The 57671-nt window shown below is 71.6% G+C and carries 50 protein-coding genes (1 of these 50 running past the window's edge); 28 read left to right on the top strand and 22 right to left on the bottom strand.

Going from position 1 to position 57671, the window contains the following annotated elements:
- Both AMK16_RS31665 and asnB (AMK16_RS31660) read right to left on the bottom strand, forming a co-directional pair.
- On the bottom strand, positions 1-25 hold the 5' end (the start) of the coding sequence (locus AMK16_RS31665; RefSeq protein ID WP_073920780.1) for a non-ribosomal peptide synthetase. 1817 nt of this gene lie to the left of the window's left edge; the window shows 25 of its 1842 coding nt (coding positions 1-25); it begins with the start codon at positions 23-25; the stop codon falls past the left edge of the window.
- A 14-nt stretch (positions 26-39) separates the two neighbouring features.
- Positions 40-1902, bottom strand: coding sequence for an asparagine synthase (glutamine-hydrolyzing) (gene asnB, locus AMK16_RS31660; RefSeq protein ID WP_073920779.1), 1863 nt, complete (start codon positions 1900-1902; stop codon positions 40-42).
- Between the two features lie 385 nt (positions 1903-2287).
- Here asnB (AMK16_RS31660) and AMK16_RS31655 point away from each other — a divergent pair, with 385 nt between their 5' ends.
- Positions 2288-3739: an FAD-binding protein gene (locus AMK16_RS31655; protein WP_079191870.1), complete on the top strand. Its 1452-nt coding sequence runs from the start codon at positions 2288-2290 to the stop codon at positions 3737-3739.
- Between the two features lie 69 nt (positions 3740-3808).
- On the opposite strand, the gene AMK16_RS31650 is transcribed toward AMK16_RS31655, so the two are convergent.
- Positions 3809-4681 (bottom strand): LLM class F420-dependent oxidoreductase, encoded by an 873-nt coding sequence (locus AMK16_RS31650; protein ID WP_073920777.1) that lies wholly within the window; start codon positions 4679-4681, stop codon positions 3809-3811.
- Between the two features lie 222 nt (positions 4682-4903).
- Here AMK16_RS31650 and AMK16_RS31645 point away from each other — a divergent pair, with 222 nt between their 5' ends.
- A complete protein-coding gene (locus AMK16_RS31645; protein ID WP_073920776.1) occupies positions 4904-6583 on the top strand; it encodes an AMP-binding protein in 1680 nt (559 codons plus the stop codon).
- A gap of 110 nt (positions 6584-6693) precedes the next feature.
- Here AMK16_RS31645 and AMK16_RS31640 read toward each other — a convergent pair whose 3' ends face one another.
- Together AMK16_RS31640 and AMK16_RS31635 are read right to left on the bottom strand one after the other, a co-directional pair.
- On the bottom strand, positions 6694-7857 hold the full coding sequence (locus AMK16_RS31640; protein WP_073920775.1) for an acyl-CoA dehydrogenase family protein: 1164 nt from the start codon (positions 7855-7857) through the stop codon (positions 6694-6696).
- Between the two features lie 60 nt (positions 7858-7917).
- Positions 7918-8670: an SDR family NAD(P)-dependent oxidoreductase gene (locus AMK16_RS31635; RefSeq protein ID WP_073920836.1), complete on the bottom strand. Its 753-nt coding sequence runs from the start codon at positions 8668-8670 to the stop codon at positions 7918-7920.
- A 216-nt stretch (positions 8671-8886) separates the two neighbouring features.
- Here AMK16_RS31635 and AMK16_RS31630 point away from each other — a divergent pair, with 216 nt between their 5' ends.
- The 6 genes from AMK16_RS31630 to AMK16_RS31605 all read left to right on the top strand — a co-directional run bounded on the left by AMK16_RS31630 (position 8887) and on the right by AMK16_RS31605 (position 15124).
- Positions 8887-9228, top strand: a complete 342-nt coding sequence (locus AMK16_RS31630) for a YciI family protein (RefSeq protein WP_073920774.1) — start codon at positions 8887-8889, stop codon at positions 9226-9228.
- Positions 9229-9272: 44 nt separating this feature from the next.
- Positions 9273-9749 (top strand): SRPBCC family protein, encoded by a 477-nt coding sequence (locus tag AMK16_RS31625; protein WP_073920773.1) that lies wholly within the window; start codon positions 9273-9275, stop codon positions 9747-9749.
- A gap of 245 nt (positions 9750-9994) precedes the next feature.
- Entirely contained in the window at positions 9995-11218 is a 1224-nt protein-coding gene (locus AMK16_RS31620; protein ID WP_143196919.1) for an acyltransferase family protein, read from the top strand.
- Positions 11215-11985, top strand: a complete 771-nt coding sequence (locus AMK16_RS31615; RefSeq protein ID WP_073920771.1) for a thioesterase II family protein — start codon at positions 11215-11217, stop codon at positions 11983-11985. The genes AMK16_RS31620 and AMK16_RS31615 overlap by 4 nt, the downstream gene beginning before the upstream one ends.
- Before the next feature lie 12 nt (positions 11986-11997).
- On the top strand, positions 11998-13554 hold the full coding sequence (locus AMK16_RS31610; protein WP_073920770.1) for a class I SAM-dependent methyltransferase: 1557 nt from the start codon (positions 11998-12000) through the stop codon (positions 13552-13554).
- Positions 13555-13738: 184 nt separating this feature from the next.
- Entirely contained in the window at positions 13739-15124 is a 1386-nt protein-coding gene (locus AMK16_RS31605; protein ID WP_073920769.1) for an FAD-binding oxidoreductase, read from the top strand.
- 76 nt (positions 15125-15200) lie between these two features.
- Here AMK16_RS31605 and AMK16_RS31600 read toward each other — a convergent pair whose 3' ends face one another.
- Positions 15201-16271, bottom strand: coding sequence for a DUF2855 family protein (locus tag AMK16_RS31600; protein WP_107417297.1), 1071 nt, complete (start codon positions 16269-16271; stop codon positions 15201-15203).
- Positions 16272-16564: 293 nt separating this feature from the next.
- On the opposite strand from AMK16_RS31600, the gene AMK16_RS31595 reads away from it, so the two are divergent.
- Positions 16565-17689 (top strand): acyltransferase family protein, encoded by a 1125-nt coding sequence (locus AMK16_RS31595; protein WP_073920768.1) that lies wholly within the window; start codon positions 16565-16567, stop codon positions 17687-17689.
- Between the two features lie 67 nt (positions 17690-17756).
- Here AMK16_RS31595 and AMK16_RS31590 read toward each other — a convergent pair whose 3' ends face one another.
- Positions 17757-19337 carry an MFS transporter gene (locus AMK16_RS31590; protein WP_073920767.1) on the bottom strand — a complete coding sequence of 527 codons (1581 nt, stop codon included), beginning with the start codon at positions 19335-19337 and terminating at the stop codon, positions 17757-17759.
- A 137-nt stretch (positions 19338-19474) separates the two neighbouring features.
- On the bottom strand, positions 19475-21094 hold the full coding sequence (locus tag AMK16_RS31585; protein ID WP_073920766.1) for an MFS transporter: 1620 nt from the start codon (positions 21092-21094) through the stop codon (positions 19475-19477).
- 440 nt (positions 21095-21534) lie between these two features.
- Between AMK16_RS31585 and AMK16_RS31580 the strand changes: the two genes are divergently transcribed.
- Positions 21535-22197 (top strand): DUF2306 domain-containing protein, encoded by a 663-nt coding sequence (locus AMK16_RS31580; protein WP_073920834.1) that lies wholly within the window; start codon positions 21535-21537, stop codon positions 22195-22197.
- 138 nt (positions 22198-22335) lie between these two features.
- Here the strand turns inward: AMK16_RS31580 and AMK16_RS31575 are convergent, their stop codons facing one another.
- Positions 22336-23163: an SAM-dependent methyltransferase gene (locus AMK16_RS31575; protein ID WP_073920765.1), complete on the bottom strand. Its 828-nt coding sequence runs from the start codon at positions 23161-23163 to the stop codon at positions 22336-22338.
- 257 nt (positions 23164-23420) lie between these two features.
- On the opposite strand from AMK16_RS31575, the gene AMK16_RS31570 reads away from it, so the two are divergent.
- Both AMK16_RS31570 and AMK16_RS31565 read left to right on the top strand, forming a co-directional pair.
- The gene (locus AMK16_RS31570) at positions 23421-24914 is read left to right on the top strand and encodes a multicopper oxidase family protein (protein ID WP_079191864.1); all 1494 of its coding nucleotides are present in this window, start codon (positions 23421-23423) and stop codon (positions 24912-24914) included.
- Entirely contained in the window at positions 24911-25954 is a 1044-nt protein-coding gene (locus AMK16_RS31565) for a carboxymuconolactone decarboxylase family protein (protein WP_338014523.1), read from the top strand. The genes AMK16_RS31570 and AMK16_RS31565 overlap by 4 nt, the downstream gene beginning before the upstream one ends.
- A 66-nt stretch (positions 25955-26020) precedes the next feature.
- On the opposite strand, the gene AMK16_RS31560 is transcribed toward AMK16_RS31565, so the two are convergent.
- The 3 genes from AMK16_RS31560 to AMK16_RS31550 are packed head-to-tail and all read right to left on the bottom strand — an operon-like array spanning position 26021 to position 29837.
- Positions 26021-27265, bottom strand: a complete 1245-nt coding sequence (locus AMK16_RS31560; RefSeq protein ID WP_073920763.1) for an ATP-grasp domain-containing protein — start codon at positions 27263-27265, stop codon at positions 26021-26023.
- 13 nt (positions 27266-27278) lie between these two features.
- Positions 27279-28514 (bottom strand): ATP-grasp domain-containing protein, encoded by a 1236-nt coding sequence (locus AMK16_RS31555; protein ID WP_073920762.1) that lies wholly within the window; start codon positions 28512-28514, stop codon positions 27279-27281.
- 39 nt (positions 28515-28553) lie between these two features.
- A complete protein-coding gene (locus tag AMK16_RS31550; RefSeq protein ID WP_073920761.1) occupies positions 28554-29837 on the bottom strand; it encodes an MFS transporter in 1284 nt (427 codons plus the stop codon).
- A 318-nt stretch (positions 29838-30155) separates the two neighbouring features.
- Here AMK16_RS31550 and AMK16_RS31545 point away from each other — a divergent pair, with 318 nt between their 5' ends.
- From AMK16_RS31545 to AMK16_RS31495, 11 genes are all read left to right on the top strand, one after another.
- A complete protein-coding gene (locus AMK16_RS31545; protein WP_073920760.1) occupies positions 30156-31016 on the top strand; it encodes a TauD/TfdA dioxygenase family protein in 861 nt (286 codons plus the stop codon).
- Complete coding sequence (locus AMK16_RS31540; RefSeq protein WP_079191863.1) at positions 31013-31822, top strand: HpcH/HpaI aldolase family protein; 810 nt, start codon at positions 31013-31015, stop codon at positions 31820-31822. The genes AMK16_RS31545 and AMK16_RS31540 overlap by 4 nt, the downstream gene beginning before the upstream one ends.
- 9 nt (positions 31823-31831) lie before the next feature.
- Positions 31832-32779: a PLP-dependent cysteine synthase family protein gene (locus tag AMK16_RS31535; RefSeq protein WP_073920759.1), complete on the top strand. Its 948-nt coding sequence runs from the start codon at positions 31832-31834 to the stop codon at positions 32777-32779.
- Positions 32780-32811: 32 nt separating this feature from the next.
- Positions 32812-34644: an asparagine synthase (glutamine-hydrolyzing) gene (asnB, locus tag AMK16_RS31530; protein ID WP_073920758.1), complete on the top strand. Its 1833-nt coding sequence runs from the start codon at positions 32812-32814 to the stop codon at positions 34642-34644.
- Positions 34641-35708: a PrpF domain-containing protein gene (locus tag AMK16_RS31525; protein ID WP_073920757.1), complete on the top strand. Its 1068-nt coding sequence runs from the start codon at positions 34641-34643 to the stop codon at positions 35706-35708. The genes asnB (AMK16_RS31530) and AMK16_RS31525 overlap by 4 nt, the downstream gene beginning before the upstream one ends.
- Entirely contained in the window at positions 35705-36808 is a 1104-nt protein-coding gene (locus AMK16_RS31520; RefSeq protein ID WP_073920756.1) for an acyl-CoA dehydrogenase family protein, read from the top strand. Before AMK16_RS31525 ends, AMK16_RS31520 begins: the two co-directional genes overlap by 4 nt.
- Positions 36796-38202, top strand: coding sequence for a dihydroorotase (locus AMK16_RS31515; protein ID WP_073920755.1), 1407 nt, complete (start codon positions 36796-36798; stop codon positions 38200-38202). The genes AMK16_RS31520 and AMK16_RS31515 overlap by 13 nt, the downstream gene beginning before the upstream one ends.
- Before the next feature lie 3 nt (positions 38203-38205).
- Complete coding sequence (locus tag AMK16_RS31510) at positions 38206-40035, top strand: NAD(P)H-dependent oxidoreductase (RefSeq protein ID WP_073920754.1); 1830 nt, start codon at positions 38206-38208, stop codon at positions 40033-40035.
- Positions 40036-40100: 65 nt separating this feature from the next.
- Complete coding sequence (locus AMK16_RS31505; protein ID WP_073920753.1) at positions 40101-40424, top strand: hypothetical protein; 324 nt, start codon at positions 40101-40103, stop codon at positions 40422-40424.
- A gap of 16 nt (positions 40425-40440) precedes the next feature.
- On the top strand, positions 40441-40623 hold the full coding sequence (locus tag AMK16_RS31500; protein WP_073920752.1) for a hypothetical protein: 183 nt from the start codon (positions 40441-40443) through the stop codon (positions 40621-40623).
- A gap of 94 nt (positions 40624-40717) precedes the next feature.
- Entirely contained in the window at positions 40718-41746 is a 1029-nt protein-coding gene (locus AMK16_RS31495) for a hypothetical protein (RefSeq protein WP_073920751.1), read from the top strand.
- A 7-nt stretch (positions 41747-41753) separates the two neighbouring features.
- On the opposite strand, the gene AMK16_RS31490 is transcribed toward AMK16_RS31495, so the two are convergent.
- The 5 genes from AMK16_RS31490 to AMK16_RS31470 are packed head-to-tail and all read right to left on the bottom strand — an operon-like array spanning position 41754 to position 47862.
- Entirely contained in the window at positions 41754-42908 is a 1155-nt protein-coding gene (locus AMK16_RS31490; protein ID WP_073920750.1) for a beta-ketoacyl synthase N-terminal-like domain-containing protein, read from the bottom strand.
- Entirely contained in the window at positions 42905-44284 is a 1380-nt protein-coding gene (locus AMK16_RS31485) for a class I adenylate-forming enzyme family protein (protein ID WP_073920749.1), read from the bottom strand. The genes AMK16_RS31490 and AMK16_RS31485 overlap by 4 nt, the downstream gene beginning before the upstream one ends.
- On the bottom strand, positions 44281-45990 hold the full coding sequence (locus AMK16_RS31480) for a thiamine pyrophosphate-binding protein (protein ID WP_073920748.1): 1710 nt from the start codon (positions 45988-45990) through the stop codon (positions 44281-44283). Before AMK16_RS31480 ends, AMK16_RS31485 begins: the two co-directional genes overlap by 4 nt.
- 25 nt (positions 45991-46015) lie before the next feature.
- On the bottom strand, positions 46016-46645 hold the full coding sequence (locus tag AMK16_RS37865) for a hypothetical protein (RefSeq protein ID WP_073920747.1): 630 nt from the start codon (positions 46643-46645) through the stop codon (positions 46016-46018).
- Complete coding sequence (locus AMK16_RS31470) at positions 46642-47862, bottom strand: aldehyde dehydrogenase family protein (protein WP_073920746.1); 1221 nt, start codon at positions 47860-47862, stop codon at positions 46642-46644. Before AMK16_RS31470 ends, AMK16_RS37865 begins: the two co-directional genes overlap by 4 nt.
- A 344-nt stretch (positions 47863-48206) precedes the next feature.
- Between AMK16_RS31470 and AMK16_RS31465 the strand changes: the two genes are divergently transcribed.
- The 3 genes from AMK16_RS31465 (at position 48207) to AMK16_RS31455 (ending at position 50919) form a co-directional block, all read left to right on the top strand.
- Positions 48207-49151: a GNAT family N-acetyltransferase gene (locus AMK16_RS31465; protein ID WP_073920745.1), complete on the top strand. Its 945-nt coding sequence runs from the start codon at positions 48207-48209 to the stop codon at positions 49149-49151.
- A gap of 155 nt (positions 49152-49306) precedes the next feature.
- Positions 49307-50530 carry a methionine adenosyltransferase gene (gene metK / locus AMK16_RS31460; protein WP_073920744.1) on the top strand — a complete coding sequence of 408 codons (1224 nt, stop codon included), beginning with the start codon at positions 49307-49309 and terminating at the stop codon, positions 50528-50530.
- 35 nt (positions 50531-50565) lie between these two features.
- Complete coding sequence (locus AMK16_RS31455) at positions 50566-50919, top strand: hypothetical protein (RefSeq protein WP_073920743.1); 354 nt, start codon at positions 50566-50568, stop codon at positions 50917-50919.
- A gap of 99 nt (positions 50920-51018) precedes the next feature.
- On the opposite strand, the gene AMK16_RS31450 is transcribed toward AMK16_RS31455, so the two are convergent.
- The 5 genes from AMK16_RS31450 to AMK16_RS31430 all read right to left on the bottom strand — a co-directional run bounded on the left by AMK16_RS31450 (position 51019) and on the right by AMK16_RS31430 (position 54660).
- On the bottom strand, positions 51019-52011 hold the full coding sequence (locus AMK16_RS31450; protein ID WP_073920742.1) for a hypothetical protein: 993 nt from the start codon (positions 52009-52011) through the stop codon (positions 51019-51021).
- A 142-nt stretch (positions 52012-52153) separates the two neighbouring features.
- Entirely contained in the window at positions 52154-52405 is a 252-nt protein-coding gene (locus AMK16_RS31445; protein WP_073920741.1) for a hypothetical protein, read from the bottom strand.
- A complete protein-coding gene (locus AMK16_RS31440; RefSeq protein ID WP_073920740.1) occupies positions 52402-53352 on the bottom strand; it encodes an oxidoreductase in 951 nt (316 codons plus the stop codon). The genes AMK16_RS31445 and AMK16_RS31440 overlap by 4 nt, the downstream gene beginning before the upstream one ends.
- Before the next feature lie 26 nt (positions 53353-53378).
- Positions 53379-53918, bottom strand: coding sequence for a carboxymuconolactone decarboxylase family protein (locus tag AMK16_RS31435; RefSeq protein WP_073920739.1), 540 nt, complete (start codon positions 53916-53918; stop codon positions 53379-53381).
- A 130-nt stretch (positions 53919-54048) separates the two neighbouring features.
- Positions 54049-54660, bottom strand: coding sequence for a carboxymuconolactone decarboxylase family protein (locus AMK16_RS31430; RefSeq protein WP_338014522.1), 612 nt, complete (start codon positions 54658-54660; stop codon positions 54049-54051).
- Positions 54661-54967: 307 nt separating this feature from the next.
- On the opposite strand from AMK16_RS31430, the gene AMK16_RS31425 reads away from it, so the two are divergent.
- Together AMK16_RS31425 and AMK16_RS31420 are read left to right on the top strand one after the other, a co-directional pair.
- Entirely contained in the window at positions 54968-56359 is a 1392-nt protein-coding gene (locus tag AMK16_RS31425) for an FAD-binding oxidoreductase (protein ID WP_073920738.1), read from the top strand.
- A 366-nt stretch (positions 56360-56725) separates the two neighbouring features.
- On the top strand, positions 56726-57013 hold the full coding sequence (locus AMK16_RS31420; protein WP_073920737.1) for a DUF4287 domain-containing protein: 288 nt from the start codon (positions 56726-56728) through the stop codon (positions 57011-57013).
- Positions 57014-57671: the final 658 nt, after the last annotated feature.

The raw sequence follows: 57671 nt of genomic DNA, 5'->3' as shown, positions 1-57671 counted from the left end.
GCTCGTGGATCGGTTCGAAGGTCATCTTGCTTCCTTGTCTCATCCGTGGTCCGCCAGGGAGAAGGTGTCCAGGAGGATGCCGAAAGTCAGGACGACGAGCAGCAGGTCGTCGCCGTAGTGCGGGTGGATCTCGAACCCGTCGCTCGTGTACCGGGCCCGCAGTCGCTCCACGGCGCCGGGATCGAAGTACCCCTGGCGCCGGATCCGCGCCGGGGAGAGCATGTCGTTGATCCACTCGATGCCCGCGCGCAGCAGCGCGGGGCTGCCCGGCGCCCGGAAGCCGAACTTCTCACGGTCGATGATCTCCGGAGGCACCAGGCCCTGTGCTGCCTGGCGCACCACGTACTTCTCCCCGAGAGGGTTCACCTTCAGGTGCGCGGGGACCCGGGTCGCGAACTCCACGACCTCACGGTCCAGGAACGGGTAGCGGGCCTCCACGGAATGGGACATCGCCATCCGGTCGCCGTGGTCGGACAGCAGGTGGTCCGACAACCGCATCCGGAAGTCGAGGTAGGAGCGCTGGTCCAGCGGGTCCCGCCCGGTCAGGCTCGCCGGGTCGACCGGCGGGAAGCGCAGGCAGTCGCTCTCGTGGAAGGCCTCGCGGACACCGGCGGAGTAGAGCCCGAGCTTGGCCTCGCGCCATGCGTGGTAGCGGCGTTCGTAGAAGACCCCGGAGTCGCCCCACAGCTGCCTGCGGACGTCGTCCTCCAGGGCTTCGCCGAGGTCGCCGCCACCCCGGCCGCCGCCGCGGCCCAGCCGGTCGAAGCGGTAGCCGACGTAGCCGCCGAACAGCTCGTCCGCGCCCTCGCCCGTGAGGATCACGGTCGTCCCGCTCTCGCGCGCCAGCTGGGCCAGCACCATGGAGCAGGTGTTGTAGGTCTCCTTCACCGGGGTTTCGGCGTGCAGCACCATCCGCTGGAGGCCCTCGGTGATGTCCGCGGTGGAGAACTCTCTCTCGTGGTGACGGGAGGACACCTTCTGCGCCATCAGGCGCTGGTGGCGGGACTCGTCGATGGCGGCTTGCGGAAACGTGATCGAGAACGAGTCGGTGGGCGGTGCGAGCTCGGCCGCGATCCCTGCGATCAGCGAGGAGTCCAGTCCGCCGCTGAGGTAGAAACCCACGGGCACGTCCGCCCGCAGCCGGCGCCGCACCGCCTCGGTGAGCAGCTCGCGCAGGGTCTCGACGTAGTACCGGTCGGGCTTGACCTCCAGCTCGCCGGCGCGCGGGTAGGTGAGGTCCCAGTACGGGAACTCCTGCACGGAGCCGTCCTGGACGAGCAGGTAATGACCCCCGCGCAAGGCGCTGATGCCCCGGAACATGGTCCGGGGGCTCACCAGCCCGGGGAAGGTCAGCACCTGGTCGAGCCCGGTCAGGTCCACCTCGCGGCCGACCCCCGGGTGCTCCAGCACCGCCTTGGCCTCCGACCCGAAGACGAAGTGGTCGGCGGTCAGCGCGTAGTGCAGCGGCAGGATCCCGACGTGGTCGCGGGCGAGGAACAGCCGCCGCAGCGCCTTGTCGTAGATCGCGAAGGCGAACTGGCCGTTGAGGCGCCGGAGCAGACCGGTGCCCTCCTCCTCGTAGAGGTGGACCAGGACCTCGACGTCGCACTCGGTGCGGAAGCGGTGCCCTTTGGCCGTCAGCTCGGCGCGCAGCTCACGGTGGTTGAAGATCTCCCCGTTGCACACCATGACGACGTTGCCGTCCTCGTTCGACATCGGCTGGCTTCCGCCGCCGAGGTCATTGATGCTCAGGCGGCGAAATCCGAGCCCGAGACCGTCAGCGAGGAAAGCGCCGTCCGAATCCGGACCGCGGTGGTAAAGGGTCCCGGTCATTCGGGTGAGGACCGACGGGTCGACGGTCACGCCCTTTCGGAGCGCCATGGATCCAGCGATCCCGCACATTGCCGGATCCTCCTCCAACAGATACGCCGAACGAATCGGACGGGGACGGGAGAGTGGACTGACACCCGGCCGGGCTGTCCGGCGAAACAGGGGATCCCGACAACAACTACCGGAGGCATCCCCGCACTCACAAGGGAATCGGGGGCGCCACCGCAGCCTCAGCAATCTGGGAGAAAAACCATCGGTCACGTGAACAGCACGGCCGGAGAAGACATCGGCGCCACCGCTCGTCCAGGCTGATCCCGGCCCCCCCAGCACCGACACGGGCCGGGCACGCCCGCGGGGCCGGGCCCGCCTGCCCCGATGGAGGAACGACGTGACCGATACGGGCACCCCGGCATTTGGACCTGCCACTATCACCGCCGATGACCCGCGCTACCCCAGCATGCTGCGCGGCACCAACCACCGCTTCCCGGCGAGCCCCGACTACGTCCGCGTCGTCACCACGACGGACCAGGTGGCGGCCGCGGTGACCGAGGCCGTGGCGGCCGGCAAGCGGATCTCCGTGCGCAGCGGCGGCCACGGCTTCGAGGACTTCACGGCCCATGGCATCGAAGTCCTGCTCGACATGTCCGAGATGACCGCCGTGGGCTACGACAAGGAGCGGGGGGCCTTCTCCATCGAGGCCGGAGCCACGCTCGGCCACGTCTACCGGACCCTGTTCAAGGGCTGGGGCGTCACCATTCCCGGCGGCGAGTGCCCGGAGGTGGGCGCCGGCGGCCACATCGTGGGTGGCGGATACGGTCCCCTCTCCCGCAGTCTCGGCGCCGTCGTGGACTACCTGTACGCCGTGGAGGTCGTGGTCGTCGGCGAGGACGGTGTCGCGCGGGCCGTCGTGGCCACCCGCGAGCCCGACGACCCGCACCACGACCTGTGGTGGGCGCACACCGGTGGTGGCGGCGGCACCTTCGGGGTGGTGACGCGCTACTGGATGCGCGCCCCCGACGCCGACCCGGGAGCGGGCGACCCGGCCGCACTGCTGCCCAAAGCACCGTCCCGCTGGCGCAGCGGCATGGTCGTCTGGTCCTGGGAGCACATGACCGAAGCGGCTTTCACCCGGCTCCAGAGCAACTTCGGAGCCTGGTTCGAGCGCAACAGCGGCGCCGACTCGCCGTACGCGCCGCTGGCCGGCTACTTCCACGGGACGCACCGCTCCGGCTTCGGCCTGACGGTGGGCGCGCACATCGACGACGACGTGCCCGGCGCCGAGAAGCTGATGACCACGTTCTTCGAGGAGGTGTCGGCCGGTGTCGAGGTTCCGCCACTGTTCCAGCAACAGCAGGTCAATCCCTGGCTCTACTTCTCGTCGTACCCGAACTGGGGCGACCCGGGCGACCCGTTCACACGCCGGATCAAGATCAAGGCGGCCTATCTGCGCAAGGGCTATTCGCCGGAGCAGACGGCGACCCTGTACCGGCACCTGACCACCGGTGAGGCCGCCCCGACACAGCTGATCCTCATCGGCTACGGCGGCCGGGTGAACACCACCGCCCCGGATGCCACCGCCGTCGCCCAGCGCGACTCGGTCCTCAAGGCCGCCTACATGTCGGTGTGGGGCGACGAGGGCGCCGACGAGACCAACATCCGCCTGCTGAGGGAGATGTACCGCGACGTCTACGCGGCCACCGGCGGCGTGCCCGTGCCGAACGATGCCAACGACGGCTCGTACGTCAACTACGCGGACAGCGACCTGGCCGATCCCGAGTGGAACACATCGGGCGTGCCGTGGCACACGCTCTACTACAAGGACAACTACCCGCGCCTGCAGCAGGTCAAGAAGGCCTACGACCCGCGCGACGTGTTCCGCCACAAGCTGTCGGTCCGGCTGCCCGGCTGAGCCGCCCCGCACACGAAAAGTGCCCGGCCCGCCGTGAGGGCGGGGACGGGCACTCTTCGCGTGCGGGGCTTACGCGTCCGCCACGGCGGACAACACCCGCTCGCCGATCACCTCGACCTGGCGCTGCTGGTCGGCGCCCTCCAGGATGCCGATCACCCGCTGGACGCCGAGCCCGCCGAGTCCGCGCAGGACCCCGGCCAGCTCGTCAGCGGAAGCCGCGTCGCCCGCGGTGAACGGCATGATGCACGTCTTCTCGATGGCGTCGTAATCCGTGCCCTCGCTCTCGCAGTGGCCGCGCAGGACGTCGAGCTTGTCGCCTAGGTCGGGGCCCGGGTACAGGTTGCAGGCATCCGCGTGCCGGGCCACCAGGCGCAGGGTCTTCTTCTCGCCGCCCCCGCCGATCATGATCTTCGGCACGGTGAGGTTCTGCGGCACGTTCAGCGCCCGTTCCAGGCGGTGGTGGACTCCGTCGAAGGGCTTCTCGTCGCCGCGCTCCCCGTCCCACATGCTCCGGCAGATCCGGACGGTCTCCTCCAGCCTCTCGAAACGCTCCGCCAGCGGCGGGAACGGGATGCCCAGACCGAGCGCCTCCTCCTCATACCAGCCCGCGCCGATACCGAGGTCGGCACGCCCGCCGGAGAGCACGTTGAGGGTGGTCACCGACTTGGCGAGCATGCCGGGGGAGCGGAAGTGGACGCCGGCGACCATCGGCATCACCCGGATGCGCCGGGTATGGGCGGCGATGGTGGCCAGCGTCGTGAAGCACTCCAGCATGGGCTGCTCGGGGCCGCCCATGTGCGGGCCCTGCCAGACGTGGTCGGCGACACCGATGACGTCGAAACCGGCGTCGTCGGCGGACCGGGATATCGAGGCGAGGGTGTCCGCCATGCGCGGCGCTCCGCCTTCCCAGGCGAAATCCGCTACGGCCAGGCCGATTTTCATGGCAGGTCTCCCAACAGCTGCTCGCTGACATGGTCTTGGCACGCGCCGAATGCGCATCCGAAGAATAGGCCAGACCGTGCGCCGCACCTTTCTTCGATCGTGCCCGATTCCGGGGACCGGATCGCCCGAAACGGGTGCGCAATGACGGCAATCCATGAGATGCGGTGCGCAATTGCGCCCCGAAAGCTGTTCGGGTAGACCATCACAAGTGGAGGACCGGCAATGGTGACACGCGGACCTGGCGGATCCCCGGCGCACAGGAAGCCCAGCTACGCATCGGGAGGCCACTGCGTCCCGCTGCTCGGCGAGACGATCGGCGCGAACTTCGACCGCTCCGCCGCCGCCCACGCTGACCGGGACGCGCTCGTCGACCGGCCCACGGACCGCCGTTGGACCTATGCGGAGCTCGGCGCCGAGGTCGACGCCCTGGCCGTCGGGCTGCTGGACCTCGGCATCACCAAGGGGGACCGGGTCGGCCTGTGGTCCCCCAACTGCGCCGAATGGGTGCTGACCCAGTACGCCGCTGCGAAGATCGGGGCGATCCTGGTCAACGTCAACCCGGCCTACCGCACGCACGAGCTGGAGTACGTCCTGAACCAGGCCGGGGTCCGCGTCCTGGTGGCCGCGCACCGGTTCCGCAGCTCCGACTACGCGAGCATGATCGCTGAGGTCGCGCCCCGCTGCGCCGCCTTGGAGCACACCGTCCTGATCGGCGGAGAGAGCTGGCTGGCCTTGCGGGCCCCCAAGGACGCGGACGCCGCCCGGCGCCTGGCCGAAGCCGCGGCCGTCCTCGGGCCCGACGACCCGATCAACATCCAGTACACCTCCGGCACGACCGGGTTCCCCAAGGGCGCGGTGCTCTCGCACCACAACATCCTCAACAACGGCTTCTTCACCGGCGAGCTGCTCGACTACACCGAGGCCGACCGGGTCTGCCTCCCGGTGCCCTTCTACCACTGCTTCGGCATGGCGATGGGCACCATCGCGGCGACCAGCCACGGCGCGTGCGTGGTGATCCCGTCCCCCGTCTTCGACGCCCGGGCCGCCTTGGAGGCGGTGGAGGCGGAGCGGTGCACGTCGCTGTACGGCGTGCCGACGATGTTCATCGCCGAACTGAACCACCCGGACTTCGCCTCGTTCGACCTGTCCTCGCTGCGCACCGGCATCATGTCCGGCTCCCCTTGTCCGGTCGAGGTGATGACCCAGGTCGTCGAAAAGATGAACATGGCGCAGGTGACCATCTGCTACGGCATGACCGAGACGTCGCCGGTCGCCTGCCAGACACGCCGAGACGACTCGCTGGAACGCCGCGTCTCCACCGTCGGCAGGGTGGGCCCCCACCTGGAGATCAAGATCGTGGACCCGGACACCGGACTGACCGTGCCGCGCGGCCGGCAGGGCGAGTTCTGCACGCGCGGCTACTCCGTGATGAGCGGGTACTGGGAACAGCCCGAGAAGACCGCGGAGGCCATCGACCGTGCGGGCTGGATGCACACCGGGGACCTGGCCGTCATGGACGACGATGGCTACGTGAGCATCACCGGGCGGATCAAGGACATGGTCATCCGGGGCGGCGAGAACCTCTACCCCCGTGAGATCGAGGAGTTCCTCCACACCCACCCGGACATCCTGGACGCGCAGGTCATCGGCGTCCCGGACGAGTACTACGGCGAGGAGCTGATGGCCTGGGTGCGGATGCGGGAGGGGGCCGAGGAGCTCACCCCCCAGTCGCTGCGCGCCTTTTGCACCGGCAGGCTCGCCCACTACAAGATTCCGCGCTACGTGCGCACCGTCGAGACGTTCCCGATGACGGCGAGCGGCAAGGTCCGCAAGGTCGAACTGCGCGAGCAGGCTGAGGCCATGCTGGAGCTCGGCAGTCTGGAACCGGCCCTGACGCGCTGATCCGCCGCCGGGTCCGGTCGGGGGCCCCGGCCCGGCCCGGACCGCAAGGATCCCGGACGGGGGTGTGGCCCGTACGCCAGGCGTACGGGCCACACCCCGGCCCCGAGGACTCAGGCGGCCGCCCGGACCCCCAGGCTGCGCGCGATCAGCATCCGCTGGACCTCGCTCGTGCCCTCACCGATCTCCAGTACCTTGGCGTCACGGTAGAAGCGGGTCACCGGATAGTCGTTCAGCGCGCCGTAGCCTCCGAAGATCTGTGTGGCGTCGCGGGCGTTGTCCATGGCGGCGGCGGAGGAGACGAGCTTGGCGACCGAAGCCTCCTTGGCGAAGGGCTCCCCCCGGAGCATCTTCGACGCCGCCTGGTAATAGGCGAGACGGGCCGACTGGGCCCGTACCTCCATGTCGGCGATCTTGAACTGGATCACCTGGTTCGCGCCGAGGTTGCGGCCGAAGGCCGTCCGCTCCCGTGCGTATCGCACGCTCTCGTCCACACAGCCCTGGGCCACACCGGTACCCACCGCGGAGATGGCGATCCGGCTCTCGTCCAGGACCGAGAGGAACTGCGCGATGCCCCGGCCCCGTTCGCCGAGCAGGTTTCCGGCCGGCACCCGGCAGTCGGTGAAGGTGAGGCCGCGGGTGTCCGACGCGTTCCAGCCCGCCTTGGAGTATTTCGGCGCCACCTCGAAGCCGGGCGTCCCGGACGGCACCACGATGGTCGAGGTCTCCTGGCGGCCGTCCGCGCGGACGCCCGTCACCGCGGTCACGGTGACCAGCCGGGTGATGTCGGTGCCGGAATTGGTGATGAACGACTTGGCGCCGTTGATCACCCACTCGTCCCCGTCGAGCACCGCCGTGGTGGTGAGCCCCGAGACGTCGGTGCCCCCGCCCGGCTCTGTCAGCCCGAACGCGCTGAGTGCCTCACCGGCACACAGCTGAGGCATCCAGCGCTCCTTCTGCTCCCGCGTCCCGAAGCGGTGGATCGGCATGGCGCCCAGTGACACACCTGCGGACAGGGTGATCGCGACTGACGTGTCGACCCGCCCGAGCTCCTCCAGCGCCAGGCACAGCCCGAGGAAGTCCCCTCCCGAGCCGCCGAACTCCTGGTCGAAGGGCAGGCCGAACAGGCCCATCCGGCCCATCTCGGCCACCAGTGCGTACGGGAACTCGTCCCGCTTGTAGAGCTCGCCGATGACCGGCGCGACCTCGGTGCGTGCGAATTCCTCGACGCTCTTGCGCAGGACCTCGTGCTCTTCGCCGAGCCGGAAGTCGATCACTGGTTCTCCTTGGAACGTCGGTACGTCTGTAGGCCGGTACGTCGTCTGTACGCCGGCCCGTCAGGCCGGGACGGAGCCGGTCAGGCCGCCGTCGACGACGAACTCCTGGCCCGTGATGTAGGCCGCCTTCGGCGACAGCAGGAACAGGACGGTCTCGGCAATGTCCTTCGGCGTACCGAGCGTGCCGAGGGCCACCTGGCCGCGGAAGAACTCGCGCACCGGCTCCACCGGAGCGACCATGTCGAACATCTCGGTGCGGATGTGACCCGGTGTGACGGCGTTGACCCGGATGCCGAACTCGGCGAGGTCCGGGGCCAGCGTGCGGGGCAGGTTGAGCACGGCGGCCTTGCTCGCCGCGTACACCGAGCCCGCGCCCATGCCGCGGTGGACCAGCCAGGATGCGTTCAGGACGATCGAGGAGCCCTCCTCCAGCAGCGGCAATGCCTTTTGGACGGTGAAGAACGAGCCCTTGAAGTTGGTGCCGACGACCTGGTCGAAGTCGGCCTCCGTGACGTCCGCGGTACGGGCGTTCAGACCGATGCCGGCGTTGGCGAAGACGCCGTGCAGGCTGCCGAAGCGCTCGCGCACCTGGTCGACGACGGTGTCGAGGTCGCCGGGGCGCGCGACATCGGCGGCCACGGTCAGGACCCGCTCCCCGGCGTCGAGATCCTTCGCCGCGGTGGCGAGGCGCTCGGGGTCACGGCCCACGAGGACGACGTTGGCGCCCTCTTCCAGGAGGCGCCGGGCGGTGGCCAGCCCGATGCCGCTGCCACCACCGGTGACCAGGACGGTCTTGTTCTCGAAGTCAGTCATGCGGTCAGAGTCGTGGCTGGCGTCGGCCGGGCGCATCTCCCGGATTGCGATGTGGGCCGGGAAGATCAGCGCCGGGTGCGGAACACATGGCTGGTATCAGCCCCCAGAGCAGCAATCTGGAAGATGTGGTTCAGGGGCGCGAAGCGAAAAACTGGTGGCGGACGAAGAGTGCTGCCGCACGCACTGCGGTGACAGGACACCAGAAGGAGAACCACCATGGCTCAGTACGCGGTCTTCATCTACGAGGCCGAGATCCCCGGCGGCTGGGAGAACGCCCCCAAGGAGCTGCTCGCCGCCCACGAGGCTTTCCCGGGCAAGGTCGAGGAGCTGGGCGGCAAGATCCTCAACGGTCTCGCCCTGCAGCCGGCCGGCACCGCCAAGGCGATCCGCGGCGGAGAGGTCTTCGACGGCCCGTTCGCCGAGGCCAAGCAGTCCCTCGGGGGCACCTTCGTGCTCGAGGCCCGTGACATCGAGCACGCCCTCGAGGTCGCCAAGGTCGTCCCGGTGCACGACGGCGGCGTCGAGATCCGCCCGCTGTTCGACGCCCCCGCGGGCTGATCCCGCCCTCCCTCTCCGCGCACCGCCCGAAAGGCACCAGCACCTTGACTGACACGACGCAGCTCAACGAGCTCACCGTCACCCGCACCCTCGACGCCCCGCGCGCATCGGTCTACCGGGCGTGGACCGACCCGGAGCGCTTCGCTCAGTGGTGGGGCCCGGTCGGCTTCAGCACCGACCCGTCGACCGTGAACCTGGACGTGCGCGTCGGCGGCGCCTGGAGCGCCACCATGGCCGCCGAAGGTATCGGCGAGTTCCCGTTCACCGGCGTCTACCGCGAGGTGGTGGAGAACGAGCGGCTGGTCTTCACCCTGGTCGACCCGAAGGACGAGAACATCGCCGAGCGCGCGGCACGCGGTGAGGCGGAGGAGCTGACCACCGTCACCTTCGCCGACCGCGACGGCGGCACGGAGCTGACGTTCCACCAGGCGGGCCAGTTCGACGACGAGAAGGCCGAGGAGGTCAAGGGGGGCTGGAACAGCTTCTTCGACTCGCTCGGCGCGTACCTGGCAAACGCCTGAGGGCAAGCCGGTACGACGGGGGCGGAAAGGGCCTGGGGAGAGCCCTTACCGCCCCCGTCGGCATGTCCGCTCCCGGGCCGGCGGCACACCGCCGCACCTCGCCGTGCCCCGGCCGGCAGCCCCCGCACACCCCGGTCAACACCGCAATCCGAGAGATGCCGCCGTGAACGACCGCCCTGAAGCTGGTCGAGTCTCTTCAACAACCAGGGGGTTGGACTGTGGCCACGACCACGATCAGACCCTCCGTGGACGCAAGCCGCCCCCGTACCACCGAGCGCCGGTTCTTCCCGGAGCTTGAGGGCATGCGCGGTCTCGCAGCCATGGGGGTGCTCACCACGCATGTCGGACTCAGCGCCGGCATCATCGGGCTCATGGACCAGGAGCCCAAGGGCTTCTACGGCGTCCTGCTCCAACAGCTGCAGGTGTCCCTGCCCATCTTCTTCATCCTGTCGGGCATGCTGCTCTACCGGCCGTTCGCACTCGCCACCCTCGCCGGCACCCGCAAGCCCGCCGTCAAGCCGTACCTGTGGCGCCGCGTGCTGCGCACCCTGCCCGCCTACTGGGCACTGGTCGCCGTCGCGATGACCTTCCTGAACCGCGAGAACATCCACGGCGCCTGGCAGGTCATCCGGGCCGTGCTGCTCCTGCAGGTCTACCAGCTGGACTCGCGCACCGTCGCCCAGGGCCTGGAGCAGACCTGGACACTGGCGACCGAGGTGGCCTTCTACGCCCTCCTTCCGCTCATGGCCCGCGCCCTGGACAAGATCGCTGGGCGGTCCCCGGACCCGGGCGTCCGCGTCCGCCGCATCCTGTGGGCCCTCAGCTCCCTGGTGGTCCTCGGGTTCGTGTTCTGCGTGTGGACCGAACTGCCCTCGATGGGCCAGTACCCGATGCAGAACGAATGGCCGCCGAAATGGTTCGGATTCATCGCCGTCGGCATGGGCCTCGCCGCCCTGTCCGCCGCCGCCGACCTCTCCCCGGCCACCATCCCGGCCATCTACCGCTGGATGATGAAGCACCCGCTGTGGTGCTGGGCCGCCGCGTTCGCCATCTATGTCGTCGCCTGCGTGCGTCCCATCGGCAAGCCCGGCTACGCGGACTACCCGGACATGGCCGGCGGCCTCACCGAGATGCTGCTCTACATGCTCTTCGGCCTGTTCATCGTTGCCCCGGTGACCGTGCCCCACGACCGGAGCAAGTTCGTCATCGCCGCCATGAGCAACCCGGTGATGCGCTTCTTGGGCCGCATCTCCTACGGCTTGTACCTGTGGCACATCGCCGTCATCTACTTCTGGCAGGGCGGGATCTTCGGGCCCGGCGGCTTCTGGAAGCTCTTCGGCATCACCCTCGGCGGCACGATCGTGCTCGCCACGGCCAGCTTCTACCTCATCGAGAGCCCCGCCATGAAGCTGCGCGAGCGGCTGGGCAAGGCCTCGGCGGGACCCAGCGTCGAGACGATCCATTCGTGACCTGGCTGCGCACGCTGAGGCCCGCTCCCCCCGGAGCGCTCCGTCTGGTGTGCCTTCCCCACGCAGGAGGAGCGGCCCACTCCTACCTCCAGCTCGCCGAGGCACTCGGCCCCGGAGTGGAAGTGCTGGGCGTGCAGTACCCCGGCCGCTACGACCGCATGGCCGATCCGCTGATCGGCGACCTGAAGATGATGGCCGGTCACATCGCGGCGGCGCTCGGTCCTCTGCGGGACGCGCCCCTGGCACTTTTCGGCCACAGCCTGGGCGGCCTGCTCGGTTATGAGGTGGCCGCGCGGCTGGAGGCGGTCGGAAGCGGGCCCGCGCATCTCTTCGTGTCCGCCATGCTCGCCCCGTCGCGCCACCACCACGACGGCGTCCACCTGCGGGACGACGAACAGATCCTTGCGGAAATCGCACGGCTGGGCGGCACGCAAACCGTCTCCGTGGCGGAGGAGATGTTCCTGCGCCTGCTCCTGCCGGCCGTCCGCAGCGACTACCGGGCCTTCGAGACCTACACCGATCCGGGGCACCGGCTCTCCTGCCCGGTCACCGCGTTCCTCGGGGACGCCGACCCGCTGGTGACCGTCGACGAGGCCCGTGCCTGGGCCGGTCACACCACCGGACCGTTCGCACTGCGGCTGCTTCCGGGTGGCCACTTCTACCTGACTGATCCCGGGAACACGGCGGAGATCGCGCGCGAGCTCTCCGGACAGCCGACGGGCGCCACGCGGCCGTCCCGGCACCCGGTGTCCGCCCATTCCTCCTGAAAGGACGCGCACATGACCGACCAGACGACCCCCCCGGCCGTCACCGACCACCTGGACGCCTTCGCGAACGCGCCGGCCGACCGCCTGGAGGCGCAATTCCTCCGCCTGGCCGGTGAGGTCTGGGGCCAGGACGGCGCGGCGAGCAGCGCCGCCACCGCGGTGCCGGAGCTGGTGTCCCTGCTCGACACGGTGGACGACGAGCGCAAGGGATACGTGGCGGTCCTGCTCGGACTGCTCGCCGAGGCGGAGCACCCGGCCACCGACGGCCCGGTGCTCACCGCCGTGGCCGCGGGCATCGGCCGCTACCTGGAACTCCTGGCCGGCAGCGGCGCGGGCACCCCCCTGACGACCGCGCTGCTCTACCTGCTCTCGCACTTCCCCCAGCACCGCGAGGCGATCCTGGCCGTGGCAGCTACGGAGGAGCTGGCCCTCGACTCCAACGACCTCACCCGCCTGGAGCGTACGCTGCGGGAGCTCGACCTCGACGACCCGGACCTCGGCCGCTGCTGGCCCTCGCCGGCGGCCTGGCAGCTCAACGAGGACGAGCGCGGGTTCGACAAGGAGTGGATCCGCGCTCTCACCCCCGAACAGGCCACCTCCAACTGGGACAACGACACCCGCACGGTGCTCGCGTACTCGGGCATGAAGGCCTACTGGGCAGTGCGCCACGGCGCCGCCCTGGAGACCGCCTACCCCATCGCCTCCACCGACGGCGCCGGCCCGGCCTCCGGCCTCGGCGCCGACGCCTTCGCCCGGCACGCCGACGCCCTGCGCTGCCCGGCCTGCACCGGCCGCCTCGACTTCACCGACGGCGGCGCGCGCTGCGCCGACTGCCAGGCGTCCTTCCCCCTGGCTCATGGACTCCTCGACCTGTCCGCCGGCGCGACCGGCTCCCAGGCGACCGAGGAGGACGAGACCGCCGACCTGCTCCAGAAGCTCGCCGCCATGCCCAGCATGGGCGTCTACTACGAATCCGTGCTGCGTCCCGCGTTCCTTCGCGTCGCCGGGCTCAACTGGGACGACGCCGTCACCCCGGAGGACGAGGACGCGTACCTCACCGCGCACACCCGCCCCGTCGACGGACCCGTCCTGGACCTGTGCGCCGGCGCCGGCCGCTGGACGGCCGTGGTGGACCAGGCCGTCGGCACCGAGCGGCTCATCGCCCAGGACCTGGGCCTGCCCATGCTCAATGCGCTGCGCCGGGCGCTGCCCGAGGTGCCGGCCGTCATCGCCAGCGCCCTCACCCTTCCCTACGGCGACGCCACCCTCGGCGCCGTCAACTGCTGGAATGCCCTGCAGGCATTCCCGGAGCAGGCCGACATCGCCATCGCCGAGATCGGCCGCTGCCTCAAGCCGGGCGGCACCTTCACCCTGCTGACCTTCCGCTGGGCAGACGACCCCATCGACCGCTACTTCCAGGGCTCGCACTACTTCCCCAGCCGGCCCGCGGGCATGCTCCTGTTCGAGCTGGACGAGATCAAGAAGTGGCTCGCCGACGCGGGTCTCGCCGTCGTCGAGGAGTCCGGCAGCGGTTCCTTCGTCTTCATCACCGCGCAGCGCACCGCGTAAGCCGCGCCCGGGCGGGCCCGGGACCCCGCGCCGGCCACACCGCGGCGCGAGGTCCCGGGCTGCCCGGGCCCAAGGGCTCCGCACACCAGGAGATGCCCCCGCACGGGGCCGCGTACGAGGCTGGTCGGGCGCCTGGGCGCCCGGGCGGTCCCGTACTGATCAGCGTGTTGGAGGAACCTCACCCATGACCATGGTCAACGAGTCCCCTGCGGACACGGCGCTGCGCGCAGACCCGGCCTACGAGGCGGCCACCCAGGTCTTCAACCTCTTCGCTCCGGTGTCACCCGCCGCCGCCGTGACCGCGCACTCCGTCGACGAGGTCCGCTCGGCGATCCGCCACGCGCGCCGACAGGGTTTGGGCGTACGGGTGCAGGCGACCGGCCACGCCTCCGCGACCGCCCGCCCCATGGGTGACGACCTGCTGATCCGCACGGCCCTGGGCGCAGACGTCGAGATCGACGCGCTGCGCCGCGTCGCCCGGGTGCCCGCGGGCACCCGGTGGGCCTCCGTCGTCGAGGCCGCGGCCCGGCACGGGCTCGCCGCGCCACACGGCTCGTCGCCCACTGTCGGTGTCGTCGGCTACCTCCTCAACGGCGGCCTGAGCATGTACGCGCGCTACACCGGACTCGCCGTGAACAGCCTGCGCGCCGTGGAACTCGTCACCGCCGACGGAGAACTGCGGCGCGTGGACGCCACCGACGATCCGGCGCTGTTCGGGGCGCTGCGCGGGGGTGGCGGAGGGTTCGGCGTCGTCACCGCCGTCGAGGTCGCGCTCTTCCCGGCCACCGCCGTGGTGACCGGCGCCGCCTTCTGGCCCGCCACCGACGCGGCCCGGCTGCTGCCCCTGTGGCGGAGGTGGACCGAGACGGCCCCTGCCACGGCCACCACCTCCATCCGGGTCATGAACCTTCCCAGGCTTCCGGAGATCCCGGCCGTCCTGACGGCCGGCCCCATCCTGTGCCTGGACGGTGTGGTGCTCGCCCCGGGCGAGGACGACCTCGACGCGATGCGACAGCAGGCACAGGATCTCCTCGCCCCGCTGCGAGCCGCCGCCGAGCCGGTGATGGACACCTGGCAGGAAGCCGGCCCCACCCTCGTACCCGACACCCATATGGACCCCCCGGAGCCGGTGCCCGTCCTCGGCGACCACATGCTGCTCGGCGAGCTCGGTGACGAGGGCATCGCCGAGTTCCTGCGCGTGACCGTCGACCGGCCGGGCTCGGCCCTGACCGTCGCCGAACTGCGCCAGCTCGGCGGCGCGCTCGCCACGGCGCCCCCCGGCTCCGGCGCGCTCGGCCGCCTCGACGCCCGGTACGCCTACTCGGGCGCCGGAGTTCCCGGCGGCGACGCCACCGAGCAGGAGATCCGCGAGCACTGCGCGCTGGTCCGCGAAGCGCTCGGCCGCTGGGACACCGGCCGTACCGCGCCGACCTTCGTCGCCTCCCTGGAGCAGCCCCAAGGGCACCTGGACGCCGAGGGCGTCCTCGCCGTGGACCGGGTTCGGCTGCGGATCGATCCCGACGGGTTGTTCCGCGGCGACGTCGCCCCGGGCAGCTCCCTGCTGGTCTGATCCGCCCGCGAAGACGGCGAAGGCGCCGCCACCGTGTCCACCGGTGGCGGCGCCTTCTGCGGCTGTGGATCGTGGATCAGCGGGCGACGGCCACGGTGCCCGTGTCGGGGGGGAGGGCCCCGTCGATCAGGGAGCGGTAGGCGGCAGCCAGCGCCTGGGGACCGGCCGCCCGGCTGACGGTGAGCCACGACAGTGCGGCCTCGACGAACTTCTCCTCGGACCGGCCGTAGCGGGTCCGGTACTCCTCCTCACCCTCCTTTTCGATGAGGCGCTGTTCCTCGGTGGGGGTGAAGAAGATCCACGGCTCGGGATGGGTCAGCTCCGGCGGCGGCTCGATCTCCGCACCGGGATGGGTGTAGCCGACCAGCAGCGCGTCCTTCAGAGCGGCGCCGAAGCGGTCGTAGAGGAGGAAGAGCCGCTCCGCCTGGCCGGTGAAGTCGACGAGCACGGCCGATGCGGGCACCTCGGCCGAGGGCACGTCCTCGTAGGTGATGACCTCGTCGTAGTGGCCGAGCCCGCGGGTGAAGTCCAGGTTGGCCGCCCCGGTCACGCCCACGGTGCGCAGGCCCTCACGGCCGGCCAGCAGGGCCGCCAGGCCCACGGCGGTCTTGCTGGAGGCGCTGGTGATCAGAACCGTGCCCGACTCGACCTCACGGCTGAGGAATTCGGCGAGGTTGAACGAGGCCGGGTACAGCGGCCGCAGCAGCAGACGATGGTCGTCCAGCGCATCCGGTTCCCCGGCCGGCAGGTACTCGCGGTACCAGGGGTGCAGGTAGTCCCGCCCGGGAGCGGTGTCGGCGAAGCCGCGCGGGGTCGGGCTCGCCGCGAGCGTGACGTGCGAGGAGAGCGGCAGGAAGCCGAAGTAGCGGGTGCCGACGGTGATCTCGGGGTGCAGCGACTCCTCGACCCGGGCGTAGCCCCAGGTCGGGACACGGCCGTGGCCGTCCGGACCGGGAAAGGCGTCGAAGAAGGGCAGCTCGGACTCGCCCAGGCGCGCGTACGTGGCAGTGATCGCCGTCAAGGCGAACTTCTCCGCCACCAGGCGCACTTCGCCTGGCCGCAGCGGTTCCAGGGACGCCTGCCGGATCTCGCCGTCGGCGAGGTCGTCCCGCCTGACCAGCAGATCCCACCTGTCCAGATCGGGCACGTGCGTCTCCCCTTCGTCTTGCGGTGCGGCGGCCCGGTTCGGCCCGCCGGGGCCATCGTCAGGGCCCGGTCCGCACGGACGCATCTCCTGGCTTGCGGTGGCGGACCCCCGGCAGAACGCACCGGCAGCGCCGCAATCTCGAAGATGCCGGTGCGGTGGCCGACTTGCCACAGTCGCGACATCCGGATCCGGCCATCCAAAGAACGGGAAAGCGAACCCAGATGACACAGCGACCGACGAGATCCGCGACCGCAACCGCGGCCGTGCAGTCCCGGCTTCCTTCCCTGACCGGTATGCGCTTCGTCGCAGCGGCCATGGTGTTCTTCTTCCACGCCACGTTCGAGCACTTCGCCTCCGGCGGCGCCCAGGGCGTCGCCGAAAAGTCCTTCATCCAGGGCGGCTGGACCGGGGTCGGTTTCTTCTTCATCCTCAGCGGATTCATCCTGACCTGGTCGACCCGTGCCCGCGACACCACCTCGGCCTTCTACCGGCGCCGCTTCTTCAAGGTCTACCCCCTCCACCTGCTCACCCTGATCGCCGCGGCCGCCCTGATGGTCTGGGTCGCGGGTGCGCCGATCGACGGCTGGCAGGCCGTCACGCACCTCTTCCTGCTCCAGTCGTGGTCCCCGGACATCATGGTCCGCAGCGGTTTCAACGGGGTGGCCTGGTCGCTCTCCTGTGAGGTGCTCTTCTACGCCCTCTTCCCCGTCCTGATCCGCATCGTCAACCGCATCCGTCCCGAGCGCCTGTGGCTGTCGGCCGGCGTCGTGGTCGCCCTGGTCCTGGCCGTTCCCTTCGTCTCCGGGCTGCTGCCCGACCAGACGCTGGTCCCGATGGTGAACCTCACCTCCTCGGACATGTGGCTGGTCTACATGTTCCCGGGTACCCGCCTGCTCGACTTCGTCTTCGGCATCATCCTGGCCAAGGTGGTCATGACCGGCCGCAGGCTGCCGCTGGGCTTCGGCGGTTCGCTCGCCCTCGTCGCCGTGGCGTACGTGGCCGCCCCGTACTTCCCGGCCCCCTACAACCTGGTCGGGGTCATGCTGGTGCCGCTCGGACTGCTCGTGGCCTCGGCCGCCGCGCACGACAGCGCCGGCCGCGGCAGCTGGTTCGCCACGCGTCCGATGGTCTGGCTCGGCGAGATCTCCTTCGCCTTCTACATGCTCCACCAGCTCGTGCAGAGCTACGGCCACCGGTTCCTCGGCGCCACCCGGAGCTGGGACACCGTTCCCGCGATCGGCGTCGTCGGGGCGCTTCTGGCGGTCACCGTGGTGCTGGCGTGGCTGGCGTACGCCCTGGTCGAGCGCCCGGTCATGAAGCGCTTCTCCCGCTCCCGCCGGCGCGGCCACATCATCGCCGTACCGTCCGCGGCGCCGGCCGAAGCGGCGGCCGAAGAGCGCCAGCCCGCGCTGCTCTGACCGATCCGGACGCCACGCGCCCGGCCCCGCGGCGGCGGGCCGGGCGCTTTCACGTGGTCCCGGGGCGTCAGCCCGACGAGGAAGCCGCCACGGGCAGCCCGGCCTCCGCCGCTGCCTGCGGGCCGGCAGCGTCCTGGCCGGCGTCAGCTTCGGGACCCGCCGCCGCCTGCGCGCCGAGGACCGGCACGTGGCGCAGGACGACCGCGACCAGGACGGCCACCGCGGCGAGCAGCACCACACTGACGCCGACCACGGTCAGCATGGCGCCGGTGAACGCCTCACCGGCCATGGCGACCAGTTTGGAAGCGAGCGGTTCGGCCAGGCCGCCGGCCGCCGACACCGCACCCGCCACGCTCTCGCGCGCGGCGTCGGCCGCGGCGGACGGGAGGCCCGCCGGGAGGTTCTCGGAGATCTGGTCGCGGTAGACGGTGGTGCCGACGGTGCCGACGACCGCGATGCCCAGCCCGTAGCCGAACTCGTTGCTGGTCTGGGAGAGCGAGGCCGCCGAACCCGCCCGCTCCGGAGGGGCGGAGCCGACGACGAGGTTGGTGCCGAGGGCCATGAGCGGCCCACCGCCCAGCCCGTTCAGCGCCCAGCCCACGATCAGCCAGACGGTACCCGAGCCGGCCTCTGCCTGCAGCAGCACCACGAAACCGGCGACCACCAGGGCCAGGCCGCCGGCGATGACGTAGGCCGGGCGGATCCTGCGGGCGAGCACGGGCGAGACGGTGATGCTGAGGATGGACGCGGCCATCCCGGGCAACAGCCCCAGACCCGCCGCCAGGGGCGACATGCCGTCGACCGACTGGAAGTACTGCGTGACGAACAGCATCGTCGTGCCGGTGAGCGCGCTGTAGAAGAGCATGCTCACCAGGGCCGCGCTGAGCGGGGCGTTGCCGAAGAGCCGCAGGTCCAGCAGCGGGGACTCCAGCCGGCGCTGGCGGCGTACGAAGACGGTCCCGAAAGCCAGGCCCAGGACGGCGGCGGCGGTCGGCAGCGGCTCCCAGCCCTCCTTCGCCACCGTCTTGAGGCCGTAGATGAAGGGGAGTACGGCCGCGAGGGAGAGGGCGACGCTGGGCAGGTCCAGGCGTCCGGCCTGGGGTGCCTTGTACTCGGGCAGCAGGGCGGGACCCAGCAGGAGCAGCACGGCCATGGCGGGTACGCCGAGGAGGAAGACGGAGCCCCACCAGAAGGTGCTGAGCATGGCGCCGCCGGCGATGGGGCCGACGATGGCGCCGATGGAGAAGCAGCCGGCCCAGATGCCGATGGCCATGCCCATCTGCTTGGGGTCGCGGAACATGTTGCTGATGAGGGCGAGGGTCGAGGGGGCCAGGGTGGCGCCGGAGATGCCGAGCAGGGCGCGGGCGGCGATGAGCATTTCGGGGCTGGTGGAGAAGGCGGCCAGCAGGGAGGCGGCACCGAAGACGGCGGCGCCGATCAGGAGGAGTTTGCGGCGGCCGATGCGGTCGCCGAGGGTGCCCATCGTGACCAGGAAGCCGCCGACCATGAAGCCGTACATATCCATGATCCACAGCTGCTGGGTGCTGCTGGCCCCCAGGTCGGTGCTCATTTGCGGCAGTGCCAGCAACATGGCGAACACGTCGAAGGAGACGAGCAGGGTGGGCAGGGCGAGGATCGCCAGGCCCATCCACTGACGTCTCCCCGCGCGCGGGGCGGCTCCGGTCGTGCTCACGTTTCGGTCCTTCCGGTGGTGGGCGGCAGGAAAGCCGTGGAGGCCGTGACGGTCGCCACGGCCTCCACGGGTCGGTGTGTCCGGGGTCGGGATCAGCCGGTCGCGGTCGTGACCGGGCTGTCGGCCTCCCGCTGCTCCGCCTCCTGCTGGTCCGCGGGAGCCGAAGCCGGTCCCTCACCGCCGCCCTGAGCGGCGCCGAAAGCGGGAACCTGGCGCAGGAGCGCGAGGACGGTGACGGCAACGAGGGCCATCAGCACCATGGCGGTGGCTCCGACGGCGTTGACCCCGCTGACGAAAGCCTCGCGAGCGGCGGAGGCCAGCGAGTCGCCGACCGGTCCGGAGATCGCGGCCGCTTCGGTGAGAGCGCTCGCCAGTCCTTCCCGGACCGTGTCGGCAGCAGCGGACGGGAGGCCCGCCGGGAGGTTCTCGGAGATCTGGTCGCGGTAGACGGCGGTGCCGACGGTGCCGACGATCGCGATGCCCAGACCAGCCCCGAACTCATTGCTGGTCTGCGAGAGCGAGGCCGCGGCGCCCGCCTTCTCCGGCGAGGCCGAGCCGACCACCAGGCCGGTGCCGAGGGCGACGAGCGGGCCGCCGCCCAGGCTCGCGAGGGCGAAGCCCGTCATCAGGACGGCCGGGCCGGAATCGGCGCCGACGAGGAAGAACAGCAGGTAGCCGCTCAGCGAGACCAGCAGACCGCTCGCGATGAGGTAGGCCGGGCGGATCTTGCGGGCGAGCACCGGAGCGAAGGACATGCCCGCGATGGAGACGACCAGACCGGGGACGAGCGCGAGCCCCGCCTGCAGCGGCGTCAGATCGGTGACCAACTGGAAGAACTGACCGAGGAACAGCAGACTGGCGCCGCCGAGCATGCTGAAGACCAGCAGGCTGACGAGGGCGCCGCTCAGGCTCTTGTTCTTGAACAGGGACAGGTCCAGCAGCGGGTCCTTCAGGGCGTGCTGGCGGCGGACGAAGAGCACGCCGATGGCCAGGCCCACGACGACGGCCGCGACCGGCAGCGCGGAGAAGCCCTGCCGGGCGATCTCCTTGAGGCCGTAGATGAAGGGGAGTACGGCCGCGAGGGACAGGGCGACGCTGGGCAGGTCCAGGCGTCCGGCCTGGGGCGCCTTGTACTCGGGCAGCACCTTGCCGCCGACCACGAGCAGGACCAGCATCACCGGTACGCCGAGGAGGAAGACGGAGCCCCACCAGAAGGTGCTGAGCATGGCGCCGCCGGCGATGGGGCCGACGATGGCGCCGATGGAGAAGCAGCCGGCCCAGATGCCGATGGCCATGCCCATCTGCTTGGGGTCGCGGAACATGTTGCTGATGAGGGCGAGGGTCGAGGGGGCCAGGGTGGCGCCGGAGATGCCGAGCAGGGCGCGGGCGGCGATGAGCATTTCGGGGCTGGTGGAGAAGGCGGCCAGCAGGGAGGCGGCACCGAAGACGGCGGCGCCGATCAGGAGGAGTTTGCGGCGGCCGATGCGGTCGCCGAGGGTGCCCATCGTGACCAGGAAGCCGCCGACCATGAAGCCGTACATATCCATGATCCACAGCTGCTGGGTGCTGCTGGCCCCCAGGTCGGCGCTCAGTTGCGGCAGTGCCAGCAACAGCACGAACATGTCGAAGGAGACGAGCGTCGCAGGGAGGGCGAGGACCGCGAGGCCCAGCCACTCCCGACGCCCTGCTTTGGGCGCAGCGTCTGTCGTCACGATGTGGTCCTTTCGTTCACGGGGCTGCCGCTCGGGGGTGGGGGCACCCGCGTGGAGATGAACTGGAAGATCGTCCCGTGGTGGACGGAGGGCAGCCCGGAGCTCCCGGCCAATCGGAACATCTCATTCCGCCTTTGTGCCGCGTGAACAATCCTTCCACCGCACAAGGGGCCGTGTCCTCTTCCGTATTGCTCACTTGCCGCGATGGGGCCCCGTCCACCACCGGCCGGGCCCGCACCGGTTCGAGACGGCAATCTGGAAGTTGCTGGCCGAATTCCGCTGCTGTGACGCTCCCCTTCGGGACACCGATGTCGTGTGCCCACGGCCCCCGGTGGACCCGCCGGAACCGGATGCGGAATCCGCGCCGGCGAGACCGGCGGGCCGCCTGACAAAAAGGAACGACCGTGGCCCAGAGCCTCATAAGAACCGACGACACGTCGGTGGGAACAGAAACGCTGCGGCCCGCCGCGGCCCAGGCCCCCGTGGCCAGATCGCGAGGGTGGTGGCGGCGTCCCTGGATCGCACCGCTGTTCGTGGTCTCCACCGGCTACATCGCCTTCACCGCGCTGCCGTACCTGGACCGCGAGACCGCGCCGCTGATGCCGCACGACGGCTTCACGCTGTATTACCCGGCACTGATCACGCACATTGCGTTCGCCACCGTCGCCCTTTTGACCTCCATCCTCCAGATATGGCCCTGGCTGCGCCGGCGGCACCCGGCCGCACACCGCTGGGGCGGGCGGGTGTATGTCCTCACCACGGTGGTCGCGGGCCTGCTCGGCCTGGTGATCGTCCCCTTCGCCCCGCCGGTGGGCCGGCTGGGTGTCGGCATCGCCACGACGCTGTGGCTCGCCTTCTCCGTCATGGGCTTCGTCAGGATCCGCCAGCGCCGCTACGCCGAACACCGCCGGCTGATGCTCTACGCCTTCGCGATGGTGATGAACAACCTGTGGGGTACGACGATCCTGATGGTCGTGCAGACCCTGCGGGTACAGGTCGACCCCAATGTCTTCCTCGAAGCCGCACGATGGACCGGATGGGTGGCGAACCTGCTGGCGGTGCAGTGGTGGCTCAACCGCACGGCCGGCCGGCCGGTGCACTGACGCACGCAGCGGTGCCGATCACATCGTCCGCATCGCCGCGCGCACATCGCGCGCCACACCCCGTGCGTTCCCGTTCGGGGCGGTCCCGGTCCGGGCGTCCGCGCCCGGACGCCGCGCGGGGGTCCCCGCCCCGGGCGCTCAGCGCGGCTTGCGGGCGCAGACGATCGCGTAGCCGATCTGGTCCTTGCGCGGTACGAAGAACCCCCGGTGCACACGGGAGAACTCGGCGAGCCGTTCCTCGCCGAACTTCCCGGCGACCTGGTCCCGCTGACCCATCGCGGCATGGAGGTACTTCCCCTTCATGCCGAACACCCGAGGGCCGCACTGGGTGAACTCCTCGACCGCGAAGCCGGCGCCGCGCACGTGCCCCAGCCACTCCTCGAGGGTGGGGAGCACCGGGAGCTTCAGCGTCGTCATGAACTGCTCGACCCGCTCGGGTTCGCCCGGCTCCCCGAGGCTGAAGTCGGAGAACGCGATGCGGCCCCCGGGCCGCAGCACCCGGTACAGCTCCCGCAGCACCTGCCCGAGGTCCGGAGCGTTCTGCAGGGACTCCAGCGCCAGTACGGCGTCGAAAGAACCGTCCGGGAAGGGCAGGTCCATGAAGTCGCCGTAGCGGAAGTCGACCAGGTCCGACAGGCCGGCGTCCTCGGCCCGGCCACGGGCCCGCGCCAGCTCGAATCCGCTCACCGTCACGCCGGTCACCTTGACCCCGTGCTGCCGGGCCAGGAACAGCGCCGTCTCGCCCGGACCGCAGCCGGCGTCCAGCACGTGTTCCCCCGGACGAAGCCCGAGAGTATCGGTGACCTTGCGGGTGACGCGGTGCACGGCCTGCGGAAGGGTCGCCTCGTCCTCCCGGTCGTACCAATACCACATGTGCAACTGTCCCTCGCGGAACTCCTCACCGATGGGAGTGCGCTCGTCATAGTGTCTTCCGATTTCCGCAAGGCCGTCTCGTACCTCTGTCATGAACCCGCTTCTCCCATCGCACGGCACACCGCATTCGAGCGGCCCCGCCGCCGATCCTTCGCGGCGCACGGGGAGGGGCGCATCTCCGCGGTTGCTGCCCTGCCGGCCGGGGGGCTGCCACCAAGTCAGCAAGTTCGGATAAGGATCGCCGGGACCGTGGGTGCCAGGATCGCAACGGCGTTCCGACGTTCCGGGACCGGGCGCCCCGGAGGCCCAAGGCGTCGCGCGGGCGCCCCGCGAAACGATGAGGGGATCACATGCTCAACAGACGTGGCGTCATGCTGGCCGCCGGCGGGGTGGTGGCGACCGGAGCGTCGCTCGGTCTGCCCGCGATGTGGATGTCCGGACGCGGCGCAACCGCCACGGCGCAACTCGGCCGTTCCGAAGCCGAGCAGCACATCATGCGCATCGGAATGGTCGCGAAGGCTTCCCCGCTCCAGGCCGCCGAACCGTTCACCGTGGAGATGCCCGTACCCAAGGTGGCCAGGCCCGTGAGCACCCGCGGCGACACCGACGTCTACGAACTCGACCTCCGGCCCGCCCAGGTCGAGATCCTCCCGGGCAAGACCACCCAGGCCCTGACCTACGGCGGTACCTTCATCGGCCCCACCATCAAGGCCAAGTCCGGACGCAAGGTGCGGGTCAAGTACACCAACAAGCTGGAACTCCCCGTCAACGTGCACCTCCACGGCGGGCACGTGCCGCCGGAGAGCGACGGCTACCCGATGGACCTCTTCGCCGCGGGCCAGTCGCGCACCTTCGACTATCCCAACCAGCAGGACGCCGCGACGCTCTGGTACCACGACCACACCCACCACATGGAAGCCGAGCACGTCTACCGCGGCATGCACGGCTTCTACCTCATCGAGTGCGAATCCGAGCAGCAGCTGCGGCTGCCCAGCGGCCAGTACGACGTGCCGATCATGCTCCGCGACGCCCACTTCGACGCGTCGGGCGGTCTCATCCTTGACGTGGAGCACCCCGAGGCGCGCTCCACCCTGCTGGCGAACGGCCGCCCGCTGCCCTTCTTCCCCGTCGCCGCCCGAAAGTACCGCTTCCGGCTGCTGAACTCCTCCATCCACAAGATCTTCGAACTGGACCTCGGCGGCGTGGAGATGATCCAGATAGCCTCCGACGGCGGCTTGCTCCCCGAGCCGGTGACCCGGAGCAAGCTGACGCTTGCCCCCGCCGAGCGGGCGGAGATAGTCGTCGACTTCTCCCGGCACGCCATCGGCAGCAAGCTCGTGCTCTCCGACACCGGGGCTCCAGTGCTGCGCTTCGACGTCACGCGCCAGGCCGCCGACGACAGCCGGGTGCCGACCCGGCTGCGCTCGATGCCGGCGCTGCCCGCCCCCGCCCGCACCCGGCGGATGAAGCTCGCCGTCGCGCCCTCGAAGATGGCTTACGCCATCAACGACCTGAGCTGGGATCCGGACCGCGTCGACACGGTCGTCCAGAACGGCACGACCGAGATCTGGGAGATCTACAACGCGGACACCGTCGACTCGGAGTTCGGCGGCATCGACCACACCTTCCACCTGCACATGGTGCAGTTCAGGGTGCTCGACCGCGACGGCAGGCCGCCGCTGCCCGGCGAAGCCGGGTTCAAGGACACGGTGCTGGTGCGGCCCGGCGAGACGCTGCGGATCCAGGCCACGTTCCAGGGCTGGCCGGGCAAGTACGTCTACCACTGCCACATGCAGGAACACAACGTGGCCGGCATGATGGCCCAGCTGGAGATCGTCCGATGACGATGAGGACGATCGTGAGAGCGGTGCTGCGCAGCTCGCTGCGCGACATCCGCCACGTCCAAGCCGTATCCCCGGGCCGTGCCCGCGGCCAGGTGGCACGGGTCTACGAGCAGGCGCAGCGCGACTTCGGTGTGCTCGCGCCCCCGCTGGCCCTGCACTCCGCCGCCCCGGAGCCGCTGGCCGCGAGCTGGCTGCTGCTGCGGGAGACGCTCCTGGTCGAAGGCCGGGTCGACCGGGCCGTGAAGGAGACCGTCGCCACCGAGGTGTCCCGGGCCAACGCGTGCCCCTACTGCGTGGACGTTCACCAGGCGACCTTGCAGGCGCTGCCGGCCGAGCACGCGGTGGAGCCCGGCGCGACCGCCGCCGTGACGCAGTGGTTCCGGGAGGCAGCCGACGGGCAGATGTCCGGGCCGGCGCCCTTCACCGCGGCCGAGGCACCCGAGATCCTCGGCGTGGCCCTCACCTTCCACTACCTCAACCGCATGGTCGGGATCTTCCTGGAGGACTCGCCCCTGCCCGCTCAGACCCCGGCTGCGGCACGGGGCACGATCCTGCGTACCGTCGCCCGCGCCATGCGACCGGTCGCAGGCCCCCCGGTCGCCGGCGCCGGCCTGGACCTGCTGCCCGACGCGCCGCTGCCCGAGGGCCTGGAGTGGGCCAGTGCGGCGCCGGCCCTGGCCGCGGCGCTGGGCCGTTCGGCCGCCGCCGTCGAGAACGCGGCGCGCTGGGTGCCGCAGGCCGTGCGCGAACTCCTGGCAGCGCGCCTGGCCGGCTGGGACGGCGCCGCACCGGGCCTCGGCTCCGGCTGGCTGACCGAGGCCCTCGCCGGTCTTCCGCCGCAGGACCGGCCGGCCGGCCGCCTCGCGCTGCTGACCGCGTTCGCCGCGCACCGGGTCACGGGGGAGGACATCGCCGCCGTCCGCGAGCAGTACGCCCACGACCAGAAGATCATCGAGCTCACTTCCTGGGCCGCCCTGACCACCGCGGTCCACCTCGGCGTCCGGCTCGGAGCCCGCACCTCCGCCCCGCTGCACCGGTGACGTGTCCGGGCCGGACCCCCCGGGGTCCGGCCCGGACACGTCCAGTCGGCGGCCCGGCCAGGCGCCTCAGGCAGCCGCCGGCTCGATGTCGATGCGGATCTCCTCGCGGGCCAGACGCTCGCACAGCTCGATCGCACTGTCGGTGTCCGCCGCGCGCACCACCACACAGCCGAGCCGGTCCCAGTTGTCGCGCAACGGGCGCACGGTGTCGCCCGGCGCCACAGAGACCTGCGCGAGCAGTACGTCGGGCCGGTCGGCCACTTCCCCGACCCCGGACACGGCGACCACGGTGCCGGGGCTGCGCAGCACGAAGCGGGTGCAGGCCGCGCCCGTCGGGTCGGGGCCCACCGTCAGCGCCTCGGTGAGACCGACCGCCCAGGCCGCCCCGTAGGCGACCATGTCGATCCCGTACGCGGCCTCGACGAGCTCGACGATGTGGTCCCCGCCCAGCCGGTTGTGGGACTCGATGACGACCGGACCCCGGCTGCTGAGGCGGATCTCGGTGTGGCTGGGGCCATCGGTGACGCCCATGCCGGTGAGGAACTGCTCGACGGCCCCGGTGATCCGGTCGCGGTCGCCCTCGGAGAGCCTGGCCGGCAGCGCGTGACCGAGCTCGGCGAAGTGGGTCTCGTCCACAAGTTTCTCCGTGACGGCCACGATCACGTGCCGGCCGGCGAAGCTCAGCGCCTCCACGCTGAACTCAGGTCCGTCGATGTACGACTCCATCAGGAAGCCGTCCACCACGAACATCGTCGAACCCCGGTCGGTACGGCCGCCGTCCAGTTCCTGGACGCGCGCCCACACCCGGGACAGGTCCTCGGGACTCTCGGCCCGGATCAGCCCGAAGCCGGCCGTCGTGGAGACCGGCTTGACGATGAACGGGTAGCCGGCCAGCTCCCCGAAGGCTTCCAGCGACTCCCGGCCCTCGACGCGCGCGCAGTGCGGGGCGGGCAGCCCCCGGGAGATGAGGTGGCGCCGCATCAGCCACTTGTCGCGCATCCTGCGGCTCACCTCGTAGCGCCGGCCGTCGCTGAGGCCGAACAGGTCGGCCAGCCGGGCCGCGGGATTCAGCCCGGGCTCGGTCAGGGAGACCACGGCATCGACGCCGTACACCGTGCGCGCAGCCTCGGCGAAAGGCAGGACGGTGTTCCAGTCGGTGTAGTCGACGACCAGGGTGACGTCGGCGGTCCGCGTCTGGAAGGCGGTGACCTTGTCGGGGTGCTGGATGAGGACGACGCGCACGCCGAGCGCCTTGAAGCGCTCCAGGTGGACGTCGACCCCGCCGATCAGCAGGACGGTACGGGTACTCAACGGATGGTTCCCTTCAGGTGGCAAGGACGGTTTCCCGGACGACCACCCGCAGGCGCTCCCGTACGGAGTCGATCCGCTCGGTCACCTCCTGGGGGGACGCGCCGTCGACGACGACGTACCCGTGGCGGGTGAACGAGTCGGTGGTGGCCGGCAGCAGATCGCCGGGACGGTACGGGAAGTGCAGGGCGTGGACGTACGGCAGGGCGCGGACCGGCTCGAGACCCGTGACCGATTCCAGCGGACCGGCCGGGAAACGGAAGAAGCCGATGGCCGCGCTCCGGCGGACCGTCGGCACGGCGACCGGCTCGCCGGCCAGGGCGCGGAAGACGGCCGCTTCGAGGTCGTAGCCGCGGGCCACCTCCACCAGGAGCGGGATGCGGTCGCCGCCCAGACGGGCCTGGGACTCCACGATCCGCGGACCGCAGGCGGTGAGGATCACCTCGGTGTGCGCGGGGCCGAACCGGTGACCGGCCAGGTCCAGCAGGCCCGTCACCACCTCCCGGACAGCGCTCTCCTGCGACACGGACAGCGGGGCCGGGTGGATGTGCCCGGTCTCGACGAAGCCGGGCGGCCCACTGGTCTGCTTCGCCGTAATGCCGACGACGTGGTGGACACCGTCCGCGGTGAGGGTCTCGACGCTGAACTCGAATCCTTCCAGATACTCCTCGACGAGGAACGGGCCGCCTCCGAGCCCGGTATCGCGTACCTGGTCGGCCCACACGTCGAGGTCGCCGGCCTCCCGGATGAGGGCAACGCCGCGGCTCCCCGACGCATCGGACGGCTTCACGATCGCCGGAAGGCCGAATTCGCCGACGGCGGCTCGGACGGCCTCCACGGTCGCCACACGCTCGGCCCGCACCACCGAGAGGCCGGCGGCGTTCAGCAGCCGGCGCATCGCCGCCTTGTCGTTGAGCAGGTGCACCGCGTCGGACCCGTTGGGGGACAGGCCGAGCTCCTCGGCCGCCGCGACCGCCACGTCCATCGTGTCCTCGGATCCCAGGTGCAGGATGTGGTCGACGGCATGGGCGCGGGCGGTCTCGACGATCAGCTCCCGAAGGCCCTGGCTGTCGCCGAAATCGGTGAGCAGGAGTTCCCGGGAGTAGAGGGCGACCTCGTCCAGGTACTCCTGCTCGCGCAGTGCCGGGTCCCAGATCGACCAGACGGCGAACCCCGCTTCCACCGCCTTGCGGACGAACTGGCTGTAGGGCATCACCATCAGTAGCCGCTGGGACGCGGCGGGCTGCGTCATCGAGGGAACTCCGTTCGCGGGTTCGCGGTTCGCGGGGGATCAGGCGGCCAGGGAGGTGGCGGGGGCCCCGCCGCGGGCGTCCCGCTCCCGGCGGGCGGCGCGCACCCGCAGCAGCGAGCGGTAGACCAGGACGGCGGCAACCCCGGCGCACGCGTAGAGCAGGCTCATCGCGAGCGGCGGCACGAAGGCGCCGGCGGTCACGCACAGGGATGCGATGACCAGGGCGATCCGTGCGTTGAGGGCGTAGACCGCCATGTACTTGGTGCGCGCGGCGGGATCGACGAGATCGGCGAGCAACGCCTGCCGGATGGGGATGGAGGCGATCTCGCCGAGGGTGAGCACGACGGCAGCGGCGATCAGCACCCACCCCGTGTCGCTGACGGCCCAGACCATGTAGCCGGCGGTGAAGACACCGATGCCCGCGTACAGCCGGGTCCGGTCGGAGATCCTGCCGAGCAGGCTGCCTGCGAACAGCACCAGCGCCACCACCAGGGCGGCGTTGAGCGCGCGCAGGATGCCCAGCATGGCCACACCGTCCACGCGCGGGGCCGTCCACGACCCGATCACGAACAGGGCCTGCTCGGGGAAGTCCGCTGAGAGCCGGATCGCGATGTAGTACCCGATCTGCATCTCGACGGCGGCGATCAGCACCGCAGCGGCCAGCATCCGCAGGAAGACCCGGTCCCTGCCCACGGCGAGGTAGCCCCGCAACATCGCGGGGATCCCGGTGGCCACCTCCTTGCCCGTGCGGGGGGCCGTCTCGGCGATCCAGCGCCACACCACCGCCGTGGTGGCCGCGCACAGCAGGGCCGCGCCGGCGAGCAGCTGGGTGAAGTGGCCGTCGTAGAGGAAGCCGCCGAGCAGCGCGCCGGCGGTGAACGCCAGGTTCACCGACCAGTAGTTGATCGTGTAGACGAGCGGCCGGTTCTCCGGGGTGGAGACGTCGATCATCATGGCGTCGGCGGCGGGCGTTGCCAGCTGCGATGAGCAGGTGTTGACCAGGAACAGCGCGAACGTCGCCCAGCCGGAAGACCACCAGGGGGAGTTGACGAGCGCCAGCAGTGCGAAGGAGACCGTGGCTCCCAGCTCGCCCACGATCAGCAAGGGTCTGCGCCCGTGGACGTCGGAGAGGTGCCCCCCGACGAAGTTGGCCGCGATTCCGGACACCGCCACGGCGAGCGTCAGCACACCGGCGACCGCCGCCCCGTACAGGGCCGCAAGATGGATGACCACCAGCGGCATGAGCATGATGCCGAGCAGACGCTGGATGAAGCCGACGCAGATGCGCAGCCTGATGTTCGGGTGCAGCTGCCGGAAACTCATCGGATCAGCAGTCCCTTTCTGGAGACACGGACCCGAGCTGACCACGGCGTGAACAGGGCGACAAGCGGGCCGTTCGCCAGGAATGCGACTTGAACAAGTCCGGCCCTGCCGGGTGACCGGCCGATTTCGACCGACGGCCGAGTTGCTGAAGTCGTCGCGCTCCGAAATGGCCGGTTGCCGCCGTACGAGGCCCGTGGTTGGCTCGGCGCGTCCTGTCCGGGTGGTCCCGTCCGATCGCCGCTGCACCCTCCCATGCCCGGCCGCACCCGCGTCCCCATGGGAGGGATCAGGACTCCTGCGAGCCCGGAAGGAATGTTGGTGTCCACGTTCGACATACGAAGGATCGGCGGCCGTATCGGCGCGGAGGTAACCGGAGTCGACCTCTCCGGGGTTCTTTCGGAATCCGTTTTCGGGCAGATCCGCGAAGCATTCCTCGAGCACAAAGTACTTTTCTTCCGGGATCAGGACATCACCGACGAACAGCAGCTGCAATTCGCCGGCCGATTCGGCCCGCTGAGCCGCAGGCACCCGATGATGCGCACCGTCGACGGCGCCGGCCAGGTCCTCGCCGTCGACGGTGAGGACCAGCGCGCCGACCACTGGCACACCGACATCAGCTTCACCACGACCCCCTCCCTCGGCACGACGCTGCGCAGCGTCGTCCTGCCGCCCTACGGCGGCGACACCCTGGTCGCCAACGCAGCCGCCGGCTACAAGGACCTGCCGGCCGAGCTGCGGGAGATCGCCGACCGGCTGTGGGCCGTGCACACCAACCACGCCGAGCAGCCCCGCCTGGGCACCGAGCGCGGCGATAAGGTCCGCGCGGCGTTCCTCGCCCGCCGGTTCGAGACCGCGCACCCGGTGGTGCGGGTGCACCCCGAGTCGGGGGAGCCGAGCCTGTTCCTCGGCGGCTTCGCGCAGTGGCTCGTGGGCATGGAAGTCCGCGAGTCCCGCCCGATCATCGACGTCCTGCAGGCGTACGTCCGCCGCCCGGAGAACACCGCGCGCTGGAACTGGCGTCCCGGCGACGTGCTGATCTTCGACAACCGCAGCACGCAGCACTACGCCGTCAACGACTACGGCACCCACAAGCGCGTCCTGCACCGCGTTTCCATCAACGGCGAGGTGCCGGTCGGCCTCGACGGCAAGCAGAGCTACGCCGTCAAGGAGGGCGAGTGAGCGCCGCCGTCACCGCCCTGACCAGGGCCCAAGGACCGGCCGGCTTCGCACGCCGGCTGCGCCGCCGCGAGCGGCTCGTCGGGTACTGGATCGCCTGCGACAACCCCGTCGGCACCGAGCGCATCGCGGGCCTGGGCTACGACTACATCGGCGTGGACGGCCAGCACGGCGTCATGCACCAGCCCGGCTGGCAGGCCGCCATGCTCGCCGTCGACTCCCGGCAGCGCTCCGCCGGCATCATCCGCGTCCCCTCCGCCGACCCCGTCTCCATCGGCGTCGCCCTCGACACCGGGGCGCGCGGCGTCGTCGTCCCCATGGTCGACACCCCCGAGCAGACGCTGGCCGTCGTGCGGGCCTGCCGCCACCACCCGGCCGGCACCCGCAGCCTCGCCGGACCCGTCCGCGCGGAACTGCGGGTGGGATCGGTGCCCGCCGAGATCGACGACGAGGTCGCCTGCATCGTGATGGTCGAGACGGCCTCCGCCCTGGAGAACCTCGACGCCATCTGCGCCACCCCCGGACTCGACGCGGTCTACGTCGGCCCCGCGGACCTGTCCGCCGCGCTCGGCGCCCGCTACTTCGGCGACCCGTCCGCGGCCGGCGCCCTGGAAGCGGCACTGGAGCGCATCACCCGCACGGCCCGCCGGGCCGGCATCGCCTGCGGCATCCACTGCCTGGACGGGGAGAGCGCGGCCAAACGCCTGACCGAGGGCTTCACCTTCGCCACCGTCTCCAGCGACATCACCCACCTTCAGCAGGCCGCGGCCTCGCACCTCGCGGTGGCGACCGCCGCGGTCGCGGTCTGACCGCCCGGCATGACACTCCTTGGGGGAGCAGTGACCACGACTCGGCCCGCCCGGTCCCTGGACGACCTGGTCGGCGGCACACCGCTGCTGGAAGTCGCCCTGCCCGGGCTCGCGGACACGGTCCGGCTGCTGGCCAAACTGGAGATGCTGAACCCCCTGTCCAGCGTCAAGGACCGGGCCGCGCTCGCGATGCTGCGCGCCGTCGAGGAGTCGGGGCTGCTGCCCCGCAGCGGCGGCACCGTCATCGAATGCTCCTCCGGCAGCACCGGCATCTCCCTCGCCGCCCTGTGCGCCCCCCGGGGCCACCGCTGCGTCATCGTCATGCCCGACAACGCCAGCGAGGAGCGCCGCCTCATCCTGGCCGCGCTCGGCGCCGAGGTGGTCCTCGTACCGCACCAGGACGGGCTGATGGCCGCCTGGGCGCACGCCGAGGAGCTGCAGCGCAACACCCCCGGCTCGTGGGTGCCGCACCAGGACCGCAACCCCGCCAACGCCCGGGCCCACTACGACACCACCGGCCCCGAGATCTGGGAGGCCACCGCCGGCGCCGTCGACGTGCTGGTGTGCGGGGTCGGCACGGGCGGCACCCTCAGCGGCACCGCCCGCTACCTCAAGGAACGCCGGGACGTCCACGTCGTCGCCGTCGAACCGGCGCGCTCCGCCGTCCTGTCGGGCGGCGAGGCGGGTCCCCACGGCATCCCCGGCATCGGGGCCGGCTACCTCTCCGACATCACCGACCTGACCCTCATCGACGAGGTCGTCGCCGTGCCGGACGACGCCGCGGCCGCCACGGCCCGCGAGATCGTACGCGCCACCGGTCTCCCGGTCGGCGTCTCCTCCGGAGCCGCGGCCTGGGCGAGCCGCGCCGTCACAGCGCACCCGCGCTGGGCGGGCGCCACGGTGGTCACGGTCTTCCCCGACAGCGGGGAGCGCTACCTGTCCACGGCACGCGGCTGACCCGTCGTCTCCTCACGGAAAGACAGGCAGACATGTGCCGGATCTACGGCTACTTCAACGCGGCGGCCACGCCGCACGAGATGCGCACCGTCGCGGCGCTCCAGCGCCACGGCGGCCCCGACGCCACCGGGATCTCCCGGGCACCCGGCTGGGGACTGGGCAACAACCGGCTCGCCGTCGTCGACCTGGACGGCGGACAGCAGCCCTACGGAGCCGGCGGCCCGGTCCGGGCTGTCTTCAACGGCGAGATCTACAACCACGGCGCGCTGCGCCACCGCCTCGAAGGGCTCGGCCACTCCTTCGACGACCGCTGTGACGGCGCCGTCATCCCCGCCCTCTACCTGGAGTACGGGGACGACTTCACCGACCACCTCGACGGCATGTACTCCATCGCCCTGGTCGACCTGCGCGGCCGGGAACCGCGGCTGCTGCTGGCCACCGACGGGATCGGCATGAAGCCGCTCTACTACCGCTGGGACCCGGCGGAGCGCTCGCTGCACTTCTCCTCCGAGATCCCGGCCCTCTTCGGCTTCGGCGGGCCCCCGCCCCGGATGCGCGCGGCCTCCCTGGACGCCTACCTGGCCACCCGCACCCCCTTCGGCGGCGAGACGATGTTCGAGGGCGTCGAGGTCATGGCGCCCGCCACGACGATGGTGTGCACTCTGGGCGGCACCCCGCGCAGCCGGCGGCGCCCGCCCGCCGAACTGCCCGCGCCGGGCCCCGGCGACGGAGCCGCCACGGCCGTACGGGTCCGCCGCGCCCTGCGCGAAGAGGTCGGACGGCTGCTGGTCGCCGACGTGCCCGTCGCGCTCATCACCTCCGGCGGCCTCGACTCCAGCCTGGTGACCTCGCTGGCCGCCGAGCACGGCCCGGTGCACTCCTTCAACATCGCCTACAAGGGCTCCTGGCCCTTCGACGAACGGCACTTCGCCCGGCAGGCCGCCGAGCGCGCGCGAGCCGCGTACCACCAGGTGGAGATCGACCCGGCCGACTTCCCGGCGCTGCTGGAGGAGACCGTCTGGCACCTGGGGCAGCCCAACGCCGACCCCATCGCGCTCAGCACGTACGCCCTGTTCAAGGCGGTGCGCGCGGCCGGCTTCACCGTCGCGCTGACCGGCGACGCCGCCGACGAGGTGTTCGGCGGGTACGGGCGGATGCGGCAGGCCGCCGAGAACGCCGCGGCCGGCGCCGCCTGGGCACCGGCCTACCTCGACGCGCTGTCGGCCGCTCCGGCCGCCCTGCGCCGCTCGCTCTACACCGACGCCTTCCGGGACCTGCTGCGCGAGGTACCGGCGCTGCCGCCCGAGGCACAAGAGGACCTGCTGCACGGCCCGGGCACCGTCCTGGAGCGCATCACCCGCTTCGAGCTCGGTCACCGCCTGCCCGCCTACCACCTCAGACGCGTCGACCACCTGAGCATGGCCGGCTCGATCGAGGTCCGGCTGCCGTTCTGCCAGAGCTCCGTCGTCGCCCTCGGCCGCTCGCTGCCCGACCGGCTGCGGCTGTACGACGGCCAGGTCAAGCGGACCCTGTACGCGGCGGCCGCGGGGCTGCTGCCCGACAGCGTGCTCACCCGTCCCAAGCAGCCGTTCACCCTCCCCATCACGGCGATGCTGCGCCCCGGCCAGCCCCTGTGGGCACAGGCACGGGACCTGCTCACCCCCGACCGGCTCCGGGCCGACGGCCGGCTCGACGCCGCGGCCGTGGACGCCCTGTTCACCGCGCAGGCCGAGCGGCCCGGCGACACCCCGGCCCTGGCCCTGTGGTCGCTGCTCGTGCACGAGGTGTGGCGCGAACAGTTCCGCCCGGCCGCCGCCACCGCACCGGCCCTGCCCGCCACCGCGCTCGCGGCGGTGGCCGCGTGATCGGACACCTGGCCTACGCCGCGGGCAGCCCCTGCCCCACCTTCGTCCTCGACGCCGCCCGGCTGCCCCGCGAGGAGGAGGCGCTGCTGCTCCACCTGGCCGAGGCCCGCCGCTACCTCGCCTCCGCCGGCGGCGCGCACGTCCTGAAGATCGCACTGGTGGAACCGTCCGCGCATCCCATGTTCGACCTCGACTACCGCTTCGTGCAGGCGCTGCCGAGCGCACCCGACCGGTTCGACCTGCGCGGCTCCTGCGGGCACTCCATCCTGTCGGCCGTGGTCGCCGCGGCCCGCTCCGGAATGCTCCCGCGCCTGGTGCCCGGAGTGCGGATCCGGGTGAACGTCCTCAACAACGGCGACGGGGTGGTCTGCGAGGTCGACCGGGTCGAACGCGACGAGGTCCGCTTCACCGTCACCTTCGTCCAGCCCCGCCCGGTCCCCTTCGACCAGCTCCTCCCCACCGGCCTGCCCCGCACCCTGTTGGACGTCGACGGGCAGCGCCACGAGGTGTCCCTGGTGGCCAGCGCCAACACCTACGCCTTCATCGACGCGCGCGACCTCGCGATCCCGGACACCGCAGCGCTGTTCGCCGCCGGCGGGGAACTGCTCGGCCGCCTGGAGCGCATCCGCGGCGCCGCCGCCGACCTCCTGGGCTGGCGCCGCGACGGAGCCTTCCCCAAGATCGCCGCGATCCTGCCCGGCGAGGACGGCGGCATCTCGGCCCGAGCCGTCACCGTGCCCGGCTGGCACCCGACGATCGCGCTGACCGGAGCCGTGTGCCTGGGCACCGCCGTACGCGTCCCGCACACCGTGCCCTGGCGGATCGCCCGGGAACGGGGCGCGGCGGACGGCCTCGTCGACATCGTCACACCCGGCGGCCGGACGGCCGTCACCGCCGTCACCTCGCTGCCCGGTGAAGGAGCCGGCAGCCAGGACGGCGCGCTCCTGTGGGCGAGCGTCGCGCACAAGCGCGTCACCTTCCAGGGCTCTTTCGTCCTGACACCCCTGAGCCATCTGCAATTCGAGGAGGTCGCCCAATGCCTGGCGCTGTCGGGAGCCGCATGAAACCGCCGCTCGGACCCGAGCTGCTCGCGCTGCTCCATGCGTCCGCCGAGAAGGCCGCGGCGGCCGGTGAGCCGGACCGCGAAGCCCTGTCGGCGCTGCGCGCCAGCGGGCTGCTGGCCACCGCCGTACCCCGCGCTCACGGAGGCGCGGGCGGCGATGCCGCCGAGATCAACCGGGTCGTCGCCGACATCGCCGCCGCCGACGCGTCCGTTGCGATCATCGCGTTCCAGCACTTCGCGGTGAGCGCCCGGATCGCCGAATGGGGCACCGAGGAACAGCGTCACCGCCTGCTGCCCCCGATGGCGGACGGCAGCGTGCTGGCCGCTTCGGCCTGGAGCGAGAACGGCTCGGGGGCCGCGAAGCAGAACCTGGCCAGTACGGGCACCCGCCGCGCCGACGGCAGATGGCTGCTGCGCGGCTCCAAGACCTTCACCACGGGCGCCGCCGTCGCCGACCTCTACCTGGTCCTGGTCACCACCGGCGCGCCCGGACCCGCCGTACGAGCCGCCTACGGCGCCGCCGGCCAGACCTTCTTCCTCGTCGGGGCGGACAACCCCGGCCTCGTCCCGGACCTGGGCCTGGACCTGGCCGGCATGCGCGGCTCCGCGACCGGGCTGCTCGCCCTCGACGGCTGTGTCGTGGGCGACGAGGACCGGCTCGGCCCCGAAGGCCACGCCGCCTCGATCATCGCCGGCGTCCGGGAATCCGGAGCCACCCTCGGCGCGGTCTCGGCCGGCATCGCCCAGGCCGCCTTCGACCTCGCCGTCACCCACGCCCGCTCCCGCGGGCTGCTGGAGATGGCGACCGTGCGCCACCGGCTCACCGGCCTGGCCACCCGCTTGGAGACCGTACGCGCGGTCGTGGAGCGGGCCGGAGCCCGCACCGCCGCCGATCCGGGCCTGGCCACCCTGCACAGCAAGCTGCACGCGACCGCGGCCGCCGAGGAGATCTGCCTCGACGTGGCGCGCATGCTCGGCTCGGCCGGCTACCGCGACGGCGGCGCGGCCGGCCGCCTCCTCGCGGATGCCCGCGGCGTCGGCCTGATGGGGCCGACCAACGACCTCTGCCGGGAACTGGTGGCGCTGCAATGGACTCCCTGACACCGGCCGCCGCCGCGGCCCCCGACCTCGTCGTCAGCGGGCGCCGGCTGGTGACCCCGCAGGGCGTGCGCCCCGGACACCTGCTCGTCCGGGACGGCCGGATCACTGCCGTCAGCGACGCCCGCACCGTGCCCGCCTGCGCCGAGCACATCGACGCCGGCGACCACTACGTCCTGCCCGGCCTCATCGACTCCCACGTGCACTTCCGCACCCCCGGCCTGACCCACAAGGAGGACTGGGAGCACGGCAGCCGCGCCGCCGTCCGGGGCGGCTTCACCACGGTGATGGACATGCCCAACACGCTGCCTCCGACGCTCGATCCCGAGGCGGTGCTGGCCAAGGCGCGCCTCGTGGAGGGGCATTCCCTCGTGGACTACCGCTTCCACATCGGCCTCGACCCCGACCGCCCCGAACTCCTGGCACACCTCGACCCGGCCGTCGCCACCAGCGCCAAGATCTTCATGGCGGGCCACCACACCGCGCCCACCGTGGTGCGCGACCCGGCGCAGCTGGAGAAGGCATTCGCCGCCGCCGCCGAGGGCGGCGTCCAGCTCGTCCTGCACGCCGAGGAGGACGGCCTGTTCGCCCTGCTCGATGCCTGGTGGGGGGAGCCCGACAGCTATCTGGACTACGAGACGCGCCGCCCGCGCACCGGCGGCATCGTGGCCGTCGCGAAGATCATCGAGCTGGTGCGGCGGTACGGGACCCGGGCCCACATCCTGCACCTGTCCAGCACGGAGGAGGCCGATCTGGTCTGTGCGGCGCAGGCCGCCGGCTATCCCGTCACCTTCGAGGTCACCGGCCACCACCTGTCGTTCACCGACGAGGACACCCGGCGCCTGGGCGCCCGCACCCGGCTGTCGCCCTCGATCCGCGGCCGGGCCGACCAGGAGCGGCTGTGGCGGGCCGTGTGGACCGGCCAGGTCGCCACGCTGGGCAGCGACCACGCCCCGCACACCGTCGCCGAGAAGACGCGCACGCCCGCCCAGTCGCCGCCCGGACTGCCCGGCGTCCAGGAGCTCGCGGTGGCCGTGTGGACCGGCATGCGCCGGCGCCGGCCCGACGAGGACCCGGACACGGCCGTCTCCCGCTTGGCGCACCACCTCGCCGCGGCCCCCGCCGAAATCTTCCGGCTGGCGGGCAAGGGCCGCCTGGAGGCGGGCGCCGACGCCGACCTCGTCCTCTTCGCGCCCGACACGCCCTGGATGTTCTCCGCCCACGACGTGGAGAGCAAGTGCGGCTGGTCGGCGTACGAGGGCTGGACCTTCACCGGCCGCGTCGAGCGGACCGTGCGCGCGGGCCGCACGGTGTGGGACGCGGCCACCGGGTCCTTCGGCACGTACGACGGGCGGCTCGTGCCCGCTGCTCCCGCATCCACCAGACAGGAGAGCTGAAGCATGGTCAAGAAGAAGTCGGTCGTGATCGCCGGTGGCGGCATCGGCGGCCTCGCCACAGCCGTCGCGTTGGCCCGCCGCGCCATGGACGTCACCGTCGTGGAGCGGTCCGGACGCATGGGCACCCAGGGGTCCGGCCTGATGCTGTACCCCAACGGGGTGCGGGCGGTGGACGCCCTCGGTGCCCAACTCGGAGCGCGTATCCGCTCGCTCGGCCACGTCACCCGGCCCGACGAGGTCCGCACGGTGACGGACTCCGCGGGCACCGTCCTCGCCCAGGAGCCGATCGGAGCGATGGGCGAGGAGCTGGGCGCCCCCCAGATCCCGATCCTGCGCAGCGCCCTGCAGCGGGCCCTCCTCGACGAGGCCCTCGCCGCGGGCGCGGCCGTGATGCCCGGCACCGCCGTCGAGGACTACGCCATGGCCGGCGACACCGTCACGGTCCTGCTGTCCGCCGGCAAGACCCTCGAGTGCGGCGCGCTGGTGGCCGCGGACGGCATCCACTCGGCCGTGCGCCGCCGCATGCTGGCGGACGGCCCCGCGCAGTACCGCGGTTACAGCTCGGTGCGCGGCCGCACCAAGGGCTCCGCACTCGGCCAGCGCTCGTACGTCGTCAACGGCCGCGGCATCCAGATTTTCATCGCCCCCGTCGGCGCGGACACCTTGTACTGGACTGCCAAGATCACCGCGCCCGCGGGACTGTGGCCCGCCAAGGGACCGGCCCGCGCCCAGGACGACCTGGCCGCCGCCCTGGCCGGATGGCACCCGCCCGTGCTCCGCCTGATCCGCGACGCGGACCCCCACGACATCGTGGTGACCGACATCCACGACCGGGACCCGGTACCCCGCTGGGTCGACAGCAGGGTCGCCCTCCTCGGCGACGCGGCCCACCCGATGGTCCCCGCCCTCGGGCAAGGCGCCAACATGGCGCTGGAGGACGCCGTCGTACTCGCCGACGCGATGTCCGCGCACGAGGACGTTCCCGCTGCCCTCCTCGCCTACCAGCGCGAGCGCCTGGAGCGTACGGCCGCCGTGGTCCTCAAATCCCGCCGGCAGGGCTCCCTGGACCAGGGGGCCGGCCAGGCCGAGGAAAAGCAGCGCAACGCCCGGGTGAAGGCCGAGGGCCGCAAGGACACCGACGCGGCCGACGTACTCGGCTGGCGTCCCCTGGCCAGACGGCGCGAACGGCACACCAAGCCGGCCGTGGTCGACATGCCGGACCGGACACGGGAAGAACCCACCACCGCGGACACACCGCACATCGTCCTCATCAGCGGATCCCTGCGCAGGGGCTCCACATCGGACCGGGTGGCCGACTGGTGCGCCCAGCGCTGTGCCGACCAGGGAGCGACCACCCGCGTCTTCAACGGCGCGGACATCGACTTCCCCGCCTACCGCCCCGGTCTGGGCGCCGCCTGGCCAGACGTACAGGACTTCCTGGACGAACTGCGCCGGGCCGACGGCGTCGTGCTCGTCTCGCCGACCTACCACGGCACCGTCTCCGGCCTGCTGAAGAACGCCGTCGACTACATCAACGACCTGGACGGTCCGACGCCCTACCTCGAAGGCCGTGCCATCGGCTGCGTGGCCGTCGGCGCCGGAGCACAGGGCGCCGTCTCCACGCTGGCCACGCTGCGCACCATCGGGCACGCGGTGCGTGCCTGGCCCACACCGGTCGGGGTGGCCGTCTCCGCGGCGCCCGCGCCCCTGCCGGCCGGCGAGCCGGCGCCCACCCCCGACGGGGAACGCCTCGTCCAGATGGTTTCGCAGCTCATGTGGATGGGCCGGGTCCGCGTGGCCCAGCGGCCCGCCCTCCTGGGCGCCGCGGCCTGAACCCTCCCGCCGTGGGCCGCGCCCGGCCCGCGGCGCACACCCGGAACGAACGAGGAGCAGCACCCATGTCCACAGCACCCACCCCCGCGGCGTCCACGTCCGAGGACACCTACCACGAACTCCCGAGCCTGCTCGGTCCGGTCTGGCGCGACGCGAACGTCCGTACAGGCCCCTCCCTGCAGAGCCCTGTCGTGCAACTCCTGCTGCCCGACACCGCCGTCACCCACCGGGCACGGGGTTGGCAGCTCGGTGACGAAGTGGTCGAGGACCAGCACCGGGACGGTGTGATCGTCAGCTCCGTCTGGTTCGAGCTCGACGGCGGATGGTCCAGCGCCGTCAACTTCGAACCGGAAACGGTGTCGGAAGTACTCGAAGGCACCCCCCGATAGAAAGGGATACGGACCCGTGTCCGCACTCAGCAGGGACCTGAACGACCGGATAGCGGCAGAGACCGGCAGCGCCGCCCCGTCCACCGATGACGCCGTCGAGTTCGAGGAGTGGCTCGAAGCGGTCAAGGTTTCCCACGAGGAGCTCTACGCCGGCGTAGCGGCCGAGATCGAGTCCCACATCATGACCAAGGCCTTCTGACCCCAGGCCGTTGCGGCGAGGTGCGCCCGGGACACCGTCCCGGGCGCACCGGAGCCGGCGCACCGGCGGACCAAGGCAGGAGGCGCCCGCCGCCATGACCACCCCGTTCCCCTACCTGGGCACGGCCCCCGACGCTATCGAATCCCTCGCGCACACCCGGATCTCCTGCTGGGTGCACTGCCTGCGCGACGCCCTGTACGCCACCGGACTGCGCGAGACGGCCCGCGCACTGGCCCAGCCGGTGGACTTCGTCATCGAACGCACCGCGGACGGCGAACTGCTCACGCTCTACGGCGGCCTGGACGCCGACTACCACCACCCGCGCTTCCAGCGCGGTCTCAGCGCTCACTGGGAGACCTCCCCCGACCGAGAGGCACAGGCACTCGACCTGATCCACCGGGAACTCGCCCGCGGCCACGCCGTGCCCGTCTCCCCCGACCTGCGCGGTATGCGGCACTCCGAGTACTACCGCATCCCCCGTGCCGGCTACCCCCACACCCTCCTGATACACGAGCTCGGCCCGCACACCGCCCTGGCCGCCGACCGCAACACCCGTGCGAGCAGCGGCTTCACCGACAATCGCGGCGCCGTCCCCACGGACGAACTGCGCCGGGGCATGGCCGGAGCGCCCGTCCTGGTGTGGGACGCAGCAGCGCCCGCCGCCGACTGGGCCGACGAGCTGTACCGCCTGCTGGAGCGCTCCGTGCGCCGGATGACCCGGCCCGGCATGCCCGAGGCGGGCCTCGCCGGCCTGCTGGCCCTGCCCGGCGTACTGGAGGATCTGGAACCGCACCCCGCCCGTGCACAGCTGCTCCGGCTGCGTGTCGCCGGGCCGCTGCAGCGCCAGGTGGCCGGCGACCGCCTGCTCCTCGCCCGCGTCCTCGCCGAGGACACCTGGCTGCGGGAACAGGGTCCGCGCGCGACGGCGCTGGCCGCCGACTGCGCCGAACTGACACGGGCCTCCTCCGACGCGCTGGTGGACCTGGCCCGGGCGGTCTTCCTGCTCGGCCGCTCCTGGTCCGCCGACGCCCTGCGGCTGTGCGGGCGGCGAGCCCACCAGGTCCACGCACTCGACGTCCGGGCGGCCGACCGCATGAGCGCCCTGGCCGCGTACCTGCGCTGAGCGGTGTTCACGGGCCGACGGCGGACACCACGAGAGCGGCGTTGTTGCCGTTGAAGCCGAAACTGTTGACGAGCGCGTGCTGCGCCCGGGGGGCGCAGACGGCGGCGGTGACGGGCACGATTCCGTCCGGGACCTCCAGCGGACGGCGCAGGCCCGGAGTCCCTGGCACCCAGGCCTCCCGCAGGAAGGCCGAAGCGGCCACCACCCCGGGAAACGCGGACGCATGCAGCAGATGACCGACAGCACCCTTGTGGGAGCTCACCGGCACCGCGCCCCACCCCAGGGCCCGGGACACCTCGCCGACGGCGGCCACCTCCGCGGCGTCCCCCTGACGCGTCCCCGTGGCATGGGCGTGGACGTAGTCGATGCGCCGCACCCCCGCGTCCTCCAGCGCCGCCAGCATGCAGTCCCGGATCGTCGCGGGCTCCGACGCCACCGCGTGGGTGGAGTCCACCAGGCAGGCGGCCCCGCTCAGCAGGGCCTGGGGCCGGTGCCCCCGCTCGAGTGCGGCCGCCCGGGTCTCCAGGACGAACGCCCCGCCACCCTCCCCTACCGTCAGGCCGTCGCGCTCGGTGTCGAACGGCCGCGCCCCCGCCGGGCTCAGCGTCCTTACCACGTCCATGCTGTCGTACTCGTAGGGATTGAGGGCGCTCGCACCCACCACCAGTGCCGTCGTCCCCAGACCGGACAGCAGCCACTCCCGGGCGAAGGCCGCTCCGAACGCGGCGGACGCGCACGCGTGCGACAGGTGGACCACCGCCGCCCCGCCCGGCGTGCCCGCGCACGCCGCGAGCAGCGCGTCCGGGTCCGGGCCCGTGAAGTCCCTGCCGCGCCGCGGCGCCCCCGGCCGGATCATCTTCCCGGAAGGTTCCGGGGCCTGGGACACGATGACCACCAGAGCGCCCTGCGGCAGCCGCCGCAGACCCGCAGCGCGCAACGCCTGCCGGGCCGCGCTCAGCGCAAGGCGTTCCTTGCGGAGCCCGGGAGCAGCCGGCCAGTCGGCGGGCCGCACTGCGGCCACGGTCCGGCTGCGGAAGTCACCCTCGAAGGCCGTCAGCGGACCCAACGCCCGCGCACCCCGCCGCAACCCGTCCCAGAACGCCCCCGGCCCCCGGCCCAGCGCCGTCACCAGACCCGTCCCGGCCAGCGCCAGGGCGGTCATGCCGCCTCTCCCGCCGCCCAGGCCCGCAGCCGTACCCGGTCGTGCTTGCCGCTGCCCGTGCGCGGCAGCGCGGTCAGGACCCGTACCGTACGCGGCCTGATCTGCGGCGGCAGACTGCGCCGGCAGACCTCGATGACACGTCCCGCCACCCCCCTGCGGTCCCCGTCCGCACTTTCGACGAACGCCCACACCACATCGCCCCGGTCCCCTCCGCGGATCCCGACCACCGCCGCGTCCTGGACTCCGGCCGCGCTGCGCACCGCGTCCTCCACCACCGTGGGGGCCACCGTCTCGCCGTGGACGACCAGCACCTCCTTGATCCGCCCGCTGACGGTCAGCCATCCGTCGTCCGTCAGGCGCCCGGTATCCCCGGTGCGCAGCCAGCCGTCCCGCGTGAAGGCGTCCCGGGAGAGCGTGCCGGACTCCACGCCGAGATACCCGAGCATCAGGCTCGGGCTGCTGACCTGGATCTCCCCGGCAGGCCCGGCGAGGCGGACCCGGACACCGTCGAGGAGCCTGCCCACCGTCCCCCGGCGCACGTCACCCGGAGCATTGAGGGCGACGTTGGGCCCCGCCTCGCTCAGCCCGTACCCGTCGTGCAGCGCGCCCCCGGTGAGGCTCAGGAACTCGTCGTACAGCGCCTCGGTCAGCACGTCCCCGCCGCACCCGCGGATGCGCAGGGCGCCCAGCCGCCGTGCCACCTCCCGGTCCTTGACAGCCTCGGTGGCCAGCATCCGGTACATCGAGGGGACACCGTCCAGGGAGGTGGCCGCCGTCCCGCGGAGCAGCGACAGGACCCGCCGCAGGTGGAAGCCGCTCTCGGCGAACAGGTGGGCCCCGGTGGCCCGCCAGACCTGGAGCACGCTGAACCCGTAGGCGTGCCGCAGCGGCAGCGGCAGCACCAGCCCGTCGCGCGGTGTGACCCCCATCCGCCGCCCGGTGGCTTCGCCCTGATGGCGCAGGGCGGAGCGGGAGAGGGCCACTGCCTTGGGGTCGCCGGAACTGCCCGAGGTCCAGAACACCGCGGCGGTCTCCTCCGGCAGGGCCGTCGCCGCCCGCCCCGAGGCCGGACCTGGACCCGGACCCACCACGGGCTCCCCACCCGCCCCACAGGTGATCACGGCGGCGGCCGCGATCCGGCGCACCGACGCCGCGCCGTCCAGCAGCAACGGCGCCCCCACGAGTTCGGCGGCCACCGCCGAGGCCGCCGCCGTCAGCGGATGGTCGCAGGCCAGCGCGGCACCCCGGCCCGGCCCCGCCCCCGCCGCAGCCAGCGCCAGGGCCGTACGGGAGACCAGGAGAGCCAGGTACCCGGGCGCGACGGCCTCACCGTCCACCGTCAGCGGCGGCAGGGCGCTCCCGGCGGCCCCGCTCACGCCGCTTCCCCCGCCCCATCACCGAACAGCCCCCGCACGCCCACCGGGACGTCCGTGTCCCGGACCGGAACGGTGATCACTGCGGTGCGTCCGTCCCGGTTGGCGGCCCGGGCCTCCTTCAGAGCCGAAGCCAGCTCCGCGGCGGTGGTGCACCGTGCGGTCAGACCGCCGGCCGCAGCCACCGCCGCCAGGACGTGTCCGGGGGCCGTGAACCGGGTCAGACCGTCGGGCGCGCCCTCCCCGGCGCGCACGAAGCGCGGCCAGCCGTAGCCTGCGTTGTCGAGTACGAGCACGGTGATCCCCAGGCCCTGCTCGACGGCCGTCGGCACCGCAGCCAGGCTCATCTCCAGCGCGCCGTCCCCGCACACGAGGACGGTGTCCCGGTCCGGAGCGGCCAGCGCCGCGCCCACGGCCGCCGGCAGCCCGAAGCCCACCATCGTCTGCTCGCCGGGCGTGATGACGTGGGCCAGATCGCTGACGGACAGCACCGGGAAGTGGTAACCCCACATGTCGTGCAGACCGTTCTCCTGCACCAGCGTCGCGTCCCGGGAGAAGGCGTCCTGCACGGCGCGCAGCGCCACCGGCACGCTCAACGCCTCCCCGGTCCCCATCGCCGGAGCGCGGTACCGGGCGTGCATTTCCTCGCGCACCGCGCCTACCCGGGCGAGCCGGGCCCGCCCACCCTCCGTGGCGGCCGGGGGCCCCTCCTCCAGCGCGGCGGACAGTTGCTCCACGACGAGGCGGGCATCACCGAGCAGGGCGACCTCCGGCTCCAGAGCGGTGAGGAAGACGGTCGGATCGATGTCGACATGGACGAGCTTCGCGGTCTCCAGGGAGCCCCAGCCCATACGGGCCGTCTCCTCCAGCCGCGAGCCGACCGCGACGATCACGTCGGCGTCGGCGAGCACCGCGCCGGCCGGGGGCGTGGTGTACAGGCCCACCAGCCCGCATGCCAAAGGGTGTTCCTCGTCGACGGTCCCGCGCCCGGCCGCCGTCGTGAACAGGGGTGCTGCCAGCAGCTCGGCGAGCCGGCGGACCGCCGCTCCGGCGCCCGACGGCCTGCACCCGCCGCCGGCCACCACCACCGGCAGCCTGGCCGCGGCCAGGAGGGCTGCCGCGCGCTGCACCTCCTGCGGATCCGCCCCCCCGAGGACCCGCCGCACGGCCGGGCGCCGAGACGTCTCCGGGGCCGCTGCCGACGGCAGGCGCAGGACCTCGTCGGCGATCTCCACGAGTACCACGCCCGGACTGCCGTTGACGGCCAGGTGCACGGCCCGCCGCAGTGCCCAGAGCAGCTGCTCCTCCCGCTCCACCAGGAAGTTCCACTTCACCAGCGGAGCGGCCATGGCCGCCTGGTCCGTGTACTGGAAACCGCCGCGCCCTATCCCGGCCACCGGCACCCTGGTGGTGACGACCACCACCGGCGCACCCAGCGAGGAGGCTTCCAGCAGCCCGGTGAGGGCGTTGGCGAAGCTGGGGCCCGAGTTGACGGCCACGACGGCGGGGCGCCCCGAGACAGCCGCGTGCCCGATCGCCGCGCAGGCCGCGACCCGCTGGTCGCGTACGGCGACGACCCGCAGGCCCGCGTACGAGGCTGCCGCGTCCATCAGGCCGGGCTCGTCCGAGGGAAGTCCGAACACGGCGTCACACCCCGCGTCCGCGAGGGCTCGGGCGACGACGTGCCAGGGGGAGTGGTCGGTGGTCACGGTGCTCCTCGGAGGTCGGGAAGGATCAGCTGGTACGGGAGATCTGGCGCAGGTAGGCCCGGGCGACCGCGCTGCGGCCCCACAGCGTCGCCCCGACCCCCGGTGGCACGGCGAACGGCAGGGACACGGGCGCGGGCGGGCCGTTCGGGGAGACCCGGGTGGCCACCGCCCAGAACACCCCGGTGTCCGCACGGCGCAACACCTCGCAGACGTAGACGTACGAGGCGCGGCCGGAACCCGCCATCGCCCCGGCCAGTTCCAGGGCGCTCCGCCCGTCCGAGTGGCGTGATCCCAGGACGTAGCCGGGTCCCTGCCATCCCGTGGTGGCGGTGAAGCGCTGCAGCAGTCCGGAGGGTTCGAGGGCGACGGAGTCGCACGGGCGCAGCCGCCGGCCGCCGTCGTCCCGGCGGGCGACGAACTCATCGGCGGCGTACAGGCTGTAGTCCGTGGCCGCAAGGATCACAGGAACGCCCCGGTCGGCGCCCGGCTCAGGAACACCGGACGGCCCGGGCAGCTCAGACAACTCCGACAGCGCCGCGCACACCGCGTCGGCGGCATACGGATCCGCGAGGAGGCGGCGCGCTCCGACGGCCGGCAGGAGGGCATCGCCCTCCTCACGGCCCCGGACGGCGGGCGGACTCAGTACGCAGGTCAAGGGAGGTCTCTGCGTCCGGCCTCGGCCGACAGCAGCAACGGGCGTCCGGTGACGTTCCCCCGCCGGCGGACGCTGCCGGCCCGCGGACCGTAGCCGCCGAACGGGCGGTTCCCGTCCTCCACGTCGAAGGTGACGCGCTCCTGGCACACCACGCTCGTCGAGATGCGGGTCTGCGTCAGCCCCGGCTCCCCGAACACCGACACGTACATGCCGCGGGCCGCCTCCTCGGGGGAGTGCAGCCACTGCCGGATCTGTCCCGCGTGCTCGTACTCCATGGTCAGTACGACGGGGGAGAAGAACTCCGGCGGGTGGAAGGCCCCTTGCCACGGCATGTGCAACAGCGACGGCTCCACCACACCGCGCACCGTGTCCACCTCGCCGCCCCGTACGACGGACTGGCGGTGGACGGAGAGAAAGGCGGCGGCCCCGTCCACAGCGTCGGGATAGACCAGCGCCGCCACCGCCGTGGAGGCCGAGCGACGATCCCCGGTGCGCACGTCCGCGAGCGCGTCGGCCAGGCGGGTCACGACCTCACCGGCCACCGACCGGTGGATGAAGACGATGTCAGTGCACAGACAGTCCTGGCCCGAGTTGTAGAGGCGGGCGGCCAGCACACTGCGGCAGGCTGCGGCCAGGTCGGCTTCCGGTCCCACCACGACGGGGTTGGGCCCCGACCCGAAGGCGAGCAACAGCGCGTCGTCCGGCAGCCGCGCCGCGACACTGCCGGCGTTCTCAGGCTGCCCGGTGAAGACCACGGCGTCCGAAGAGGCGCAGTCGGCGAGGAAGGCCCGCTGGGACACGGGCGCCATCCGCACGAGACCACCGCACGCCCGCACGGCCGGCCCGAGGATCTCGTGGACGGCCATCGCGGACGGGGCCACGCGCGCAGAGGGCCGTATCCGTATCTCCTCGGTGTACAGGGAGGGAATGACTCCGAAGAGTACGTACGAGTAGAGCAGGTTGTTCGACGGGAGGAACGTCGCGAGCCTGCGCAACCGTCCCGGGGAATTGCGCTGGATTTCCCACGGAGCGCCCGCCAGGGCCCGAAGGGACCGGAAAAATTCGTCTTCCGCCGCCTGCCTAGTGGCCACCCGGGTAAGGACGGCCATCAATTCGTCCCGTCGGTCCAGCAGCGCGCCGACCAGTGCCGGAATGATCCCGTCCAGACCGTCCGCCGTGGTGCTGAACTGCTCTGCGTCGATGACGTCGCTCTGCATCGCACACCCCTCCAGGCCGATGGGCCATGACGTTCAGGCTCCCGAGGAGGGTCACCCCGCGGGGCGGGAAACCGCATCTCGCGGCGTGCTCTCTTTTCCGTGTATTTCCGGCAGCCGGGCCGACCCCCGCCAATAGAACTGTCATTCGCAAACTCCGGCCGGGCCCGGTCCTCACCTGTCCGGAGAGCATTCTCGGAGAACGCCGCCACCCCGGACGGCCAGTAGCATCCGGGACTACCCGAACACGGGTCCGATGAAAAGGAGTGGCGCCCGGTGTTTCCCGTGGAATACCGCCGGGTGGCTCCCTTTCGGCGGGCCGGCCTCAGAAAGGGGGTCCGCATCCCATGCCTCTGCCCGAAGGCCTCGCCGTGAAGAGCGCGGCCCAGGTCCCGCTGGAAAGCCTCGTCGACTTCGTCAGGTCCTACGAGGAGAGCATCACCGGCATCGCTTCGTACACCCGGGAGGACCTTCTCCTGGAGACCGGCCACCCCGGCTACGACCCGTTCCACAACAGCTGGTGCCTGACGCGCCCGCAGGGCGACGTCATGGCGTGGGGCGCGCTGACCGTACGCGGCGGCGCCACCCTGGACGGCGCGCTCACCGTCCTGCCCGGCGCCGACGGCGACAGCGCCGCGCGCGAGCTGCTGGCGCGCCTGCTGCGGCGTACGCAGGAGCTGGACCGAGAATTCGGCTCGGAATCCGCAATCACCATCGGGGGCGTCCTGACGGGGGATCCGGTGGTCCCCCGCGTGCTGGAGGAGGCGGGGTTCCGCCGGCAGGCCAGCTTCACGCAGGCCGACATCGACCTGACCTCGCCGCCGGTCGCCGCCGTCCTGCCCGAGGGGGCCCGGGTGCGGCCGATCGACACCACGCCCGACGACGTGCGCGCCGTGCACCAACTGCACGCCCAGACCAGGGCCAAGGGGACCAGGACGCTCGATTACGAAACCTTCCGCGCCCGGCTGGACCAGTTTGCCGTCGCCACGCAGGAGGGCGCCGGCATCGCCCTGCTCATCGAGATCGCTGGCCGGCCCGTCGGCCACGTCCTGGCGTATGCCGGGGACGGCCAGGGGCGGATCGCCGACGTCGGCGTGTCGCCGGCCTCCCGCGGTCTGGGCATCGGTCTGGCCCTGGTCACGACAGCCCTGGCAGGGCTCAGGGAGCTCGGCTGTCACTTGGCCCTGCTGGCCCTGGACTCCTCGCGGATCCAGGACCTCAACGGCCTGTACTCACTGCTGTCCGTGAAGCGTTCCCGCGCCGTCACCAACTACGTCAAGAGCCCGTCCTGAGACCGCCCGTGCCGGTTTCAGAAGGACACCGTAAGCATGGCCCGGCCCGCCGGGAACCGTCCATCGGAGTTCCGAAAGTATCCGGATCCCCAGGGATCAGCCGACACTCAGCCAAGTCTGGTGGAGGTCATGCAGAACAGGTCCAAGGAGAAGACATGACCGTCCGTTTGTTCACATCGGAGTCCGTGACCGAGGGGCACCCCGACAAGATCGCTGACCAGATCAGCGACACGATCCTCGACGCGCTCCTCACCGAGGACCCGACCTCGCGCGTGGCCGTGGAGACCCTGATCACCACGGGTCTGGTGCACATCGCGGGCGAGGTGACGACGAAGGCCTACGCGCCGATCGCCCAGCTCGTGCGCGACAAGATCCTCGAAATCGGCTACGACTCCTCGCAGAAGGGCTTCGACGGTGCCTCCTGCGGCGTGTCGGTGTCCATCGGCGCGCAGTCCCCGGACATCGCCCAGGGCGTCGACACGGCCTACGAGAAGCGGGTCGAGGATGCCGCCGGCGGTGAGGGGGGCGACGAGCTCGACAAGCAGGGCGCCGGCGACCAGGGCCTGATGTTCGGCTACGCCTGCGACGAGACGCCCGAGCTGATGCCGCTGCCGATCCACCTCGCGCACCGGCTCTCCAAGCGCCTGTCCGAGGTCCGCAAGAACGGCACCATCCCCTACCTGCGCCCCGACGGAAAGACCCAGGTCACCATCGAGTACGACGGCGACAAGGCCGTCCGCCTGGACACGGTCGTCGTCTCGACCCAGCACGCGGCGGACATCGACCTGGAGGCCCTGCTGGCCCCGGACATCCGCGAGATCGTCGTCGAACACACCCTGCGCCGGCTCGCTGAGGACGGCATCAAGCTGGAGACGGAGGGCTACCGGCTGCTGGTCAACCCGACCGGGCGTTTCGAGATCGGCGGCCCGATGGGCGACGCCGGCCTGACCGGCCGCAAGATCATCATCGACACCTACGGCGGGATGGCCCGTCATGGCGGCGGCGCCTTCTCCGGCAAGGACCCCTCCAAGGTCGACCGCTCCGCGGCGTACGCGATGCGCTGGGTCGCCAAGAACGTGGTCGCCGCCGGGCTGGCCTCGCGCTGCGAGGTCCAGGTCGCCTACGCGATCGGCAAGGCCGAGCCCGTCGGCCTCTTCGTCGAGACCTTCGGCACCCACACCGTGTCCACCGAGCGCATCGAGCGGGCCATCAGCGAGGTCTTCGACCTGCGCCCGGCCGCCATCATCCGCGACCTCGACCTCCTGCGCCCCATCTACGCCCAGACCGCCGCCTACGGCCACTTCGGCCGCGAGCTGCCCGACTTCACCTGGGAACGCACCGACCGCGTCGACGCCCTGCGCACCGCCGCCGATCTCTGAACTCCAGCACTCCACCCCGAGAACAAGGACCACGCATGACGCTCACCGCCACACAGCCCACGCCCGCCCTCCTCCTGGCGGAGCCGGCCGCCGACGAAGCCCGCCGCCAGGCCGGCAGCCTCCTCCTCGACCTCCGCCACGGCACATGGAAGCCGACCCCGCTCGAACGCCGCATCGCCAGGATCCTGACCCTCTCCGCGTCCGCCGCGGACGGCGCCCTGAGCCCCCGGCACATCCACAACGCCCTGTGGGAAGGCTCGCTGACCATGACCCGCGAGAACGGAGGCCGTTTCGCCACCGCCCTCGGTCACCTCGCCCCGGCGCTCGGCACCCCCGGCGTGGCCGACATGGCCGTCGATCTCATCGGCGCCGTCGCGGACCAGGGCTGAGCGGACGCCGACGACATCACGGCGACACTGCACACGAACGGCCCGGGAGGGCGCCCCACGCGCTCTCCCGGGCCGTTCGCCCCACTGGGCCGTACCGGTTCAGGCCGCCCACGGAGCCAGCGGATACCAGATCAGGTCCCGCCGGGCGAGCATCCGGACATCCCAGTAGAGGATCATGAAGACGCCCGCGGCGATGAAGGCCGCCGCCATCACCGCGGAGGCCCGGCTGGGCTTCGCGACCAGCCAGCGGTGCAGCCGCTCGCCCAGGATCCCGGTGACCAGCAGGAACAGCACGCCCACGATGAGTATGTTGCCGAGGGTCTGCAGGCTGAACACCGCGGCGCCGTACAGGACGTTGTGGCTCCGGGCCGCATCCTGGAAGAGCTGGCGGAACAGGGCGAACGGACGGCCGATCAGGAAGCCGCCGATCAAAGCGCCCATGACCACCATCGGCGCGTTCGGGAAGCGCGCACTCATCCGGGCGAGCGGATCACGCACGACACCGGCCGCGGCCAGCCCCAGATACGTCATGATGAGGCCGATGAGCCCGTACACCACCATCGCCTGCACCAGGCGCGGCGCGAAGCCGGTACCGGCGCTGGTCTGGAACTGTGGCATGCCGGTGCCCACCAAGGCGACGACCACACCGTAGAGCGCGGAGACCGCCACGGCCCCGGCCGCCAGGAAGCCCAGCGGACGCAGCGCGGCCGCCACCCGGCCGCGCCGCGAGGCCGCCGTACCGGCCAGCGGCGCGAGAGCACTGAAGACGGCGATGTTGCAGGCGGTGAAGGTGCCCGCGATGCCGCTGGCGAGAGCGAAGGCCACACCGGCAAAGGTTCCGGCGATCGGAGTCCCCTTGGCCGCGTGGCCGAGCAGCGTGTCGGCGACGTTGTCACCGATCGTCTTGTCGACGAACTGGGCCGACCACACCACGGTCAGCGCGAAACCGAACAGAGCTCCGACGAGCAGCACCAGCGCGCGACGCCGCGGAGCGAAACCGTTGAAGAAGAAGGACGGCGTCCGCGAGGGTGCGGGAGCGTCCTTTCGGGCCGCACGCGGCGCCGGAGCAGGTCTGTGGGCAACCTGAGTCATGGGATGGCCTTTCACCGAGGCGTGGTATCGGTGCGAAAGACTAGGACCGCGGACACTGCCCCAGGCGGCCCGAAGCGACCTGGAACCCTTTTGTGGCAGCCCTTGCCCCGACCCAGCCAGGTCGCCCGCGCCCGCCCCCGCGTCACAGCAACGAACGCGCCAAGGCGCCGACCGGAAATGGCGGTGCGAGACCGGCAACCCCCGAGGCCACCGCCACCGGCGTCGGCGCCGCAGGATCCGACTGCCACGCGGCGCCACCGACATCCGGCAACGACATGTCGAAGGTGCGCCAGAACCACGCCCACGCGGCGACTCCGCCGAAGCGACCGCCGTCATCGGCGATGCCCTCGCCGACCCCGGCGGCGATGCTCGTTCCATCGACCAGCCCGCTCATCGCGCCACCTCCATGACCGGCCGCGCATCGGCCCCGCGCCCGGCCCAGCGGGCATAACGCACGCCGGTCAGCTCTTCCGACATCTCCCACAGGCGGATCTGCGCGATCACATCGCGGGAGGCCCGGCTCGAACGCGCAGGCCCGGCACCGCCATGACATTCGGCCGGCCCACCCGGACCGAGGTAGGCTCCGCCCGGCACCAGGGGGTCGGTCGCAGCCCGCAGCGACGGCAACGCCGCCGATGCCGCCGACTGCCCCAGCCACCGCAAGGCGGCCGCGCTCACCGGACGCAGCCAGCCCGGCGCGCCGTCGTGCCACAACCCCGTGGCGGACAGGCCAGGATGCGCCGCCACCGATACCGTTTCGGCCCCGGCAGCTGTCAGCCGGCACTGCAGCTCCCGGGCGAACATCAGATTGGCAAGCTTGGACCGTCCATACGCCATGACCGAGCGGTGCCCGCGCGCCCCGCGTACCTCGGCCACCCCCACACCACGCACCGCTGCCCGGTGGGCGAGACTGGCAACGCTCACCACCCGCGAGCCGGGCACATCACGCATGAGTCCCAGCAACAGCCCGGTCAGAGCGAAGTGTCCCAGGTGGTTGACACCGAAATGCGGCTCGAAGCCGTCCTGCGTACGCCCGTACTCTGGGAACATCACACCGGCGTTGTTGACGAGCAGGTCCAGCCGATCGACCCGGCGCCGTATATCCCGTGCTGCGCCCCGTACCGAATCCAGCGAGGCGAGATCGACCCGGACCACCTCCGTTCGGCCGCCGATCCGTGCCGCGGCGGCCAGACCCCGTTCGGCGTCCCGGCAGGCCAGGAGGACCCGCGCTCCGCGCTCCGCGAGCACCCGGGCCGTCTCCAGACCGATACCGCCGGAAGCCCCCGTGACCAGAGCGGTCCTACCGCACTGATCCGGTACGTCTGCCGTGGACCACACCATGTCGCCTCCTTCGAACGGAAACCTTGTCAGCGGGCCGAGCCGTAGCCGCGCGACACGATGCGCTCAGCGACGGCCGTGTAGTGCGACGCGTCGTCCGGCAGAACTGTGGCCAGACCGTTCACGTAGCGGTTGAACATGCAGAACGCGGCCGCGATCAGCACCGTGTCGTGGATCTCCGCGTCCCCCGCGCCCTGCGCCCGCGCAGCGGCGACCGCCTCGTCGGAGACCGGACGCGCCAGCTCCTGCACCTCGGCCGCGATCCGCAGCAGTGCCCGCAGCAGCGGGCTGATCGGTGCCGACTGAGGGTCGGCGAGCACGGCCGCCACCAGATCCCGGCCGCCCTCCAACTGCGCCGCGGCGAACGCGCTGTGCGAGTCGGAGCAGAACCGGGTCCGGTTCAGCTCCGAGACGTACGCCGCGATCAGCTCCCGCTCACCGCGGCTCAGCGGGGACTCACCGCGCAGCAGCGCATTGGCGATCGCGTTGAGCGGCGCGGCCGTGTCGGGCCGCTGCACCATGAGCCCGCTGATGCCGGGAAGGTCATTGGCTATCTCTATGTGCGGCACCGGAAGATCCTTTTTGTGGGTGGTCCGATCGGTGCTCCATCGTCGGCACCCGCCCGGACCCCGGCCAACTCCTCGCGTGCGGTAGCCAGCCCTCCGCACGCTTGTTCAACCGCTGCTTGAACAAGCGGGGTCAGGCAGCCACCGGCAGATAGCCGTGCGCCGCCAGGAACGCGCCGATCTCGTCGTACACCGCCGGATCGTCCGGCGTGATCGCGCCCAGACCGTCCACGTAGCGGTTGAACATGCAGAACGCCGACGCGATCAACACCGTGTCGTGGATCGCCTCGTCGTCCGCCCCGGCTGCCCTGGCAGCCTCTACGTCCTCGGCGGTTACCGTCCGGGCATCCCCCTGCACCTTGCCCGCGATCAGCAGCAGCGCCCGCATCCGCTCGCCGACGGGAGCACTGGCCGGATCCCGCTTGACGGCTTCCACCACCTCGTAGTCACCGCCCAGCGCGTGCGCGGCCGCCGCGCTGTGCGAGCCCGTGCAGTACACAGTCTGGTTGCGGTACGACACGTACGCCGCGATCAGCTCCCGCTCCCCCTCACTGAGCGGCGAATCACCCCTCAGCAACTGCTCGGCGAGCTCGCTCATCCTGCGTCCCGACGCCGGCTTCGCCGCCATCAGGCCGCGAATACCCGGCACCGGCTCCGGAATGTTGATGTGCGGCATGGCAAGCCGGCCTGCGATCAGCCGCCCCACCGCGGACCGTTCGGCTGTGGTGTCGATGTCGATGTGCATGATCGGCTCCTCCTGATACGGCTGCTACCGAAACCCGGCGTGGCCGTCACGGCCGCCGTGTACCGAGCGGGGATCGGATTGGCATCCTTCGGCCGCCCGGCGGCCGAAGGATCCACACCAGGCTGGCGACCGGGGGCCGCACCCGGCACCTTCTGCCGTGCTCTCGCCGCCCCCGCCGCGACGGAAAAACAAGGCCGGCGGCCCCGGCCGGCACAGCAATCCGGAAGATGCCCCGCACACCCCACCCGTACGACGATGGACCGAGCCCCTGGCGACACCGCTGCCGCAAGACATGAGGAGACCTTCCATGGTGGAAAAGACCGAAACGCTCACCGAGCGGGGCAGTGCCGTGCCCGTCCCGCAGTTGCGCGCCGTGGTCAGCGGTCAGGTGCTGGTGCCCGGCGACCCTGGGTACGACAAGGCCCGCACCGTGTACCTGGGCGGCATGGACCAGCAGCCAGCCGCGATCGTCCGGCCGTCCGATGCCGCCGACGTGGCGCGGGTCGTCAACTTCGCCCGGGACAACGAGCTGCCCTTGGCGGTCAAGGGCGGCGGCCACAGCCTGTTCTGCCTCCTCGACGGCGGCCTCGTGCTCGACCTGTCTTCCCTGCGCGACCTGGAGATCGACCCGCAGGCGCGCACCGCCTGGGCCGACGCCGGCCTGACCGCCGGCGAGTACACCGACGCGGCCGCCGAGCACGGCCTCGTCACCGGCTTCGGGGACACCGGAAGCGTCGGCCTCGGCGGCATCACCGTCGGCGGCGGCGTCGGCTACCTGGTCCGCAAGCACGGGCTCACCATCGACAACCTGCTGGCGGCCGAGGTGGTCACCGCGGACGGAGAGCTGCGCCGGGTCGACGCGGACAACGAGCCTGACCTGTTCTGGGCGATCCGCGGCGGCGGCGGCAACTTCGGCGTGGTCACCCGCCTGAAGTTCCAACTGCACGAGCTGTCCACGGTCCTCGGAGGCCTCCTGGTCCTCCCCGGCACCACGGAGGTCATCGCCGGCTTCGTCCAACTGGCGCAGCAGGCTCCGGAGGAACTGTCCACCATCCTCAACGTGATGCCGGGGCACGTACTGCCTTTCGTCCCCGAGGAGTTCCACGGCACCCAGGTCGTCATGGCCATGCTGGTCTACGCCGGTGAGGGTGAGGCCGCCGAGCAGGCGCTGGCACCGTTCCGGGCCCTCGCCACGCCGATCGCCGACATGATCGCACCCATGCCGTTCCCCGGGGTCTACCCGCCCGAGGACGACTTCCACCCGGTCGCCGCCGCCCGCAGCCTCTTCGTGGACACCTTCGGCGCCGACGACGCTTCGCTCGTCCTGGACCGGATCAGGGCCTCGACGGCCATGATGTCGGCCGTCCAGGTGCGAGTGCTCGGCGGCGCGATGGCCCGCACGGCCGAGGACGCCACCGCCTTCGCCCACCGCAACCGGGGTGTGATGATCAATGTCGCTGCCATGTACGGCGACCCGGCCGAGGCCGAGGTGCACACGCGCTGGGCCGACGACCTGACTGCGTCCCTCCAGAAGGGCGTACCGGGCGTCTACGTCAACTTCCTCGCCGACGACAGCCAGGCCCGCATCCACGAGGCCTACCCGGAGCACACCTGGACGCGACTGCGCGCCATCAAGCGCACCTACGACCCCACCAACCTGTTCCGCATCAACAACAACATTCCGCCCGCCGACGCGTAACGGAATCGAACCCCACCGTGCCCCCGTCGGGGGCACGGCCACCTCCGTCCCTGCATCGGGCACGGAGGGACGGCCGGGACACTCGTCGCCGACACACAGCTGGGCGGTCAGGCCCTCAGGAAAGCTGCCCCGGGGAAGCACGGGGCGCCAGCCCTGGAGCCCGGTCAGTGATCACGAGGTGGGAGGACTCCCAGCTCACACCGTCCGAGGGCCGGCAGCCGGTGATGTACGCCAGAACCGAACTGTGTCTGCGACGAGCGATGAATTCCGGTGGCAACGGCCGTCAACTCTGGCAAGTCGGGTGGCCGCCGCGCGCCGAGTCGCGGAGACTCGGCCTTCCGATACCGGGCAAAGGAGCAAGAGCAGATGTCGTTTCAGGCGTATCTGGACACCATCGAGAGCAAGACCGGGCTGACGCCGCGCCAGTTCATCGCGCTCGCACAGGAACGCGGGTTCGACGACCCCGCGACGAAGGCGGGGACGATCCTCGAGTGGCTCAAGGAGGACCACAACCTGGGCCGCGGGCACGGAATGGCGTTGGTGCACGTCTTCAAGCACGGTGCCAAAATCGATGCGAAGCACGTCGGCACGACCGGCTCGCACCGCGACGACTCCGACACCCTCTGGCTCGACGGCAAGGCCACCCGCCCGTGAAGCCGCTGTAAGCACTGAGGTACGCCAAAAAACAGAAAGCTATCCCCGAAAAAAATTAAAGCATAGGTCGTTTTCCCTGCGCGGCACGGACTCTGGCACGGGCACGACACGTCGTTGCCCCCACGGCACGGCCCGCTACGGAAGGCGCGGCGGCATGCCTCACGGGGGCCAGAGTGCAGTGGAGGGATCGTCAGGGCGGTCCGCCAGACGGATGGTCAGCCGAACGGACCGCCCTGAGCCATGCCGACCACGGATGGTGTCGTACTGGCAGCGGCACATTCCGCAGTTGCTGCCGGATCACGAGACGGGGACCCACCCGTGGTGTTGTACTCCCCGTTCCTGGACGAGCTGCTGCTCGTTCTCCTCGTCCAGGACTGAAAGCCGGACTCGAATGGCGAGGGTCTGCCCGGTGGCCCGTGGCCCGCAGCTTGGGTAGTTGGGCGTGGTGGGGCGGTTTCTTTATTGCGTAGGCCTGCGGGACAGAGTAGAGATCTTGCTGAGCAGCGCGTGTTCTGCACAAGCTTTGAGGTAGTTGTCCGGTTTTGAAGTTACCTCTTTGTTTCCTACCGCAGGTCGTGTTCTTCCGTCGTCTCTCTGGTGAAGGGAGGGGGAGAGTCGAAGGCTGGCCGTGTGCCCGGAGCGCAGCGGAGGGTTTTGG

Origin of the sequence: Streptomyces sp. CB00455 (genome assembly GCF_001905445.1) — a bacterium.
GTDB lineage: Bacteria > Actinomycetota > Actinomycetes > Streptomycetales > Streptomycetaceae > Streptomyces.
Note: the sequence above shows the minus strand (reverse complement) of the source record. Positions and strands in the feature narration are given on the sequence as shown.

Bases quoted from the DNA above. Each gene is read 5' to 3' on its own strand.
- AMK16_RS31445 (WP_073920741.1), bottom strand. From the start codon at position 52,405: ATGAGCGGGCTGGTCGATGGAACGAGCATCGCCGCCGGGGTCGGCGAG.
- AMK16_RS31430 (WP_338014522.1), bottom strand. From the start codon at position 54,660: ATGCACATCGACATCGACACCACAGCCGAACGGTCCGCGGTGGGGCGG.
- AMK16_RS31455 (WP_073920743.1), top strand. From the start codon at position 50,566: ATGACGCTCACCGCCACACAGCCCACGCCCGCCCTCCTCCTGGCGGAG.
- AMK16_RS31470 (WP_073920746.1), bottom strand. From the start codon at position 47,862: ATGCAGAGCGACGTCATCGACGCAGAGCAGTTCAGCACCACGGCGGAC.
- AMK16_RS31555 (WP_073920762.1), bottom strand. From the start codon at position 28,514: ATGACGCAGCCCGCCGCGTCCCAGCGGCTACTGATGGTGATGCCCTAC.
- AMK16_RS31590 (WP_073920767.1), bottom strand. From the start codon at position 19,337: ATGGGCCTGGCGATCCTCGCCCTGCCCACCCTGCTCGTCTCCTTCGAC.
- AMK16_RS31655 (WP_079191870.1), top strand. From the start codon at position 2,288: ATGCTGCGCGGCACCAACCACCGCTTCCCGGCGAGCCCCGACTACGTC.
- AMK16_RS31450 (WP_073920742.1), bottom strand. From the start codon at position 52,011: ATGACTCAGGTTGCCCACAGACCTGCTCCGGCGCCGCGTGCGGCCCGA.
- asnB (WP_073920758.1), top strand. From the start codon at position 32,812: ATGTGCCGGATCTACGGCTACTTCAACGCGGCGGCCACGCCGCACGAG.
- AMK16_RS31490 (WP_073920750.1), bottom strand. From the start codon at position 42,908: ATGACCGCCCTGGCGCTGGCCGGGACGGGTCTGGTGACGGCGCTGGGC.
- AMK16_RS31515 (WP_073920755.1), top strand. From the start codon at position 36,796: ATGGACTCCCTGACACCGGCCGCCGCCGCGGCCCCCGACCTCGTCGTC.
- AMK16_RS31630 (WP_073920774.1), top strand. From the start codon at position 8,887: ATGGCTCAGTACGCGGTCTTCATCTACGAGGCCGAGATCCCCGGCGGC.
- AMK16_RS31510 (WP_073920754.1), top strand. From the start codon at position 38,206: ATGGTCAAGAAGAAGTCGGTCGTGATCGCCGGTGGCGGCATCGGCGGC.
- AMK16_RS31495 (WP_073920751.1), top strand. From the start codon at position 40,718: ATGACCACCCCGTTCCCCTACCTGGGCACGGCCCCCGACGCTATCGAA.
- AMK16_RS31565 (WP_338014523.1), top strand. From the start codon at position 24,911: ATGACGATGAGGACGATCGTGAGAGCGGTGCTGCGCAGCTCGCTGCGC.
- AMK16_RS31420 (WP_073920737.1), top strand. From the start codon at position 56,726: ATGTCGTTTCAGGCGTATCTGGACACCATCGAGAGCAAGACCGGGCTG.
- asnB (WP_073920779.1), bottom strand. From the start codon at position 1,902: ATGTGCGGGATCGCTGGATCCATGGCGCTCCGAAAGGGCGTGACCGTC.
- AMK16_RS31425 (WP_073920738.1), top strand. From the start codon at position 54,968: ATGGTGGAAAAGACCGAAACGCTCACCGAGCGGGGCAGTGCCGTGCCC.
- AMK16_RS31650 (WP_073920777.1), bottom strand. From the start codon at position 4,681: ATGAAAATCGGCCTGGCCGTAGCGGATTTCGCCTGGGAAGGCGGAGCG.
- AMK16_RS31535 (WP_073920759.1), top strand. From the start codon at position 31,832: ATGACACTCCTTGGGGGAGCAGTGACCACGACTCGGCCCGCCCGGTCC.
- AMK16_RS31605 (WP_073920769.1), top strand. From the start codon at position 13,739: ATGACCATGGTCAACGAGTCCCCTGCGGACACGGCGCTGCGCGCAGAC.
- AMK16_RS31465 (WP_073920745.1), top strand. From the start codon at position 48,207: ATGCCTCTGCCCGAAGGCCTCGCCGTGAAGAGCGCGGCCCAGGTCCCG.
- AMK16_RS31520 (WP_073920756.1), top strand. From the start codon at position 35,705: ATGAAACCGCCGCTCGGACCCGAGCTGCTCGCGCTGCTCCATGCGTCC.
- AMK16_RS31440 (WP_073920740.1), bottom strand. From the start codon at position 53,352: ATGGTGTGGTCCACGGCAGACGTACCGGATCAGTGCGGTAGGACCGCT.
- AMK16_RS31575 (WP_073920765.1), bottom strand. From the start codon at position 23,163: ATGACAGAGGTACGAGACGGCCTTGCGGAAATCGGAAGACACTATGAC.
- AMK16_RS31550 (WP_073920761.1), bottom strand. From the start codon at position 29,837: ATGAGTTTCCGGCAGCTGCACCCGAACATCAGGCTGCGCATCTGCGTC.
- AMK16_RS31645 (WP_073920776.1), top strand. From the start codon at position 4,904: ATGGTGACACGCGGACCTGGCGGATCCCCGGCGCACAGGAAGCCCAGC.
- AMK16_RS31595 (WP_073920768.1), top strand. From the start codon at position 16,565: ATGCGCTTCGTCGCAGCGGCCATGGTGTTCTTCTTCCACGCCACGTTC.
- AMK16_RS31505 (WP_073920753.1), top strand. From the start codon at position 40,101: ATGTCCACAGCACCCACCCCCGCGGCGTCCACGTCCGAGGACACCTAC.
- AMK16_RS31570 (WP_079191864.1), top strand. From the start codon at position 23,421: ATGCTCAACAGACGTGGCGTCATGCTGGCCGCCGGCGGGGTGGTGGCG.
- AMK16_RS31635 (WP_073920836.1), bottom strand. From the start codon at position 8,670: ATGACTGACTTCGAGAACAAGACCGTCCTGGTCACCGGTGGTGGCAGC.
- metK (WP_073920744.1), top strand. From the start codon at position 49,307: ATGACCGTCCGTTTGTTCACATCGGAGTCCGTGACCGAGGGGCACCCC.
- AMK16_RS31610 (WP_073920770.1), top strand. From the start codon at position 11,998: ATGACCGACCAGACGACCCCCCCGGCCGTCACCGACCACCTGGACGCC.